This window comes from Gemmatimonadota bacterium (genome assembly GCA_016714015.1).
In the GTDB taxonomy this organism is placed as follows: domain Bacteria; phylum Gemmatimonadota; class Gemmatimonadetes; order Gemmatimonadales; family Gemmatimonadaceae; genus Pseudogemmatithrix.
The window spans coordinates 113,750-171,420 of record JADJNZ010000010.1; the positions used below are offsets into that span (position 1 = coordinate 113,750).

The window sequence follows — 57,671 nt, forward strand, 5'->3', positions numbered from 1 at the left end:
TCGAGCTGTGCGAGGCCGGGTTCACCGTGATCGGGTATGACGTGAGCGAGCGCGTCTGCGCGCTCCTGATGCGCGGCGAGTCGCACATCCAGGACGTGCCGGCGGAACAGGTCGCGCGCCACGTGAAGTCGGGCAAGTTCGTCGCGACCACCGACGCCGCGTTGCTCGCGAAGGCGCATACGGTCTCGATCGCCGTGCCCACGCCGCTCGCGAAGACACGTGATCCGGACATGTCCTACGTCCTCTCGGCTTCGGCGACGGTCGCGGCGCACGCGCACAAGGGGATGCTGATCGTCCTCGAGAGCACGACCTACCCCGGCACGACCCGCGAACTGCTGCAGCCGCGACTCGAGGAGCGCGGCCTCGTGGTGGGTGAGGATGTCTTCCTCGCGTTCAGCCCAGAGCGTGTGGACCCCGGGAACCCCGTCTACCACACGAAGAACACGCCCAAGGTCGTCGGCGGGATCACGCCGGCCTGCAACGCCGTCGCGACCGCGTTCTACTCGTCGACGATCGACACCGTCGTGCCGGTGTCGTCGCCGGAGGCGGCCGAGCTCGTGAAGCTGCTCGAGAACACCTTCCGCTCGGTGAACATCGGGCTCGTGAACGAGATGGCGATCGTCTGCGACCGCCTCGGCGTGGACGTGTGGGAGGTGATCGATGCGGCGGCCACCAAGCCCTTCGGCTTCATGAAGTTCACGCCGGGCCCCGGCATCGGCGGGCACTGCATCCCGCTCGACCCGCACTACCTCGCGTGGAAGATGCGGTCGCTCAACTACAAGACGCGCTTCATCGACCTCGCGAGCGAGGTCAACTCGGCGATGCCCGACTACGTCGTCGAGAAGATCGCATGGGCGCTCAATGACGACCGGAAGTCGGTGAAGGGGAGCAAGGTCCTCGTGCTCGGGGTCGCGTACAAGCGCGACATCGACGACATGCGCGAGAGCCCCGCGCTCGACGTGATGCGTCTGCTCGAGGAGCGCGGCGCGCACGTCGTCTATCACGATCCGCATGTGCCCTCGTTCCGCGAGGACGGGCATGAGATGCACGGCGTGGCCTTCTCCGACGCCTTGCTGGACAGCGTCGACGTGGCGGTCGTGGTGACGGACCACAAGGCGGTGGATTACCAGCGTGTCGTCGATCGATGTTCGCTCGTGGTCGATGCGCGCAACGCGATGGCCAAGGTTCGGCCGGGGAAGGCGCGCGTGGTCGCGCTCACGTCCTCGCGCCCGGCGGGAGCCTCCGCGTGAGGATCACCGTCGTCGGGACCGGGTACGTCGGGCTCGTCGTCGGCGCCTGCCTGGCCGAGACGGGCAATGACGTGGTCTGCGCGGACGTCGATATCGGCAAGATCGATGGCCTGAAGCGGAACCAGCTGCCGATCTACGAGCCGGGGCTCGAGGAGTACGTCGAGCGCAACCAGGCGGCGGGACGGCTGGTCTTCACGACCGACATCCCGTCGGCGATCGCCTCGGCGGAAGTCGTCTTCATCGCCGTCGGCACGCCGCCGGACGAGGATGGTTCGGCGGACCTCAAGCACGTGCTCGCCGTGGCGGACGCGATCGGTCGGCATGCGACCCGCGAGCTGGTCATCGTGACGAAGTCGACGGTGCCGGTCGGGACCGCCGAGAAGGTCGCCGCCGTCGTGGCGCCGCTCATCAAGGTCCCCTTCCACATGTGCTCGAACCCCGAGTTCCTCAAGGAAGGGGCGGCGGTCGAGGACTTCATGAAGCCGGATCGCGTGGTGATCGGCGTCGAGACGCCGTTCGCGCGCGCCCGGATGGACGAGCTCTACGCGCCGTTCGTCCGGACGGGGAAGCCCATCATCTTCATGGACATCCCCTCGGCGGAGATGACCAAGTACGCGGCGAACGCGATGCTCGCGACGCGCATCTCGTTCATGAACGAGATCGCGAACCTCTGTGAGCGCGTCGGCGCCAACGTCGACCTCGTGCGCAAGGGGATCGGGTCGGACTCGCGCATCGGCCCCGCGTTCCTCTTCCCCGGGCCCGGCTACGGTGGCTCGTGCTTCCCGAAGGACGTCAAGGCCCTCATGCGCACCTCCGAGGAGCGTGGGGCGCCGATGCAGGTGCTGCGCGCGGTCGAGGATGCGAACGACCTGCAGAAGCATCGGCTGTTCGGGAAGGTCCGCGACGCGCTCGGCGGGTCGGTGCAGGGGAAGCGCATCGCCCTTTGGGGCCTGGCGTTCAAGGCCAACACCGACGACATGCGCGAGTCACCGTCGCTCCCGCTCATCGACGCGTTGCTCGAGGCGGGCGCGACGGTCGTCGCGCACGATCCGGCTGCGATGCACGAGGCGGAGCGACGCCTCGGCGCGCGCATCACCTACGCGTCCGGCAACTATGAGGCGCTCGACGGTGCTGACGCCCTCGTGATCGTCACGGACTGGAACGCGTACCGTTTCCCTGACTTCTCTCGCATCCGTTCCGCGCTGGCCTCGCCGGTGGTCGTCGATGGCCGCAACCTGTACGATCCCGAGAAGATGCGGGCGCTCGGTTTCACGTACCGCTCCATCGGCCGGGGACGCGAGTGAGGGTCCTCGTCACGGGGGTCGCGGGCTTCCTGGGTTCGCACCTCGCGGATCGCTTCCTCCGGGACGGGCATTCGGTCGTCGGGCTCGACAACTTCCTGACCGGCCATCCGGATAACATCGCGCACCTGATGGGGCACGAGCGATTCTCGTTCGTGCGCCACAACATCTCCGAATACACGTACGTCGCGGGTCCGCTGGACGGCGTGCTCCATTTCGCCTCTCCGGCGAGCCCGGTCGACTATCTCGAGATGCCGATCCAGACGCTGAAGGTCGGTTCGCTGGGAACGCACAACGCGCTGGGCATCGCCCTCGCGAAGAAGGCCCGCTTCCTGCTCGCCTCGACGTCAGAGGTCTACGGCGACCCGCTCGAGCACCCGCAGACCGAGGCGTACTGGGGGAACGTGAACCCGATCGGTCCGCGCGGCTGCTACGACGAGGCGAAGCGCTTCGCCGAGGCGATGACGATGGCGTACCATCGGGCGCAGGGTGTCGACACGCGGATCGTGCGGATCTTCAATACGTACGGTCCGCGCATGCGGCCGGGCGACGGGCGCGTGGTCTCGAACTTCATCGTTCAGGCGCTCCATGGCCAGCCGCTCTCGGTGTACGGGGACGGCAGCCAGACCCGCTCGTTCTGCTACGTCGAGGACGAGGTCGAGGGCATCTACCGGCTCTTCCGGAGCGAGGAGGGGATGCCGGTCAACATCGGCAACCCGAACGAGTTCACCGTCCGTCAGCTGGCCGAGCTCGTGGTGGAACTCACGGGGTCGTCCTCGGTTATCACCTCGCACCCGCTGCCCACGGACGATCCCAAGGTCCGCAAGCCCGACATCACCCGCGCACGCACCGTGCTCGGGTGGGAGCCCACGATCCAGCTGCGCGAGGGCCTCGCGCGGACCATCGAATACTTCCGCGGTCTCGAAGGGTCCGCGCGGATGCAGCCCCCGACCTGATGCGACGTCCCGTCCTGCTCGTCCTCGCGCTCGCCGTCACGGCCGGCGCCTGCTTCGGTTCCTTCAACGTCCGCGACTACTCCACGTCCGCGGCGCTCTACTCGGCCGGCATGCAGAAGTACCGGGCGGGGAAGTACGCCGATGCCGCGACGGCTTTCGAGCGCCTGACGCTCGACCTCCCCACGCGGGACACGCTGCTCCCGCTGGCGCATTGGTACCTCGGCTGGTCGCGGCTCAAGCGTGACGAGCGCCTCCTCGCGGCCCAGGCCTTCATCCGGCTGAGCGAAACGGTGCCGGACGACACGCTCGCCGACGATGCCCTCCTGATGTCCGGGCGCTCGTACGGCGGGCTCTGGCGTCGGGCGAGCCTCGATCCGCAGTACGGCCTGCTCGCGCAGACGCAGTACCGGCTCCTCGTCGGCGTCTATCCGCAGTCGGGACTCGTCGACTCGGCGAACCGGGAGTTGCGGCGCCTCGACGAGATGTTCGCATCGAAGGACTACGAGACCGGGGTCCACTACACCCGACGGAAGGCCTACGACTCCGCGATCATCTTCTTCAAGGACGTCGTGAAGAACTTCCCGGAGACCGACAAGGCGCGGCAGGCGATGCTTCGCATGGTCGAGATCTACCGGCTGCCCGCGCTCGACTACAAGGAGGACGCGGCGGAGGTCTGTGACGCGCTCCGGGCCGCCTACCCGACCCACCCCGAGGTCCTGGCCGCGTGCAAGGTGAGCCCGACCGGCAGACCCGATAGCGCGGCGACGGGCGCAGCGCGCCGCCCGTAGGCACGGCGTGGGCGAGCGCATCGGGTTGCTCGGCGGGACATTCGATCCGCCGCACGTCGGTCACCTCTTCCTCGCCTACACGGCGCTGGAGCGACTCGCGCTCGACCGGGTGGTGCTCATCCCGGCCCGGCGTCAGCCACTCAAGGCCGGCGCCGAGATCACCGCCCCGGAGCATCGGTTGGCCATGACGCGGCTGCTGGCCGGGAGCGATCCCCGCCTGTCGGTCGATCCCGTCGAGCTGTCCCGCGAGGGGTTATCTTTCTCGATCGACACCGTCCGGTCCTACCGGGCGGCGCATCCCGCGGCCGAGCTCACGTTCCTCATGGGCGAGGACACGGCAGCGACCCTCGCGCACTGGCGCGATCCGGCCGGGATCGCCGCACTGGCGCGGATCGTCGTCCTGACGCGCGGAGATGGGCACGAACCGGGGGCGCCGTTGCCCGCGGGAGTCCACGTGGAGCGGGTGACCACGCGGCGGATCGACATCTCGGCCACGGAGGTCCGCGCGCGGGCGCGCGCCGGATCGTCGTTGCGGGGATTCGTCACGGATGACATTGCCGCGTACATCGCGGCGCATGGCCTGTATCGCACCACCAACGAGTGAACTTCGGATGCTGAAGAAGCTGATCGGGGCGGTCTTCGGGACGCGGCACGAGCGTGAGCAGCGCCGGGTCCAGCCCATCGTGGACGACATCAACGGGCACTATGCCCGGCTCCGCGACCTGTCGGACGCGGACCTGCAGGGGCAGACCGCCCGCTTCCGCGCGACCATCGAGGAGCGGACGGCGGTGCTCCGCGCGCGGATCGAGGAGCTCAAGGCGCAGAAGCATGCCGCGACCGAGCCTTCGGCGCGCGATGCGCTCGATGCCGAGCTCGCGGGCCCCGACGGGCAGGGGGGCGTGGAGGCCGAGTACCGCGCGCTCGTCGGCGAGGTGCTCGATGAGCTCCTGCCCGAAGCCTTCGCGACGGTGCGCGAGGCGGCGCGCCGCCTCGTCGGCACGCCGGTGTCGGTGATCGGCCGCGAGATGACGTGGGACATGGTCCACTATGACGTCCAGCTCGTCGGCGGCATCCAGCTGCACCTGGGGAAGATCGCCGAGATGGCGACGGGCGAGGGCAAGACGCTCGTCGCGACGCTCCCGCTGTACCTCAACGCCCTCCCCGGGCGCGGGGCGCACCTCGTCACGGTCAACAACTACCTCGCGCGGCGCGACTCGCAGTGGATGGGGCACCTCTACCGCTGGCTCGGCCTCACCGTCGGCTGCCTCGACGACACGGAGCCGGGCACCCCGGAACGCCGCGCGGCGTACCTCTGCGACATCACGTACGGCACGAACAACGAGTTCGGCTTCGACTACCTGCGCGACAACATGGTGGTCTCGCTCGAGCAGCGGGTGCAGCGCCCGCACGTCTTCGCGATCGTCGACGAGGTGGACTCGGTGCTGGTGGACGAGGCCCGCACGCCGCTCATCATCTCCGGCCCGGTGGGGAACGACGGGGACGTCGCCTACGCCGAGCACAACACGAACGTCGCGCGCCTCGTGCGCAAGCAGACCGAGCTGGTGAACGACCTCGTCGGGAAGGGGGAGCGCGCGCTCGAGGCCGGCCAGACCGAGGAGGCCGGGCTCGCGTTCTACCAGGCGCGGATGGGCAGCCCGAAGAACAAGCGGCTGCTGAAGGTGATGCAGGAGACGGGCGTCAAGCAGCTGATCCAGCAGAAGGAGCTCCAGCACCTCGCCGACCGCAAGCTGCCGGCGGGGAAGCAGGAGTTCCGCGAGATCGAGGAGCTGCTGCTCTTCGTGCTCGACGAGAAGGGGCAGTCGGTGCACCTCACCGACCGCGGCGTCGACTTCCTCTCGCCGGACAAGCACGACCAGTTCGTGCTCCCCGACATCGCGACGGAGATGGGGCGCATCGACCGCGACCACGTCATGGATCCGGCGGCGAAGCTCGAGGCGCGCCGGACGATGGAAGTCGAGTACGCGATCAAGTCGGAGAAGCTGAACATCATCCACCAGCTCCTGCGCGCGCACGCCCTGTTCGAGAAGGACGTGAACTACGTGGTGCAGGAAGGGCAGGTCCTCATCGTCGACGAGTTCACCGGCCGCACGATGCCGGGACGGCGGTGGAGCGAGGGCTTGCACCAGGCGGTCGAGGCGAAGGAGGGCGTGGTCGTGCGCGGCGAGACGCAGACGCTCGCGACGATCACCATCCAGAACTACTTCCGCCTCTACGAGAAGCTCGCCGGCATGACCGGCACGGCCGAGACCGAGGAGACGGAGTTCTTCCAGATCTACGGCCTCGAGGTTGCGGTCATCCCGACCAACAAGCCGGCGATCCGCGACGACCGGCAGGACCTCGTCTACAAGACGCGACGCGAGAAGTACAACGGCATCCTCGAGGAGACGCGCCGCCTCCACGAGCTCGGCTTCCCCGTGCTCGTCGGCACGACCAGCGTCGAGGCGTCGGAGACGCTTTCGCGCCTCTTCCAGCGCGCCGGCCTGCCGCACAACGTGCTCAACGCGAAGTACCACCAGCGCGAGGCGGAGATCGTCGCGCTCGCCGGTCAGCACGGCGCGATCACGATCGCGACGAACATGGCCGGCCGCGGCACCGACATCAAGCTGGGCGAGGGGGTGCGGACGTCGAAGCCGTCGGTCGTGAAGGATGCCGACGGCAAGGACGTGAGCGTCTCCGAGATCGGCGGGCTGCACATCATCGGCTCCGAGCGCCACGAGTCGCGGCGCATCGACCGTCAGCTCCGCGGCCGCGCCGGTCGCCAGGGCGACCCGGGCTCCTCGCAGTTCTATCTCTCGCTCGAGGATGACCTCATGCGCCTCTTCGGGTCCGACCGCATCGCGCGGTTGATGGACTCGATGGGCGCCCAGGAGGGCGAGGTGCTCACGCACCCGCTCATCACGCGGTCGATCGAGCAGGCGCAGAAGCGGGTCGAGCTCCAGAACTTCCAGTCGCGCAAGCGGCTGCTCGACTACGATGACGTGATGAACCAGCAGCGCGAGGTCATCTACTCGCTCCGCTCGTTCGCGCTCGAGGGCGGCGAGGAGTTGAAGGGCGAGGCCGAGAAGATGGTGAACGCGGCCATCGCCCGTCGCGTGGAGACCACCCTCGCGACCGCCGAGACGCCGGAGGACTGGGATCTCGGGCTGCTGCGGCAGGACCTGATGATGCATTACCTCGTCGCGGTCGACGCGTTCGACGAGGCGCGCGACCGCCCGGCGTCGGTCCTGGCCGCACAGTCACTCGCCACCGCGGCGGCGCTCGAGGCGTACCAGCGGAAGTTCGTCACGCTCGGCGACTTCGCCCCGCGCCTCCTCTCGCTCGTCATGCTCAACGTGCTCGACGAGAAGTGGAAGGACCACCTGTATGACCTCGACCAGCTGCGCGCGGCGATCGGCTACCGCTCGTGGGGCCAGAAGGACCCGCTCGTCGAGTACAAGCAGGATGCGTACAAGATGTTCGAGGACCTGATGACGGACATCCAGCACACCTTCACGGAGCGGTTCCTGAAGGTGCAGCTCGTGTTCGACGAGCCGCGGCCCGCCCCGCCGCCGCCGACGAGCGTCCTCCCGCCGATGCAGAAGCGGTTCAATGCACTCGGCGTGGCCGAGGATGTCGCACCGACGCGGGCAGCCGATTCACCCCCGGAGCCGCCGCGGCCGGAACCGAAGGTGGTCGGTGCGGGACGCGGGGTCTCGAACCTGGCGGCGGGCACGGCCAACGGGAACCTCGACTTCACGAACGTGGGCCGGAACGATCCGTGTCCGTGCGGGAGCGGGAAGAAGTTCAAGAAGTGCCATGGCGCGTAGCGCGCCGTAGGCGCGCTGCGCGACGAGGGCAGAGCCTGGAAGGCTGAAGGCGGAATCAAGCACGAACGGACCGGCGCGCGGCGTTTCGATGAGGGGCCGGACGTCGGGCGGCGGTATCCTCTCCGCGTGCCCTCCGTCCTCGACCTCCCTCCCGCCGATCGCCCGCGTGAGCGCCTCCGCGCGCTCGGTGCCGCCTCGCTCACCACGAGCGAGCTGCTCGGCCTCCTCCTCGGCGTCGCGACGACCGGTCGGACCTCGACCGACCTCGCGGCCGACGTCATCCACCGGGCGGGCGGGTCGCTCCGCCGGCTCGGCCAGATCCCCATCGCGGCGCTGACGGAGGTCCCCGGCCTCGGGGAGGTGCGCGCGTTGGCGATCCACGCGGCGCTCGAGCTGGGGCGCCGACTGGCCGCGGAGGGGGCGGATGAAGGGGAGCCCATGCGCGGGCCGCGGGATGTCTGGCGGTACTACGCGCCGCGGCTCGAGGGGCTCACCGTCGAGGAGTTCCACGTTGCCGTGCTCGACGCGCAGCACCGGCTGGAGCGGGACATCCTGGTGAGTCGCGGGATCCTCAACTCCTCCCTGGTGCACCCGCGCGAGGTCTTCCGGGAGGCGATCGCCGAGCGGGCGGCCAGTTTGGTGCTGGTGCACAACCACCCCTCAGGCGACCCGACGCCGAGCCCCGATGACCGGGCGATCACCGCGCAGCTGGTGGCGGCCGGGCGGCTGCTCGATATCCCGATCCAGGACCACCTGGTCATCGGACGGGGACGCTTCGTGTCGTTCGCCGAGGCGGGGTTGTTGTAGGGGACACGGGAGAAGGGGGAAGGAACACGGCGGAACGGGTCTAGGGCGTGGGGCCGGGCACCGGCCCAACCCCAAGCGGAACGCCGACTTGACCCTTCCCCTGCATCGGCGGATATATCCAAGGTGCCGCGTGCCGTCCCTGGCCCGCCCGAACCCTGGAGTCCCGCCTGAGCGCCCCCGTCCTCACCGAAATCATCCCCGGCTGGGACCTCTCCGTCGAGGCGCTCCCCGAGCGGCTCGACACGGAGTTGCTCGCGCGCGCCTACCGGTTCTCGGAGAAGGCGCACACGGGCCAGACACGGCGGAACGGCGATCCCTACGTCACGCATTGTGTCGAGGTCGCCAAGATCCTCGCCGACCTCCAGCTCGACAGCGTGACCGTCGCGAGCGGGCTCATCCACGACGTCGTCGAGGACACCGCCTTCACGGTCGAGGACGTGGAGCGTGAGTTCGGGCGCGAGATCGCGCAGATCGTCGACGGCCTGACCAAGATCGGCCACCTGCCGATGGCCTCGCGCGAGGAGCGGCAGGTCGAGAGCTACCGCAAGCTGCTGCTCTCGGTCGCCAAGGACGCGCGCGTGATCCTCGTGAAGCTCGCCGACCGCCTGCACAACATGCGGACGCTCGAGTGGATGCCGGAGGAGAAGCGGCAGCGCATCGCGCTCGAGACGCGCGACCTCTACGCGCCGATGGCGCACCGGTTCGGCCTCGCCTCGATGAAGGCGGAGCTGGAGGACCTGTCGTTCAAGTGGCTCGAGCCAGAGGAGTACCGCAACCTCGCGAAGCTCATCGCGAACAAGCGGGCGGACCGCGACGCCCTCATCGCCGAGATGATCGGGCCGCTCGAGCTGAAGCTCCGCGAGGCGGGGGTCATCCTCCACGAGGTCGGCGGGCGGCCGAAGCATCTCTGGTCGATCCACAAGAAGATGCAGAAGCGCGACAAGCCGTACGACGAGATCTACGACCTGTACGCCATCCGCGTGCTCGTCGAGAACGTCCCCGAGTGCTACCACGCCCTCGGTGTGATCCATGGCGCCTGGACGCCGCTCCAGGAGCGCATCAAGGACTACATCGCCTCGCCGAAGTCGAACGGCTACCAGTCGCTCCACACCACGGTGTTCGGGCCGCGCGGGACGCTCTTCGAGATCCAGATCCGGACGCGCGAGATGCATCGCACCGCCGAGTACGGCATCGCGGCGCACTGGCTGTACAAGGAGGGCGAGAAGGGCGGGAAGCACGACCTGGACCGACATCTCTCCTGGTTCCGCCAGGTGCTCGAGCTGCAGCTCGACGCCGAGACGCCGGACCAGTTCCTCGAGTTCCTCAAGCTCGACCTCTATCAGGACGAGATCTTCGTCTTCACGCCCAACGGCGACGTGATCCAGCTGCCGAAGGGTGCGACGCCGATCGACTTCGCCTTCGCGGTGCACACGCAGGTCGGGCTGCACACGCAGGGCGCCCGCGTGAACGGCCGCATCGTCCCGCTCTCGCGCGAGCTCCGGAACTCGGAGACGATCGAGATCATCCGGTCACCCAACGCCCGGCCGAGCCGCGACTGGCTCGCGCACGTGCGCACCGGTCGCGCGCGGCATAGGATCCGGCAGTGGTTGCGCAACGAGGAGCACAAGACGTTCGTGGCGGTGGGACAGGAGATCCTCGACCGCGAGTTGCGCCGCCGTCGCCATGCCAAGCTCACGGACGCCGAGTTGCAGCGCGGGGCGCAGGCGCTCGCGCTCACTGACCTCGACCACGTCCACGCGAGCATCGGGCAGGGGGACATCACGGTCACCCAGCTGCTCAAGGCCATCTACCCCGAGCTGGACGAGGCGCAGGAGCAGGCGCTCAAGCCGAGCGCGCTCGAGCGCCTCATCGACCGCATGCGGCGCCCGGGCACGTCGAAGGGGCTCCGCATCCAGGGCGCCGACGGCCTCATGGTGCGCTACGCGCAGTGCTGCCAGCCGGTGCCGGGCGACACGGTGGTCGGATACGTCACCCGCGGGCGCGGCGTGAGCATCCATCGCCAGGACTGTCCCAATCTCCTGCACCTGGTCCACGAGCCGGAGCGTCGGCTCGAGATCGACTGGCAGGAGAGCGCGGGCGAGCGCTTCGTGATCCGGCTCGCGATCGAGGGCAACGACCGCCGCGGCCTCTACGCGGACCTGGCGGCGGCGGTCAGCGGCACGGGGACCGACATCCGGTCGCTCGAACTCAAGACGACCGACGGACGCGTCGCCGGCTCTGCGCTCGTCGAGGTCGAGAACCTCGCGCATCTCGAGAAGATCATCAAGGCGGCGCGCCGCGTGAAGGGCGTCTCCGAGGTCGCGCGCCGAGAACGCCTCAGCGCGGAAGAAGGCTAGATTCCGTTCCCTCTCTCCCCTCCGTCATGCATCCCGCACTGCTCCACACGCACAACGCCCTCCGCTGGGTCGTCCTCGTCGCCGGTATCCTCGCCATCGTCAAGGCGGCCGGCGGCCTGAAGGGGGACCGCGACTATGCGCCCGCGCGCCGCGTCGGCGTCGCCTTCATGGCCTCGCTCCATCTCCAGCTTATCCTCGGGCTCCTGCTCTTCGTGGTCTCGCCGCTCGTGCAGCAGGCGATGGGCGACATGGCGGCCACCATGAAGGATGCCGGAACGCGCTTCTTCATCGCCGAGCATCCGACGCTGATGGTGATCGCGGTCGTCGTCGCGACCGTCGGCAGCATCGTCGCGAAGAACGCGAAGGACGACGCGGCGAAGCACCGGAAGCTGCTCGTCTTCACGGCCGTCGCGCTGCTGCTCCTGCTCGCCGGCATCCCGTGGCAGCGCCCGCTGATGCCGGGGATGGGTGGCTGACCGGGTGCCGTTCCAGCTCGTCGCCCCGTTCGAGCCGGCGGGGGACCAGCCGCGCGCGATCGCCGAACTCTCGGCGGGGCTCGTGCGCGGGGATCGGTTCCAGACGCTGCTCGGGGTGACCGGCTCGGGCAAGACGATGACGGTCGCCAACGTCATCGCCGCCCACGGGAAGCCGACGCTGGTGCTCTCCCACAACAAGACGCTCGCCGCGCAGCTCTACGGCGAGCTCAAGGGGTTCTTCCCGCAGAACGCGGTCGAGTACTTCATCTCGTACTACGACTATTACCAGCCCGAAGCCTACGTGCCGTCGTCCGACACGTACATCGAGAAGGACGCCTCGATCAACGAGGACATCGACCGCCTGCGTCTCCGCGCGACCTCGTCGCTGATGGAGCGCGAGGACGTCATCATCGTCGCCACGGTCTCGGCGATCTACGGCCTCGGCGACCCGGAGACGTACCGGGCCTCGATGGTCACGCTGCAGGTGGGGCAGACCATCGCCCGCGACGACATCCTCAAGGCGCTCGTACGCATCCAGTACGGGCGCAACGACGTCGCGTTCGATCGCGGCACCTTCCGCGTGCGCGGGGATACGGTCGAGATCTATCCCGCGTACGAGGAGCAGGCGGTCCGCGTCGAGATGTTCGGCGACGAGATCGAGCGCATCACCAAGATCGACCCGCTCACGGGGAAGGCGATCGCGAGCCTGCCGCGCACGGCGGTGTATCCGGCGAAGCACTTCGTGACGACGCGCCCCTCGCTGGAGCGTGCGGTGAAGGAGATCCGCGCCGAGCTCGTCGAACGGCTCGCCGCGCTCAAGGCCGCGAACAAGCTCCTCGAGGCGCAGCGGCTCGAGTCGCGCACGAACTTCGACATCGAGATGATGCTCGAGATCGGCACCTGCCCGGGCATCGAGAACTACTCGCGAGTGCTCGCCGGCCGCCAGCCCGGCGCGCGACCGGCCTGCCTCTTCGACTACTTCCCCGACGACTTCCTCGTCGTCGTCGACGAGTCGCACGTCACGCTCCCGCAGATCGGCGGGATGTTCAACGGCGACCGCGCCCGCAAGACGACGCTCGTCGAGTACGGATTCCGGCTGCCGAGCGCCCTCGACAACCGGCCGCTGATGTTCGACGAGTTCCTCTCGCTCACGCCGCGCGCGATCAACGTGAGCGCGACGCCGGGTGACCTCGAGCTCAAGCTCTCCGAGGGCGTCGTCGTCGAGCAGGTGATCCGCCCGACGGGCCTCCTCGACCCGGTGATCGAGATCCGCCCGGTGAAGGGGCAGGTCGACGACCTGCTGCACGAGATCCGCCTCCGCGAGCGCCGCGGCGAGCGCGTGCTCGTCACGACGCTCACGAAGCGGATGGCCGAGGATCTCACGGACTATCTGGCGCAGGTGGGCGTGCGCGTGCGGTACATGCATGCGGACATCGACGCGATCGAGCGGATGGAGATCGTCCGCGGGCTGCGGCTCGGCGAGTTCGACGTCCTCATCGGCATCAACCTGTTGCGCGAGGGACTCGACCTCCCCGAGGTGTCGCTCGTCGCGATCCTGGATGCCGACCAGGAGGGATTCCTCCGCTCGGATCGGTCGCTCATCCAGACGGTGGGGCGCGCGGCGCGCCACGTCGAGGGACGCGCGATCTTCTATGCCGACCGCATCACCGGCTCCATGCGGCGCTGCCTCGACGAGACGGACCGGCGCCGCCGGACCCAGGAGGCGCACAACGTCGAGCACGGTATCACGCCGGCCGGCGTCATCAAGAGTCATGACCAGGTGCGCGTCATGTCGCGCATCGCCGACGCGCGCGACGGGACCGAGGCCCGGGACGCCGATCGCTCGCGCGGCAAGAAGCAGAAGAAGGTCGCCGAGGCGCAGAAGGCCTGGGGGACCGACGACCTGCCGGCGCTCGTCGCGCGGCTCGAGGAGGAGATGCGCACGGCCGCCAAGGACCTCGATTTCGAGACGGCGGCACGCCTCCGGGACGAGCTCTTCGACCTGAAGGCGGCGATGGGCGACGGCGCGGGGAGGACGGGTCGTGCCCGTCGTTGAAGTCACGGAGCCGGAACTCGTCGCGTGGGGTGAACGGCTCGGCCGCACGATCACCTACCCGCTGCTGATCGCGTTCTCGGGCGAACTCGGGGCGGGCAAGACGACGCTCGTGCGCGCCATCGCCCGCTCGCAGGGGGCGCTCGAGCCGGTCACGAGCCAGTCGTACGGGATCGTCCGCGAGTACCTGTCCGCCAAGGGCCATGTCTTCCACCTCGACCTCTACCGCCTCGAGGGACCGCAGGACCTCCCGCGCATCGGGTGGGATGACATCCTCCGCATCAAGCGCGCCCTCGTGATGGTCGAGTGGCCGGAGCGGGCGCTCGGCCAACTGCCGGCCGGGCATCTGGCGCTTCACCTCGAGCATGTGCCGGACCGGCCGGAGATTCGGCGCCTCTCATGGTGAGGACCGGACTCACGCTCGCGCTCGACGCCGCGGCCGGCCCCGGCACCATCGCCGTGCTGCGTGATGGCGTCGTCATCGCCGAGCGGGAGGTCGAGATGCGGAGCGCGACGGAAGAACGATTCTTCCCCGCGGTGCTCGAGACGCTCTCCGCGGCGGGGTGCGCGGTCCACGACCTCGCGCGCGTGGTCGCGGGAGCGGGACCGGGCAGCTTCACCGCGCTGCGCGTCGTCGGGGCCGTGGCGAAGGGGCTCTGCGAGGGGACGGGGATCCCGCTCGTCGGCGTCCCATCGCTCGTCCTCATCCCGGGCGGCGCGCCCGCCGCCCTCGGCGCCGGTCGGTACCTCGCGACGCTCGACGCGCTGCGCGGGGAGCGCTATGTCGCGCTCGTCACGCTCGACGAGGCGGGAGCGGTCGCGGCGCACGAACCGCTGGGGCTCCTCGAGGTCGCCGCGCTCCCGGAGCGCGCGACAGCGTGCGCGGCCACGCGCATCGGTCCGGACGAGGGGCTCGCCTGCGCTCCACACGCGCGCGGCGTCGCGCGGTGCGGCGCGCTCCTCGAGGCGCTCGGCGTGGTGGACCTGCCGGCATGGGAGCCGGTCTACGGGCGCCTCGCCGAGGCGCAGGTGAAGTGGGAGGCGGCGCACGGCCGTCCGCTCGTGGCCGAGCGCCACGCGACGTGAACGGCGACTCGCCCGATGATTGCGCGGTGCGCCCGGCGACGCTCGCGGATCTGCCGGCGATCCTTTCGATCGAACGCATCGCCTTCAGCGACCCGTGGACGGCCGATGCGTTCCGCAGCATGCTCGGCCAGGATCATGTGCTGACGACGGTCGCCGAGCGCGACGGACGTCTCGTCGGCTATTCGGTCGCCTGGGCGGTCGGGGACGAAGCGGAGCTCGCGAACCTCGCGGTCGCTCCGGAGCACCGGGGCACGGGGGTCGCGAAGCGGTTGCTCGATCACCTCCTGGACGACCTCGATTCACGCGGGGGCGCGACGATCTACCTCGAGGTGCGCGACTCGAACGCCCCCGCGCAGGGGCTGTACCGGAGCCGTGGCTTCACCGCGGCGGGGCGGCGCAAGGGCTACTATCGGAAGCCCACCGAGGACGCGGTCGTGATGCGGCGTCCCCGGGCGGTGGACCTCGGCGACGATTAGTTTTCCCCGGGAAGATTCCGATGCGAGCTCGGCCGGCAGTGCCCGGTATGGTGTGCGCGCGGACTTGACCCATTCCAGGAGGCACTGTGAGCCGCAGCTTGAACAAGGTGACGTTGATCGGGAACCTCGGGGCCGATCCCGAGATCCGCACCACGTCGACGGGGAAGAAGGTCGCGCAGTTCTCGGTGGCGACGGGCCGACAGTGGACGTCGGCGTCGGGCGAGAAGCAGGAGAAGACCGAGTGGCACAAGTGCGTCGCCTGGAACGGCGGCGGCAAGGGCAGCGGCCTCGCCGACATCATCGAGCGCTACGTGAAGAAGGGCGACAAGATCTTCGTCGAGGGCGCGATCGAGTACCGCCAGTACGAGGACAAGGACAAGCAGACCCGCTACATCACGGAGATCAACGTCCGGGAGATCCTCCTCCTCGGCGGCGGTCGCGGCGGCGAGGGCGGCTTCGACGGCGGTTCCCGTCCGGCTCGTGCGGCGAGCAGCGGCAAGTCCGCGGGCGCCAGCGAGGGCTTCGAGGAGTTCCCGGCGGCGATGGACGGCGACGACGATCTGCCGTTCTGAGAGATGGCGGAAGGAAGAAGGCAGAGGGCAGAAACGTCCGGAACGCCATCCGCCTTCCGCCTTCTCCCTTCTGCCTTCCTCAGTACTTCGTCCAGATCACTAGCGCCCCACATGAGTTGCGGGTGCCCTGCAGTTCGACGGGCGTGTTCGACAGGCCGCGATAGTACTCCACGGCCGCGACGTCCACCGGGTTGATGCTGTTCACGTTGAACGGCTGCTGCGTCCGGTCACCGTCGTACACCCAGACGCCGTCCAGCATCACCGCCGTGAAGCAGGTGCCTCGGCGGCCGCCGGAGCCGCGAGCGCCCACCAGGTACGTGCCGCCCGAGCCACCCGTCATGAAGTTGACGCCGCCGAGCGTCTGGAGGGCCTCGGACAGGCGGCCGCGGCTCCGATGCACGATGTCCTCGTTCGTGAGGTAGTCGCCGGTGCGGCTCGCCCGACGGCGCTCGAACTCGGTCAGGCGGGAGGGGTTCTGCGCCTCCACGATCTCCACCGCCGCCATCTCCTCGAACGACACGGTCAGGCCGATCTCCATCTCGACCGTGTCGCCCGTCGAGAACTCGACCGCAGTCCGGAGCGGGGCGAAGCCGATCTTGTTGACCCGGAGGCCGCGGCGTCCCGAGGGGATCCCCGTGATCCGGAAGCGGCCTGCGGAATCGGTCACGGCGCGCAGGCTCGCCGAGGGGATCAGGATCTCGGCGCCGGCGACCGGCTGCTTGGTCGAATCCGCGACCACCGTGCCTACCAGGATCGCCGCCGCGGGCGGTTGGGACAGGGCGGGCCGGCCGATCATCCCGAGTCCCATCAGGAGCGCGAGCTGCGCCCCTCGCAGCCGCAGGAGCAGGCGAGCGACCGGGGCGTGTCGGGGGAGCCTGGAGCTGGGCACGGGGGGTCTCCTGTAGGGGGCCGTGGCATCCGGATAATGGCGCCGGGACCGGTGGGGCGATATGCTGGGCCCCCGGGGCGTTTCCCCGGCGTGGCCTCGTTCGTCACTTTCCGAGACCCTGACCTCGGCGCGCCGAGTCAGGGGTCTATCCGTATCCGCAGTTCCTTCTCCTGCCCACGGTCCCATGTCTCGCTCCCGCCTCGTCTCGACGATCGCGCTGGCCGGCCTCGTGCTGACGCCGCTCCCCTTGCTGGCGCAGGGCGCGCCGCAGACCCATACGGTCAAGAAGGGCGACACCCTGTGGGACATCGCCCGGCAGTATCTCGGCGACCCGTTCAAGTGGCCGGAGATCTATCGCCGCAACACGGCGACCATCGCCGACCCTGACCTCATCTACCCCGATCAGGTCATCATCATCACGGGCGACGTCGCGGCCTCACCGGGGACGCCGGCCGACACCACGGCTGGCGGCGTGACCCCGGTCGCGCCGGCGATGCCCGCTGCCCCGGGTGCCGAGCCCGCCCCGATGACGCCGCAGCCCTCCGGACCGGCGCCGTCCATGACGATCTTCAATCCGGAGCGCTTCCGTGTCGTCCGCGGCGCCCGCGAGTCGCTGGTGCTGCGGGCCCGCCCGCAGGCGGTCCGTCGCGGTGACTACCTCCGTGCGCCGTTCCTGTGGGACGCGGCGGGCGTGACAGGCGCCGGAAAGGTCGGCGCCGCGGTCCAGGCACAGACGGTCGCGCCAACGCGGTTCGAGCGCCCCGTGCAGATCTACGAGCGCGTGTCCATCGCCGTGCCGAGCAATGCGCCCGGCGCGGTGAACGAGGAGTACATCGCCTTCCGCTATGGCCCGCAGCTCGCCGGCGAAGGCCAGGTGATCATCCCGACCGGCGTCTTCCGCCTGATGTCGACGCCGCAGAACGGGCAGGCCGAGGCGATCCTCCTCACCAAGTACGAGGACGTGTACGCCGGGCAGGGCCTGCTCCCGCTCGACGAGCTCCAGATGCCCGCCAACGTGAACCCGGCGCGCGTCGAGTTCGGACTCCGCACCACCGTGCTCTACCTGCAGGGCGAGACGGTCTTCGCCACGACCGGCCAGCACCTGATCCTCGCCGCCGGGGCGAGCGACGGCCTCGTGCCGGGCGACCAGGTGAGCGTGCAGGTGGAGCAGGGCCCGGATGCGCAGGGCGTGCCGCGCGCGCCGCAGGAGATCGCGGTGGTGCAGGTGACGCGCGTGACGACCTGGGGCGCGAGCGCGATCGTGATCGGGCAGACCGAAGGCGTGGTCGCCCCGGGCATGGCGGCGCGCGTCACGGCGAAGATGCCCTGACGGCTACGGCCGTCGCGCAGGACCCCCTAACTTCCGGTCATGACTGAACGACGCGCACTCATCACCGGTGGAGCCGGCTTCATCGGCTCCACCGTCGCCGACGCATTGATCGCCGACGGCTGGTCCGTCACCGTGCTCGACAACCTCTCGAGCGGCAAGCGGCAGCAGGTCCCCGCGGCGGCGACCTTCGTCGAGACCGACATCCGCTCGCCGGAGACCGCGGCGACCATCCGCGAGGGGCGCTTCGACCTCGTCTGCCATCTCGCGGCGCAGATCGACGTGCGGAAGAGCGTCAGCGACCCCGCCTTCGATGTCGACGTCAACATCGGCGGCTCGGTGAACATCATGAGCGCGATCCACGCGAGCGGCCGGAAGACGCGCATGATCTTCGCGTCCACCGGCGGCGCCGTGTACGGCGACTTCGTGCAGCCGCCGAATCTCGAGGACTACGCGAAGGATCCGGAATCGCCGTACGGCATCGCGAAGTTCGCGACCGAGCTCTACCTCGCGTACTACGCGCGCATCCACAAGCTCGACTACATCGCGCTGCGGTTCGCGAACGTCTACGGCCCCCGCCAGGATCCGCACGGCGAGGCCGGAGTGGTCGCGATCTTCTGCCAGCGCGTCATCGACGGCAAGGCGCTCACCGTCTTCGGCGATGGTGGCCAGACGCGTGACTACGTCTTCGTCGGCGACGTCGCCCGCGCCCACGTGCTCGCGGCGAACCATGTCGGCATCCCGGCGGGGAAGGTCGATGCCCGTGCCTTCAACCTCGGTACCGGCGTCGAGACCTCGGTGGTCGAGCTCGCGACGACCCTGATGGCCGCGGCCGGCAAGACGGTCCCCTTCGACCACGCGCCCGCGCGCGCCGGGGAACAGCGGCGCTCCTGCGTGAGTATCGAGAAGGCGAAGGCGGGGCTCGGCTGGCAGCCGCAGGTCGGCCTCCAGGAAGGGCTCCGCCGCACCTACGACTGGTTCTCCAAGCGCTGATGTTCTTCCAACTCGCCGCCGCCGTCCCGTCGTCGCCGCTCGAACTCGTCCTGACGGCCTCCGCGGTCACGAAGGCGGTGCTGGTCGTGCTCGCGCTGCTCTCGCTCGCCTCCTGGGCGGTCATGCTCTCCAAGTGGATGATCTTCCGGCGCGTCGAGCGGTCGGCCGCGGCGTTCATGAAGGAGTTCCGCGCCGCCTCGCGCCTCGACGCCGCGGCCTCGCTCGCGCGACGCTCGCAGCCCAGTGCACACACGCGCGTGCTCGATCGCGCCCTCCAGTTCCTCACCGAGACGCGCACGGTCAGCGACGGCAGCGGCGCCCCGGCCACGCTGTCCGCATCGCAGGTCCAGGCGCTGCGACTCGTGCTGGATGCGGAGACCAACGAGGAGCGGGACGCGCTCGGCACCTACGTGCCGTTCCTCGCGATGGTCGGCTCCGTGAGCCCGCTGCTCGGCCTGCTCGGCACCGTGCTGGGCGTGATCACCGCCTTCCTCGGCGTGGCGCGTGGCGGTTCGGGCAATCTCGCCGCCGTCGCTCCCGGGGTCGCCGAGGCGCTCATCGCGACGGCGTTCGCGCTCGCGGTCGCCATCCCCGCCTACTTCGGCTACAACATCTTCGCCGCGCGGCTCAACCGCTTCGACGGCCAGCTCGAGGGCTTCGGCTCCGAGGTGATCGCGCTCATGGCGCGCGAGGGACGGATCTAGCATGCGCCGCCGCGGCCGCGGGGAGCGGACCCCGCTGAACGCGGAGATCAACGTCGTGTCGCTCATCGACGTGATGATGCTCCTCATGATCATCTTCATGATCACCGCGCCCATGATGCAGGGCGGGGTCGACGTCTCGTTGCCGCGCGCCGAGGCGCGGCCGCTCAACGCGAAGAGCTCGATGACCGTGACCGTCACGCGCGACGGGCGGATCTACGTCGACGAGACCCAGCTCTCGCTCTCGGAGTTCCGCGGGACCATCCGCACGCTCGCCGCCAAGGCGGGCCGCGACGGCATCTACTTCCGCGCCGACCGGCGCGCCGATTATGGTCGCGCCGTCGAGGTCCTGGCGCTCATGCGTGCGGCGGGCATCGGGAACATCGGGCTCGTGACCGAGCCAGAGGAGATCGACCGGTGAGCACGGCGTCCCGCCGCGCACCCGGGCTCGGCGGACCGCTCGCGCTCTCCGTCCTGCTCCACGTGATCGTCATCGCGGGCTTCGTCCTCTACAAGGCCGGACCGGCGCGCGATGTGCCGCCCATGTATCGCGTCGACCTCGTCGCCGCCCCGGCGGGCGAGCGCGCGGTCGGCCTGGTCCGCGAGACCGAAGCTTCCACGCCGCCGACCGAGACGAAGGCCCCGCCTCGCGCGGAGACGAATGCCGCCGAGAAGGTCGCGCCGATCAAGCCGCCGACCAAGCAGGCGAAAGCGCCGGTCCGCGCGACGACCAACATCACGAAGGCTCCCGCGCGCGTCGACGTGACGAAGGCGCCGACGGCGGGCGGTGGTGAGACCGGCGGCGCCGGCACCGACGTCGCCACGGTGCGCACTGAGGGGATCGAATTCCCGTTCCCGGGGTATCTTCAGAACATCGTCCGTCAGGTCGCCCTCAACTTCAAGCCGCGCAATCCCGGCGCGCTGAAGGCCGAGGTCTTCTTCATGATCCGGCGCGACGGCAGCGTGACCGGGTTCCGGTTCGTGACCCGGAGCGGGAACTTCGCCTTCGACCTCGAGGCGGAAGGCGCGGTCGAGGCGGCCAAGGCGGCCTTCGGTCCGCTCCCCTCGGGGTTCACGGAAGACATCCTCCCGATCTCCTTCAGCTTCGACCCCGCACGCCTGCGATGACCGAACGACTCCAGCCCGATCGTGTGATCCATCCTCGACGTCTTCTCCTCGGTCTCGCGACCGTTGCCGCCCTGCTCCCCGCGCCGATTCGCGCCCAGGAGCCGGCCCAGGGGGTGCGCATCGGGCTGACCTATGCGCCGGGCACGCGCCCTGGCCTCTACGTACTCCCGCTCCGCGGGCCGCATGCCGACTCCATCCGGGCGATCATCACCCGCGATCTCGATTTCGGGGACCGCATCTCGGTCATCGCGCCGGACTCCGGGGCGACGCCCAGCGGCAAGCTCAACTATCCGCTCTACGCGCGCCTCGGGGCCGCGGCCGTGCTGCAGCTCACCCTGAACACCGCGGGGGGGCTCCACACGGTGCTTCACGAGGTCGCCGCAGGGCGGGTCCTCAACACGGTCGACTTCCCGCTGCGTGGCGCGCCCAACTCCGCGGAGTGGCGCCGCTCGCTGCACGAGGCGAGCGACGAGGTCGAGCGGTGGGTGACCGGCGTCCGTGGCGTCGCCTCGACGCGCGTCGCATTCGTGCGCGGCGGGACCCTCTGGTCGGTCGATTCCGACGGGGCCAATGCGGCGCCCGTCCCCGGAGTGGGGAGCGCGCTCGGCCCGGTCTGGCATCCGAACGGCACGACGGTCGGCTACACCGAGATGCTCGATGACGGGACCCGCGTGGTCGTGCGGGACCTCGCGAGCGGGAGCGCGCGCCGGTTCGTCCGTGACCGCGGCACCAACGTCTCGCCCTCCTTCTCCCCGGACGGGAAGCAGCTCGCCTTCGCGAGCGGCGAGGACGGGACCGACATCTTCCTCGTGCCGCTCGATGCGAGCGAGGCGCCGTTCCGGGTGACGGTCGGGCGGGGCACCACCAACTCGCAACCGACGTTCGCGCCGGACGGGAAGCGGATTGTCTTCACGACATCCCGGTTGGGGCCGCAACAGCTATATATTACCGACAGCGACGGAGCGAACCCCGAACTGCTGACGACCTCGGGATTCGGGGACCAGCTCTATCGCGCCGACCCCTCGTGGTCGCCGGATGGCCGCTTCGTCGCGTTCTCCACGCAGATCGAAGGGCGCTTCCAGATCGCGACGATCGGCCTGCGGGACCGTGCGGTGAAACAGCACACGATCGACGGGATCAACGAGGATCCCTCGTGGGCGCCGGATGCCCGCCACCTCGTCTTCACGTCGTCCCGCACGGGCAGCAAGCAGTTGTGGGTGCTGGACACCGAGTCCGGACGTCTGCGTCAGCTGACGAGCGGATCGGCCTCACGAATGGCGGCGTGGTCGCCACGGCTTTCCATCGCGCGCTGATCGGGCGCGCCACTGTTTCCTTCACTCAGGGTCCCCACCATGAAGCTCCGTCCCGCCCTCCTCATCGCGCTCGCGGTCACCGCCGCCGGCGCGGCCTGCACGCCGAAGGCCCCGCCGGCCCCGCCGGCCCCGGTCGTCAACCAGGATTCGATCGATGCGGCCGCCCGTGCCCGGGCTGAAGCGGAAGCCGCGGCCCGCGCGCGCGCAGAGGCCGAGGCTCGTGCCCGCGCCGACGCCGAGGCGCGCGCCCGTGCGGAGGCGGAAGCCCGCGCCCGCGCCGAGGCGGCCGCTCGCGCCGCCGTCGACGCCGCCAAGGCCGCCTTCGCCACCGCGATCTACTTCGACCTCGACAAGTCGGAGCTGAGCACCGAGGCGCGCGCGCTCCTCGATGCCAAGCTCCCGCTGCTCCGCACCAATGCGAACGTCCGCATCCGCATCGCCGGCCATGCCGACGACCGCGGCTCGGACGAGTACAACGTCGCGCTCGGCCAGCGCCGTGCCGCGTCGGCGAAGCGCTACTTGGTCGATCAGGGCATCGCCGCCGACCGCATCGACGTGGTGAGCTTCGGCGAGGAGCGTCCGGCCGCGATGGGCTCGGGCGAGGAGTCGTGGGCGAGGAACCGTCGCGACGAGTTCGAGATCATCGTCGGCGGCGAGACGATCCGCCTGCCGCAGGAATGACCCTGATCCGACGCGCGTTGCTCGCGCCGGCCGTCATCCTGACGGCCGGCGCGTGCTTCGCGACCCGGAACGACGTGCGCCTCCTGCAGTCGGACCTGCAGGTGGTGCGCACCGAGGCAACCACGGCGCGGGCCGACGCCGAGGAGCGCGAGGCGATCCAGCAGGCCCGGATCGACAGCACGCTCGCGAGCATCGCGCAGGCGCTGCGCATGGTGGGTGACACCGTGCGCTCCATGCACACCACGACCATGCGGCTGCGCGGGGACGTGCGAGAGGACCTCGTCGCGATCCGCCAGCAGCTCATCACGGTCGAGGCTCGCGTGGGGGCGAGCGCCCAGCGCATCCAGGAACTGCGCGCCGGGCTCGAGGCGGACGCCACCGAACGGGCCGCCCAGCCGATCGACACGACCAAGCCACCCGTCGCGACCGGGGCGCCGACCGCCAGTCCCGGGCCCGCACAGCTCAACGAGCTCGCGCTCGAGCAGCTGCGCGGTGGACGCTGGGGCGCTGCCCGCGGAGCGTTCGGAGCGTTGCTCGCGCAGTACCCGCGCTCCGACCTCGCACCCGACGCACTCTTCGGGATCGGGCAGGCGTACGAGAAGGAGGGTGCGGGTGCGTCCGCCGACTCCGTCTACGCGCTCGTGGTCGACCGGTATCCCGAGTCCGACCGCGCGCCCACCGCGCTGTACAAGCGGGCCACCGCGCTGCGCGTGACCGGCCGCTCGGACGACGCGAAGGCGCTCTATCGCCAGATCGTCGCGAAGTATCCGCGATCCGACGAGGCCGTGCTCGCCGAGGGATTCCTCGGCACGCGCAAGCCCTGACCACGCGCCGGACCCACCGGCCACGCCCCCCGCGATGACGGACGGACCCTCGGGCGAGATGCCCTTCCTGGACCACCTGGAGGAGCTGCGGTACCGGCTCCTCTGGGCTGTCGGGGCGCTCGGCGTCGCGATGATGCTCGCGTTCGCGATCATCCTGCGACCGTCCTTCGACATCATCGGCTATTTCGCGGCGCCGATCCTCCCGATCCTCCCCGACCACCGGCTCATCTACACGAACCCGGTGGATCCGGTCACGATCCGCCTCAAGATCGCCTTCGGGTTCGGGCTGGTGTTCGCCGCACCGATCATCCTGTACCAGGTCTGGGCCTTCCTCTCGCCTGCGCTCCACAAGCACGAGAAGAAGCTCGTCCTCCCGGTGATCGGCGGCGCGACCCTCCTGTTCGCCACCGGGGTATGGGTGGGATGGAAGTTCGCGCTCCCCGTGATGCTGGACGTGCTCGGCTCGTTCCAGGCCGAATCGATGCAGATGATGATCACCGCGACCGAGTACTTCTCGTTCATGGTGACGATCTGCCTCGCCTTCGGCGGCGTCATGCAGCTGCCGATCGTGATCATGGCGCTGACGGCGCTCGGCCTCGTGACGCCGAGTCTCCTCGCGCGCTTCCGGCGGCATGCGATGGCGGGGAGCATCGTCGTCTCGGCGATCATCACGCCGGGCGACCTCATCACCATGACGGTGGTGATGGCGGTCCCGCTCTACGCGCTCTACGAGGTCAGTATCGTCGTCTCATGGATCACGCACCGGACGCGCGAACGGCGCCTGCGTCGCGCCGCCGCGGCCGAGTCGATCGGCGGGGCCTCGGCGTGATCCGCAGGTTGCGCGTCGTGGCCTGCGGCGCGCTGCTGGTCGCCGGCGCGGCCGCAACGGCCGTGGCCCTGCCCGCGCAGGTGCGCAAGCCGAGCCCGGCCTCGCAGCCGCCCATCACGCGCCAGCCGTCCACGGTGCAGCGGGGCCCAGGGCTGCCGCCCGACAACGCGCGCCTCACGCGCGTGACGGCCACCGACACGATGGAGCTCGCCCGCCGCGACACCGTCGACCGTCGACCGAAGCTCATCGACTGGGCGCCGGACGACTCGGTCATGATCGCCCTCCGGGCGCGGGCCGGCTACACCGTCGTGCGCTATCAGGCGCAGGATGTCGGCTTCGCGGCCGCCGGGCGCACGATGTCCCTCGTGGGCAAGGACAGCAGCAAGGCGGTCGTGCAGCGTGACTCGACGATGCTCGTGGCGGACTCGATCACCTACAGCGACAGCCTCAAGCTCGTGACGGCGAAGGGCGACACCATCACGATGCGCGACCCGACGCAGGCCTCCGACGTCCTCGGGCATCGCGAGCTCAGCTATGATGTCGAGCGCCGCGAAGGGCGGACGCGCGACTTCTCCACCGTCGCGAACTCCGGCGAGGACTGGCGCGTCGAGGCGCACCGCGCGGCCTTCTCGTCCGACACCACGAACGACCGCAGTATCGTCTACGGGCGCGACGGGATGATCACGTCGTGCATGGATTCCATCCCGCACTTCCACTTCAATGCGCGGGAACTGAAGCGCGTCAGCGGGAACATCCTCGTGGCCCGCTCGGTGGTCCTGCACGTGCAGGACGTCCCCGTGATGTGGCTGCCCTTCATCTTCCAGGATATCCGGTCGGGACGCCGGTCGGGGATGCTCCCGCCGCGTGTCGGCTTCGCCGAGCTCGTGCGCAACAGCCCGACGTACCGCCGGACGGTCGAGAACATCGGCTATTACTTCGCCATCTCCGACTACGTCGATGCGCAGGTGAGCCTGGATTGGCGGTCGAGCGCGCGGGCGACCGAGCAGGATCCCGGGTGGACGCGCTACAACGCCGAGCTGCGCTATCGCTGGCTCGACCGGTTCATGTCCGGGCAGTTCGCGGTCTCGCAGAACTCGCTGAGCTCGGGGAGCCGGAACACGGCGCTCAGCTGGTCGCACGCGCAGGAGTTCTCCGCACGCACGCGCCTCAACGCGAACCTGAACTACGTCACGAGCACGCAGATCCAGCGGCAGACGGTCTTCAATCCGATGGCCGCCGTGGCGACGATCGCCTCGCAGCTCAATCTCGTGCGACAGCAGGGACCGTTCACCATCAACCTCGGCGGGACGCAGCGGCAGTACCCGGGCCGCGACCAGGTCGACCGGTCCTTTCCCTCGCTCAACATCGCCTCCAAGCCGCTGCAGGTCGGGGAGTGGTTCGTCCTCAACCCGACCTTCTCGTACGCGACGCAACAGAGCCTCAACCTCGATGCGACGGGCGACTTCGCCTATCGCTACATCGATCGCGGGGCCGGCGTGCTCGACTCCCTCCGCCTCCGCCGGAATACCAGCACCACCTCGATCTCACTCGGCACGCCGTTCAAGGTCTTCGACTTCCAGGTGCAGAGCGGCTTCAAGTTCAACAACGCCATCCGCGACTACCCGCAGATCATCACCGTGCGCGACCCGGCGGACACGTCGGCGCGCATCGACCGCGTCTACGCGGGGACCTACGACTCGTCGTTCGACTTCGACATGTCGATCGGGTTGCCGCAGTTCCTCCAGGGCACGTGGAACCTCTCGCCGAGCGTGTCGGCGACGAACGTCGATCCCCGCGGGTTCGCCATCCGGACCCACCTCTCCAATGGCGCGTGGGTCACGCAGTCGAAGCGGCTCTCGTACGGGCTCGGTGTCACGCCGACGCTGTTCAAGCTCTTCCGCGGTTTCGGGCCGGTGGAGCGCTTCCGTCACGCGATCACGCCGACGCTCACCTACAGCTACTCGCCGGCCGCGACGGTGAGCGACGAGTATCTCGCGGCGACGAACCAGGTGCCGACCGGCTATCTCGGCAGTCTCGCGCAGAATCGCCTCACGTTCGGCTTCTCCACGAATCTCGAGGCGAAGATGCGGACGCGCGGCGACAGCGCGGCGCAGGGCGCGGGGCAGGGTGGCGCGGGCGGCGCGGGCGGGCCGAAGGTGAAGGTCCTGACGCTGCAGTTCACCGCGCTCTCGTGGGACTTCGAGCGCCAGCGCGTCACCGGCAAGAGCGGCTTCGCGACCGACAAGTTCGGCTACACGTTCCGCTCCGACCTGCTGCCCGGCTTCGACCTGGGTGTGGACTACTCGCTGTTCCAGGGCAACTACCTCAGCGACACCGCGGTCTTCGATCCCTATCGCGAGTCGATCCGCGCGTCGTTCAGCCTCGACGGCCGCTCGGCGATCGTGCGCGGCGTCGCCCGGCTCTTCGGCGCCGAGGCCACCCGCCCGACGGATGGCGGCGGCGCGCCGCGCAACGGCGACCTCAACAGCGGGATGGTGTCGACGATGGGCGCGCAGCAGGGCATGGGTGCGCTCACCGGCACGCGCGCACGCGGCATGGTGCAGGAGATCCCGACGGGGCAGGGGTTCACGGCCTCGTTCAACGTGTCGGCCAACCGGCAGCGGCCGCCGGTCGGCGGTCGCCAGCAGGATTTCGATCCGTCGACGCAGTGCCGGGGATTCCTCGTCGGCACGTTCCTGTACGACGAGTGCGTGCGGCAGGCCGGCCTGAATGCCTCCACGCGGGATCCCAATGATCTGGGGCCCGCCGGCGGCACCTACTTCCGGGTGCCCCCCACGACATCGGTCGGTTTCCGCACCAGCTTCAACCTCACGCCCAAGTGGGCCGCGAGCTGGAGCACCATGTACGACGTCGAGCGCAGCGAGTTCGCGTCGCAGGTCGTGACGCTGCAGCGCGAGCTGCACGACTGGAAGGCGATCTTCGGCTTCACGCAGGCGCCCAACGGCAACTTCGCGTTCACGTTCTTCGTCTCGCTCAAGGCGCAGCCCGAGATCAAGGTCGATTACGACCGCGCCACCTATCGTCCCCCCACGTCCGCCCGCCTCCCGTGACCGAACCCCTCTGGCTCGACGGTACGTCGCTCACCGTGGCCGACGTGCTCTCCGTCGCCGATGCCCGCCGACCGGTGCGACTCGCCGCCGATGCGCGCGTGCGGATGCAGGGCACGCGAGGCATCGTCGAGGGGCTCGCCGCGCGCGGCGAGGCCGTCTACGGCGTGACGACCGGCTTCGGCAAGCTCTCCGACATCGCCATCGCGCCGGACCAGCTCGCGCAGCTGCAGGTGAATCTCGTGCGCAGCCATGCCGCCGGTGTCGGCCCTCGGCTGCCCGAGCGAGAGGTCCGCGCGATGATGCTCCTGCGGGCCAACTGCCTGGCGAAGGGATTCAGTGGCGCCCGGCCCGAGCTCGTGGAGCTGCTCTGCGCGATGCTCGAGGCGGGACTCCACCCCGAAGTGCCGGAGCAGGGGAGCGTCGGCGCGAGCGGCGACCTCGCGCCGCTGGCGCACCTCGCGCTCGGGCTCATCGGCGAAGGGACGTTGCACCACGCCAACGGGTCGGGCCCGGCCGCCGAGGTCCTGCGGGCGCACGGGCTCGCGCCGGCATCGCTCGGCCCCAAGGAGGGCCTCGCGCTCATCAACGGCACGCAGGCGCACTCGGCCGTCGGCGCGCTCGCGCTCGTGCATGCCCACCGCTGCTGGCACGCGGCGCACGTCGCCGGCGCGATGTCGCTCGAAGCGCTCCTCGGTACGCCCACGGCCTTCGACGCGCGCATCCACGCGGCCCGCGGCCAGCGCGGCCAGATGGAGTCGGCGGCGCTCCTGCTCACCCTCCTTGCCGACAGCGAGATCCGCGAGTCGCACCGCGAGGGCGACTCGCGCGTCCAGGATGCCTACGCGCTCCGCTGCATGCCGCAGGTGCATGGACCGGTGCTCGAGGCGATCCGCTTCGCCGAGCACCTGATCCAGGGCGAGCTCAACGCCGCGACCGACAATCCGCTCGTGTTCGACGACGGCACGATGCTCTCCGGTGGCAACTTCCACGGGCAGGCCGCCGCGATGGCGATGGACGTGCTCGCCATCGCGATGACCAACCTCGCCGTCATGAGCGAGCGGCGGATCGACCGGCTCGTGCATCCCGACCTCAACGAGGGACTGCCGCCGTTCCTCACGCCCACCGCCGGCGTCAGCTCCGGGTTCATGATGGCGCAGGTCACCGCGGCCGCGATCACGAGCGAGTGCAAGATCCTCTCCCATCCGGCGAGCGTCGACTCGATCCCGACGGACGGGAGCAAGGAGGATGTCGTTCCCATGGCGATGGGGGCCGCGACGAAGCTCCGGCGGATCGTCCGCAACCTGGAGCACGTGCTCGCCGTCGAGCTGATGTGCGCGGCGCAGGGCCTGGAGTTCCGGCGTCCGCTCCGCGGCGGTGTCGGCGTCGAGACCGGCTACGCTCGCGTGCGCGGCATCGTCCCCGCGTTGACCGCGGACCGGGTGCTCGGGCCTGACATCGAGGCGATCGCGCGCGCGGTCTCGCAGGGCGCGTTCGCCTGACCGCGCGGGGGCCGGTCGCCCCTACCGGCTCCGCTCGAACTCGAGCGCGGCGTCGTCCTCGAACCGCACCGCGGCGACCTTCCCGTCCGCCCCGAGCCGGAACGTGAAGTAGGTCCACCCACCACGCCCGTCCCCGAGCTTCGCGCGGAAGGTGTCGTGATGGAAGTGCTCGAGCCGGCCGCGGTTCTCCGGCGCCGGACCGAACCGGGCGGTCAGCGCGCCGGCGTCGAGCGCGACGACGAGGTCCCCGTACACCGGGTGCAGGTACCGCCCGGCGTACTCCGCCACTGGGCGGCTCGGCTGCGTGTTCGGCACGCGCGCGGAGTCCCGCGCGGCCGCCGCCCGCATCCCGGCGCTGCGCTGCGCGCCGTAGAGCGCGAGCAACTCGGTGCTCCAGTCGCGCGTCGGGCCCCCGAGATACGCATCGAACACGCGCCACATCAGGGCATGCCGGAACTCGGCGTGGTCCACGTTGCCGAAGATGTACACCCCCAGCCGTTCATCCGGCATGAGGCCGACGATCGCGGTGCGGCCGTCGATCGAGCCGGTGTGCATCGCGACGAACCGTCCGCGATAGTCCTGCTGGAACCAGCCGAGCCCGTAGGTCATCCAGTGGGGCCGCGTCAGGCGGGCCGTCGGGTAGAACTCGGCCGCCGGAACGAATGCCTGCGGGCGCATCAACTCGCGGAAGCCCGCCTCGGAGACGAGGCGGCGCCCGTCGACCCGGCCCGAGTCGAGGAGGAACCGCACCCATCGCCCGGCGTCCTCCGCGGTCGACCACGCCGACCCGGCGGCGGGGACCGGGTCCACCGGGGACTCCTCGATCGCGCGCACCGCGCCGTCGATCTCGAAATGCGCGGCCGACACGTTGTCGTGGCGTGCGGACAGCACGGCCGCGAGCGTGGGCTCGGAGCGCGTCATGCCGAGCGGCCGCATGATGCGCGTCGTGATGAAGCGCTCCCACGACATCCCGCTCGCCGCCGCGACCACTTCGCCGGCGACCTGATACATGACGTTCTGGTAGATGAACGACGAGCGCATCGAGTACGAGAGGTCGAGGCCGCGCACGCGCTCGAGGATCTCGCGAGTGGAGAGGTCCCCGCGCACCCACAGCAGGTCGGCGTTCCCGAGCCCGCTGTTGTGGAGCAGCAGGTCGCGCACCCGCAGTTCGCGCGTGACGTAGGGATCCTTCAACTGGAACCAGGGCAGGTGCTTCGTGACCGGATCGTCCCACGCCACCTTGCCCGAGTCCACGAGCATCGCGACGGCGAGCGCGGTCATCGCCTTGGTCGTCGACATCATGCCGAACATCGTGCGCGCATCGACGCGGTCGGGGGCACCGAGCCGTCGGACGCCGAATCCCTTGGCGTACACCACGCGGTCGTCCTTCACGATCGCGATGGAGAGTCCCGGGATGTGCCACTCCTGCATCCCCTTGGCGATGTAGGCGTCGAGGTCCGCCTCCGCGCGCCCTTGCGCGCGGGCGGCCGAGGCGAGGGTGGCGAGGGTGGCGAGCAGGGTGCGGACGAGGACGACGGGACGGCGCGCGCGCATGCGGGGCTCGGGCTGGAGGTCGCGGCAAAGGTACTCCCTCGGTCCCCGGTGGCTAGATTGGAGGCCGAACCCGTTCCCGACGACGATGCCGAGCCCCGAGACGAGAGTCATCCGCGCCCCCCGCGGCACCGCCATCTCCTGCAAGGGATGGCAGCAGGAAGCCGCCCTCCGCATGCTGATGAACAACCTCGACCCCGACGTCGCCGAGCGCCCCGGGGACCTCGTCGTCTACGGCGGTACCGGGAAGGCGGCACGCGACTGGCCGGCCTTCGATGCCATCGTGCGCTCGCTGCGCGACCTCGAGCATGACGAGACGCTGCTCGTCCAGAGCGGCAAGCCCGTCGCCGTCTTCCGGACGCACTCGCACGCGCCGCGCGTGCTCATCGCCAACAGCAATCTCGTCGGCCGGTTCGCCACCTGGGAGCACTTCCGCGAGCTCGAACGGAAGGGGCTGATGATGTACGGCCAGATGACCGCCGGCTCGTGGATCTACATCGGCTCGCAGGGCATCGTCCAGGGCACCTACGAGACCTTCGGCGCGGTCGCGCGGCAGCACTTCGGCGGCACGCTCGCGGGACGCTTCGTCCTCACCGCCGGCCTCGGCGGCATGGGCGGCGCGCAGCCGCTCGCCGCGACGATGAACGATGCCGCGATCCTCGGGGTCGATGTCGATCCCACGCGCATCCGGAAGCGCCTCGAGACCGGATACTGCGACCGCATGACGTCCGACCTCGAGGAGGCGATGCGGTGGATCCGCGAGGCGCAGGCGTCCAAGCGCGGCCTTTCGGTCGGCCTGGTCGGGAACGCGGCCGAGGTCCTCCCGCGCATGGTCGCCGAGGGCATCATCCCCGATGTCGTCACCGACCAGACCTCGGCGCATGACATGCTCAACGGCTACGTGCCGCACGGGATGTCGCTCGCGGAGGCGCTGGCCCTCCGCGCGAGCGACCCCTCCGCGTACGTGGCGCGTGCCACCGCGAGCGTGGTCGCCCACGTGCGCGCGATGCGCGCGATGCAGGACCACGGCGCGGTCGCGTTCGACTACGGCAACAACATCCGCACCGTCGCGCTCGATGCCGGCGTCACCGATGCGTTCCGGATCCCCGGCTTCGTCCCCGAGTACGTGCGTCCGCTCTTCTGCGAGGGCAAGGGCCCGTTCCGCTGGGCCGCCCTCTCCGGCGACCCGGCCGACATCGCGCGCACCGACGAGCTCGTCCTCGAGATGTTCCCCGACGACGCGCATCTCAAGCGCTGGATCACCATGGCGCGCGAGCGGATCCACTTCCAGGGCCTCCCGGCGCGCATCTGCTGGCTGGGGCAGGGTGCCCGGGCCCGCTTCGGCGTCGCGCTCAATGACCTCGTGGCGACGGGCGAGCTCAAGGCCCCCATCGTGATCGGGCGCGACCACCTCGACACCGGCTCGGTCGCGTCCCCCTTCCGCGAGACCGAGGCGATGAAGGACGGGTCCGACGCCGTCGCCGACTGGGCCATCCTCAACGCCATGCTCAACGTCGCGAGCGGGGCGAGCTGGGTGAGCTTCCATCACGGCGGCGGCGTCGGCATCGGCAACTCGCTGCACGCGGGGCAGGTGATCGTCGCCGACGGCACGCCGGAGATGCGAGAGCGTCTCCAGCGCGTGCTGACCAACGACCCCGGCATCGGCGTCGCGCGGCATGCGGATGCCGGGTACGAGATCGCGCGGGCGACGGCTCGGGAGCAGGGGATCACGCTGCCGTCGCTGATGGAGGCTGAAGGCTGAAGGAGGAAGGCTGAAAGTCGCCGCGCATCGTCGGTCACCTTCATCCTCCATCCTTCAGCCTTCATCGCGAGATGCTGAGCGCCAAGTTCCGCCCCTGGCACCTGCTGCCGTTCAGCGCCAAGTACGTCCGGCTCCGCCTGCGGAAGCGGCCGGTCCTGGTGACGTTCGAGGTCACCATGCGCTGCAATGCCAGCTGTGCCTTCTGCGACTACTGGAAGACGTCGCCGGAGATGAAGGCGAAGGAGCTGGCATCGTTCGTCGACGCCGCCAAGGCGTTCGACCCGATGATCGTCACCTTCAGCGGCGGCGAACCGCTGCTGCGGAAGGACCTCGAGGAGATCGTCGACGGCGTCGACCGCGCGATCGCCTACAAGTGGATGACCCTCATCACGCACGGCGCGATGCTCACCCCCGAGCGCGCGCGCTCGCTCTGGGATGCGGGGATCGGCCAGTTCTCCGTGTCGCTCGACTACCTCGACGAGCGGCACGACCGTGCGCGCGGCATCCCCGGACTCACCGCGCGCATCCTCGCCAACGCCGAGCGCATCCGCGCCGCGGGGATGACCGTGCGCTTCAACACCGTCATCAAGGACGACAATCTCGATGACGTGATGCCGCTCGTGCAGCATGCGGCCGCGATGCGCGTCGGCGTGAACCTCTCGGTGTACACCGACTTCAAGAACGGCAATCCGGCGCACCTCCTCCGCCCGGAGCACCAGGCGCGCCTCGAGGCGCTCGTGCGGGAGCTGCTCGCCTTCAAGCGCGAGCGCCGCGGCATCATCTCGAACTCCGATCACTACCTGGAGCAGATCCCGCGGTACGCGCGCGGCGAGATGAAGGAACCCTGCCTCTCGGGACAGGACACGGTGCACATCGACCCGTACGGCGGCATCCGCCGCTGCCCCGACTTCCCGGTCGATGGGCATTGGACCGAGTACGCGGGCTACGCCCCCATCGCCTGCGACAAGTGCTACTATGCCTGCCGCGGCGAGGCGCAGGCCCCGCTGCGCGCCGATCGCTTCCTCGACCTGCTCGCGTCGCCATGACCCAGCTCTTCGTGAATGCCGCCGAAGTCGTCACCTGCGCCGGCCCCGCGCGCGCGCGCCGCGGCGCGGAGCAGGGCGATGCCGCGGTGCGACCGGCCGTCGGCGTCGCGGTCGGCGATGACGGGCGGGTCCTCGCGGTCGCGCCGGACGCCGAGCTGCGCGCGGCCCATCCCACGGCGGCGGTGATCGACTGCGCGCAGGGCGTCCTCACTCCCGGCTTCGTCGACTCGCACACGCACGCGATCTTCGGGCGCGCCCGCTACGAGGAGCAGGAGATGCGCGCCGCCGGCGTCGGGTACCTCGAGATCGCGAAGCGGGGCGGCGGGATCCACTCCTCGGTCCGGGACCTCCGCACGCGCAGCGAGGCGGACCTCGCCTCCCTCGCCGCGACGCGCCTCCGGCGCATCGCCGCCCACGGGACCACCACCCTCGAGGTGAAATCCGGATACGGACTCTCCCTCGAGTCCGAACTCGCCACGCTCCGCGTCATCCGGAGACTCGCCGCCGAGGTGCCGCTGCGCCTCGTGCCGACCTTCCTCGGCGCCCATGAGGTCCCGCTCGACTATCGCGAGGCGCCGCGGGACCGCGGGCAGTACATCGCGCTCGTCACGGAGGAGATGATCCCCGCCGTGGCGAAGGAGGGGCTCGCCCGCTTCTGCGATGTGTTCTGCGAGCCAGGCGTGTACACGGTCGACGAGACGCGCCGCATCCTGACCGCCGCGCGCAGGGCAGGGATGGGGCTCAAGCTCCACGCCGACGAGCTCGAGAACGGCGCCGCCGCCGAACTCGCCGCCGAACTCGGCGCCACGTCCGCCGACCACCTCGCCGCGATCTCCGACCTCGGCATCGCCGCGCTGGCCGCGTCCGGCACGGTCGCAACGCTCCTGCCCGGCACGATGCTCTTCCTGGGGCGCCCGAAGCAGGCGCCCGCCCGTGCGCTCGTCAACGCGGGGGTCGCGGTCGCCTTGGCCTCGGACTTCAACCCGGGGACGAGCCCGACCGTCAACTTCCCCCTCGTCCTCACGCTCGGCGTGAGCCAGCTGCGCCTGAGCGTCGCGGAAGCGTTCGTCGCGGCCACCGTGAACGGAGCCGCCGCCCTCGGGCTCGCCGGCGAGGTCGGGCAGATCGCGCCGGGATTCCAGGCGGACCTGGCCCTCTTCGACGTCCGCGACCACCGCGAGATCCCCTATTGGTACGGCGACCAGCGCTGCCGGCGGACCTGGGTCGGGGGGCGGCCGGCGCACGGGGCCTGAGGCCCCGGCCCCCCGGTACCCAAACGCTTGTCACGCCACGGGTTCGGCGGGTAACTTTCCCGGATGGCCGACATCCTCAAGCTCAAGAAGAAAGCGGCCGACTTCGAGGCCAAGAAGCAGATGGAGAAGGCCCTCGCGACGTATCGCGAGATGATCGAAGTCTATGAGAGCGGGGAAGAAGACCCGATCGACATCCCGCTCTACAACCGCGTGGGCGACCTCCTGCAGAAGGCCGGCAACCTCCCCGAGGCTGTCGCCATCTGGGAGCGCGCCGTCGATCACTACGCGGAAGGCGGCTTCTACAATCCGGCCATCGCCCTGTGCAACAAGATCCTGCGGCAGTCGCCCGGGCGCACGGTGGTGTACTACAAGCTCGGCAAGATCTCCGCGGAGAAGGGGTTCAAGGCGGACGCGCGCCAGAACTTCCTCGAGTACGCGAGCCGCATGCAGAAGAGCGGCAATCTCGATGAGGCCTTCCGCGCGTTGAAGGAGTTCGCCGACCTCGTGCCCGATCAGGACGACGTCCGGCTCATGCTCGCCGATCAGCTCGTGAAGGCGGATCGCAAGCCGGAAGCCATCGAGCAACTGCAGGTCGCGTACGCACAGTGCGTGCGGCTCGGCCGCACCGCGGATGCGGACGGCATCGTGGAGCGCATGAAGGCGATCGATCCCTCGGTCGAACCGCGGTCCGAGGAGGGCGGCGGCGCGTCGAAGGGGGGCGGCCTCGTCTTCCTCGATCTCGATCCGGCGCCGGGGCCCACGCGGGCCTCGATCCGCACTGCGCCCGCTGACATCAAGCGCGTCACCAAGGCCATCGCCGGGCTCGACCTGCTCGACACGGGCATGGAGGCGCCGTCAGCAAAGCCCGCGGTGAAGCCCGCTGCCGCAACACCGGCCGTCGTCCCCGCGGCCGTGACGCCCGTCGCGACGCCCACGGTGACGCCGCCCTCGAACGCGATCGTCATCGAACCGACGTCCGTCGCCGGGTCGGTCGAGACTGATGTGCCGCCGTCGCTCAGGATCGAGACCACGGCCTCGCTCTCCGCGCCGCCCGAGTCGCCGATCGCAGCGCCGTCGGACCTGCTCATCGAGCCGACGTCGTTCAGCGGGGCGGTCCCGCCCGCGCCGCGCGGATCGATCTCCGGTCTCGTCGCCACCGCGCTCGATGAGCCGCCGGCCGACCTCCCGATGCTCGACATGGGGCAGGGCGCGGCCCCGGCGGTCGACGAGAGCACGATCGAGCCGATCGAGACCGTGCAGAAGACGGGGTCGATCGAGGTCGTCGAGATGATCGAGACGATCGATGTCGCGGACACGGTCGAGACGGTCGAGACGGTCGAGATGGTCGAGATCGCCGAGGCCGCCTCGGCGGAGATCCCACTCCTCGAGATCACCGATGCAGGGCGAGAGGTGCCGCCCACGCCGGTCTCGACGCCCGTCGTCGAACTCCCGATGCTCGAGCCGGAGCCGATCGTCGAGGTCCCGGCACCTGCGCTGACCGATTTCGGCTCCTTCGGGGTCGCCGAAGAGGCGTCGCCGACGCCGGGATTCGACCTGCTCGAGATCGAGTCGAGCGAGGGCGTGCATGCGCTCCCGCTGGATGCGAACTACGTCGAGTCGCAGCCGTCGCTCATCGAGTCCGCACCGGAATCGCTCCTCCCGCCGATGGCGCCCGAGGAGGAGCTCGTCGTCGCCCCGCCGACCCGTGCGACCTCGACCGTCCTCGCGAACTCGGTCGAGCTGCTGCACGCGCGCGTGGAGTCCGCCCCCGACGATTGGCCGCTGCGGCGCCAGTACGCCGAGGCCCTGCTCGACGATGGGCAGCGCGAGGCCGGCGTGGCCGAGCTCGAGGCGACGCTCGCGGGCTTCGAGGCGACGGGCGACCTCGATACCGCGGCCTCGGTGGCGGAGGAGATCGTCCGCCTCGCTCCGGGCGTGATCAAGTACCACCAGAAGCGCGTCGAGTTCGCCTTCCGTGCCAACGACCGCATGCGGTTGGCCGAAGCCTACGTCGAGCTCGCGGATGCGTTGCTGAAGGACGGCCAGGGCCCGAAGGCGCGCGTCGTCTACCAGCGCGTCCTCGAGATCGCGCCAGACGACCTGCGGGCGCAGGCCGCGCTCGAGACCATCAAGGAAGAGCCGGCCGCCGCGGCACCTCCGCCGCGCCGCTCGACCACCGCGATGAAGAAGCCGGCCGCCCCGGCGGCGCCCGAGAAGCCCGCCGCGAAGGCGGCGCCCGCCGCGAAGAAGGACGAGGGCGACTTCGTCTCCCTCGGCGATTGGCTGCGCGAGGACGACGAGCCCAAGTCCACGCGCATGGTCGTGGAGGAGAAGGAGCCGACCGGCGACGAGCAGGCCGATTTCGCCGACATGCTGCGCAAGTTCAAGCAGGGCGTCTCCGACAACGTCGACGAGGAGGATCACGAGGCGCACTACGACCTCGGCGTCGCGTACAAGGAAATGGGTCTGCTCGACGAGGCGATCTCCGAGTTCCAGAAGTCGCTGCGCGGCGCGAACAACCGCGTGCGCGCCATCGAGGCGCTCGGTCAGTGCTTCGTCGAGAAGGGGCAGCTCCCCGTGGCGGCGACGATCCTGCAACGCGCCCTCGCCGAGCCGGGCATCGGCGATGACGCGCTCATCGGCGTCCTGTACCTGCTTGGCACCATCAGCGAGGAACTGCACCTGTTCCCCGACGCGAAGAAGCACTACCAGCGCGTCTTCGCGGTGGACATCCAGTTCCGTGACATCGGCGATCGCTTGAACGCCGTGGAGAAGAAGCTCTCGTGACCCTCGACGCCCGCCTGCACGTCCCGGTGGCCGCGGCCCTGCGCGAGATCCAGGCGCCGATCCGCGACCGCCTCGATCGCGTGCCCGAGGAGATGTGGCGCATCGTGCAGGCCGACGTCGCGATCGTCGAAGCGGCGAACGCGCACCTGCGCGGCATGCGCGGCAAGCTCTTCCGTCCGACGCTGCTCCTCCTCGCCTCGGCGGTCGACGACGCCCCCGAGGAGCGGGCGGTCGCGCTGGCCGCCGTCGCCGAGCTCGTGCACCTCACCAGCGTCGTGCACGACGACTCGGTGGATCATTCGGTCCTGCGGCGCGGACAGCCCACGATCAACGCGCTCTTCAGCCACCAGGTCGCCGTCCTCATGGGCGACTTCCTCTTCTCCAAGGCGATCGCCGAGCTCGTCCGCCTCGGGGACATGGAGCCCCTGCGCGTCTTCACGCAGGCCTCCAACGAGATGACGCTCGGCGAGCTGCGCCAGCTCGCCTCGTTCGACGCGCTCAGCTTCACCGAGTCCGACTACTACACGCTCATCCGGGCCAAGACGGCTTCGCTCGTCGGCGCGGCCTGCGAGATGGGCGCCCTCGCCGGCGCCCCACGGTTCCGCGCGGAGATGCGGCGCTTCGGCGAGCGGCTGGGCATGGCCTTCCAGGTCGCCGATGACCTGCTCGACTACACCGAGCAGGAGGCGGTCACGGGGAAGCCGAGCGGCAATGACCTCAAGGAGCACAAGGTCACGCTGCCGCTCATCGCCGCGTTGCCGCTGATGTCGCGCGCGCAGCGTGAGCGGGTCGAGAAGCTCTTCGCCGACCCCACCCCGAGTGACGCCGCCATCGCCGAGGTCGTCGGCATCGTGACGGAGTCCGGCGGGCTCGAGTTCGCCCGCCAGAAGGGCGAGCAGTTCGCGCAGGAGGCCGAGGAGGCCCTCGGTGGCCTGCCCGCCTCGGACGTCCGCCAGTCCCTTTTCGATGCATTGGGGTATGTCATGGATCGGCGGTCCTGATGGCGACGCATGGTTCGGCCAAGCACCGGCCGGGATTCCACGCGATCGTCCTCTCCATCGGCTTCATCCTGGGTGGGTTCATGACGCAGTTCGGCCGCATGTTCCTGCCGGCCGGGGCGGTGAAGGAGTTCCTGACGACGGGGGTCACCCCGTCCATCGGCGCCTTGCCCGTTGACCTGATCATCATCAAGTTCGCTGTGGGGCCCATCGCGCTCGACGTCTCGTTGCTGAGCCTCGTCGGGGTCCTCGCCGCCTATCTCATCGCGCGTTCGCTGTTCTAAGGAGGCAGTATGTTCGGCATGGGTCCCACCGAGATGATCATCCTGCTCGTCGTGGTGCTGCTGCTCTTCGGAGCGAAGCGCATCCCCGAGATCGCCGGCTCGTTCGGCAAAGGCATCAAGGAATTCAAGAAGAACATGAACGACGTGCAGCGCGAGATCGCGCGCCGGCCGAGCGCGAGGCGCTGCCGCCTGCCGGCACGCGCGAGGTCGTCCAGCACGACGACTCGCCGGCGAAGGAGCCGAAGCGGTTGCTGTAGAAGCAGGCAGAAGGCAGAAGGCAGAAGGGGGCCCGGCGTCTCGCCGGGCCCCCTTCTCGTGTACGCACCGGACCGGCGGTCGCGATCAGGTGCCGGCGACCGTCTGGCGACGGAGGCTCGCGTTGATCTCCTTGCGGCGGTCCACGACCTTCGCCTCGCGACGCAGGTTCTCGAGGAAGGTGCGCACCTTCTGCTCGCGGAACGCCTGCACCACGCGGTCGCGCTGCTGCGCCTTCTGCGCCTCGAAGCTCTCGCGTGACGCCTCGGTGCGCGCGGTGACCGTCAGCACGACGACGGACTCGTCCGTCCGGGCCATGCCCACCGAGCCGACCGGGATCCCGAAGGCGGCACCGACGGCCTCATTGAAGTAGCCGAGGCCGGGAACGAACCCGGTGCGGGTGAAGGGGCCAGCCAGCTCGGGGTTCAGCCCCGCCTTCGCGGCGGCGGCGGCCAGGGTCGTCGAGCGTGCGTCAGCGAGGATCGCCTGGCCCTTCGCGACGAGGCCCTCGACGGCCTTCCGCTCCTTGAGCACGTTCAGGATCTCCTGCCGGACGGACTCGAACGACTGCTTGCCACCCTGCTGGATCGAGTCGAGGCGCACGAGGTAGTAGCCCTGGTCGTCATCGATCAGGTCGCTCGTCTCCCCGACCGCGAGGCCGGAGAAGGCCCAGCCGGCGAGCCCGCCCACCTGCCGGCCGGCGTACTGGGCGGCCTGGCCCTGCTGCACCGGGATCTGCGTGACGAGGAGCCCCAGCGTCTTGGCGGCCGAGTCGAACTTGGCGGCCTCCGTCGCGCCACCCGCGAGCGACGAGAGGTCGTCTGCCCGGCGGTCGGTGGCCGTCGCGGTCGAGTCGGCCTGACGGATGCTGAGCAGGATGTGGCGGAGCGCAAGCGTGTCACCCTTCCGCTCGGTCGCCTGGATCAGGTGCCAGCCGAACGAGGTCTTCACCGGCTCCGAGATCTGTCCCGGGCGCAGCGCGAATGCCGCCGTCTCGAAGTCCGGGACGAAGCGCCCCTTGGGGCCGCGACCCAGATCGCCGCCCTGCGGACCGGAGACGGTGTCCTCGGACTCACGCTTGGCGACGTCCTCGAACGTCGACCGCCCGCTGGTGATCTCCTCGCGCAGCGTACGGAGGCGGGCCGCCACCGCGGCGGTGTCCGCGGCGGTGGGGATCCGGCTGAGCGCCACGACGGAGATCACGGCACGCCCCGGACGCTCCCAGCGTCCATCGTACTGCTCGTAGAACTTGCGCGCCTCGGCGTCCGAGACCTCGGCCGCCGTGACCTGCTCCGGCGTCGGGCGGAGCGCGACGTATTGCACGCTCGCCGAGTCCCGCTCGTCGCGGTACATCCGGAAGAGGCGGTCGTCGCTCACCCACGCGTCCGTGACGAGCTGCGAGAAGAGCTTCTGCTTGGGGATCTCGGTCCGATAGTAGTTCTCGAGCTGCACCCCGATGCCCTGCTGCTTCGCGATCGGGGAGGTGATGAAGCGCTGGTACTTGGCCGGGTCGAAGCGCCCGTCGGTCTGGAAGCTCGGGTTCTGGTAGACCTCCGGCGGCGGGGAGTTCAGCACCGCGTCGAGGATCTCCTGCTTCGTGACCCGGATGCCCCGCGCCTCGTATTCCTGATTGAGGAGCAGCTCCGAAACGAGCTGGTTGAAGGCCTGCTCCTCGAGCTGCTGGCGCTCGTCGAGGTTGAGCGAGCGTCCATTCCGCCGTTCCTGCTCGCTCGCGAGCTGGAGGGAGAGGTTCTGCCAGGTGAGGTAGAGCACCTCATCGCCATTCACCTTCGCGACCACCGTCGTCGGCGTCACCGGCGACCGGCCGAGCAGGCCCGACACGTCACCCAGCAGGAAACCGCCCACGAAGGCGATGAAGAGGAAGAACCAGATGTACTTGGCGATGCCCCGCATCGATTGCAGCACGGACCACGACCCCTGGAGCAGACGGTAGTGAAGAAGACGCGGGGAGTCCGACCGCAGTGCCTGCGGTCCCGAACCCCTCGCGACGTGTTGGACGGAACCTCCAAAACTACCGGAACGCACGACGTAAAATCAAGCGAGACGCCAACTTCTGATTGACGCTCGCTCCGCGAGGGTGATAGCTTCCGCCAGAGCGCGGCGGCGCCTCGCGATCCCCATCCGACCCCCCGCATGTCCGCACCCAATCGCGTCGACGAACTTCGAAAGCGGTACCACGAGAACCCGCGGCGCTTCTTCGCGCCGCTGGCCAACGAGTACCGCAAGACCGGATTCGTCGACCGGGCCATCCTGCTCTGCGAGAAGCACCTCGGCGAGCAGCCCGGCAACATGAATGGCCTCGTCGTCTACGGGCAGTGCCTGTTCGAGACCGGCCGCCTTGACGAAGCCCGCCAGCCCTTCGAGGCCGCCCTGGGGCTCGACCCCGAGAACCTGATCGCCCTCCGCCACCTCGGCGACATCGCCCGCCTCGGCGGGGACACCGAGACCGCGCGCGCCTGGTACGGGAAGCTCCTCGAGTTCGACCGCCGCAACGACGAGGTCATCGCCCTGCTCGCCGAGGTCGGCGGCGGGGCCGAGCAGGCCCCGGCGAGCGCCTCGCATGCGCCGAACATCATCTCGGTCGCGGGGTCGGTGCGCGTCACCACCGCGACCGACGCGATGGCGATGGGTGCGATCGAGTCGCCCGTGGCGCCCACGCCCGCCGCTCCCCCGACGCCGACGCTGCCGATCCCGGTCGTGCCGCCGGCCCCGATCCGCGACAGCGCGGCGACCCCGCGGCGCGCCGCGACGCCGGTCGACCCGTCGGCCAAGACCATCGAGGTCTCGGCGCAGCCGAAGCCGGTCAAGCGGGCGTCGCTGCTCGACGTCAGCTTCGACTTCGGCGAGATCGGCGCCGCCGCGGACGCCGCTCCGCCGCCGCCGGCCCCCGAGCCCGTCCTCCCCGCCGAGGCGGCCGAGTACGGTTTCGCCGCGACGGAGCTGGGAATCTCGGCCGAGGAGGAGCTCGACACGCTCGACTCGTTCATCGAAGCATCGCCGGTGGGGGAGTCGCTGTCGGAGATGCCGGAAGTCGAAGGCATCGAGAAGGCGGAGTTCAGCGCCGACGTGTCGCCGCTCGCGGGGCTCGAGGCCTCCGAGTTCACCGGCGGCGATGTCGCGCCGATGGATGGGCTCGATCCGATCGAGTTCCGGCCGCCCGACCGTCCGTCCGTTGCCGTCGAGGGCCTCGAGCCGGCCGAGTTCGAGCCGATGGGTCTCGAGGCGATCCCCGACATGGGGCTCGAGGTCACGCACGACGATCCGTTCGGGCCGCCGCCCGCCGACATGCCCGCGGACTTGCCCGCGGACACCTCGACGGAACTCGAGTTGACCTCGTCGGCCGAGGAGGCCGTCGTCGCCGAGGCCGCTCCGGAACCGGCATGGCCGGCGGGACTCGAGGACATCGATGCGTCGCCGGCGGAGCCCGCCGAGGCGATCGAGGAAGCGCCCCCCGCGCGTTCCGATGCCCGCGCCGACGCGCGCGCGTCCGTCGCCGGGCTGCCGCTCCTCGAGCCGTTCGGCACGCCGACTCCCTTGGCGACGCCGACGGTCAGCGACCTGCCGCTCCTGCCCAGCCTCGAGGAGGCCGAGACCGTTCCGATCGACCTCGAGGCCGTGCGGCGGAGCATGGAGACGCCGGCGACCTTCGTGACCGAGACGATGGCGCAGGTGTACGTGCAGCAGGGACACACCGAGAAGGCGATCGAGGTCTATCGGCAGCTCGTGGCGCAGACGCCGGGCGACGCCGAGCTGGCGGCGCGACTGCGCGCGCTCGAGGCGCCACCGGCGGAGCCGGTGGCGGCCGAGCTTCCCGCTGTCGAAGCGCCGTCGGCGCCGAGGCCGGCGCGGCAGACCCTCGGGTTCGACACGCCGCTGTCGACCGAGCCGATCGAGGAGCCCGCTCCCGCGAACTCCATGCTCAAGGCGACCTCGTTCGACGGGATCTCGCTGAGCACGCCGGACACGCCCTCGCGCGGGTCGGCGCCGGTCTTGCCCGTACGGGACTCGGTGGCCACCGGTCCGAGTGCTCGCGAGTTCTTCGCGCGGTTCGCGCATCGCTCGCTCACGCCCATCGCGACGCCCGTGGTGACGGCCGCCCCGCCGGCGGAGCCCACGTCGGCACCATCGGCGGCGGGGCGCATGCTCAGCCCGCTGGATGAGCTCTTCGGGACTGGCGTCCTGCCCGAGGACGAGGCGGCCGCGCATCGGCTCGCCGGGGTCGGGGCCACGTCGGGTCCGTCGGGCGGGAGCGCGCTCGATTCACTGTTCGGCGAAGGGCCGTCCGCCCCCATGCCGGCGGAGACGCCACGTTCCTCGAGTGCGACCACGCCGTCGCGCGGCACCGTGCCGCGTGCCTCGGAGAAGCTTCGCTTCGACCAGTTCTTCGCGAGCTCGACACCGGTCGAGGGCTCGGCGGCGACGCCGGCTCCCGCGCCGGCGCCGGATGCGGCGCCCGAGCTCGGCGCCGACGACGCGTCGCTGGAGGATGGGGAGCCGGGCGAGGACGACGATCTCGACCAGTTCCAGGGCTGGCTGCGGGGGCTGACCTCGTGAGGATCGCGGTCCTCAACGGGCCGAATCTCAACCTGCTCGGGATCCGCGAGCCGCAGATCTACGGCACGACCACGCTCGGCGAGATCGAGGCGCGTCTCGAGGAGCTCGGCGCCGAGCTGGGGGTGACGCTCCTCTTCTCGCAGTTCAACGAGGAGGGGCGGATGATCGAGGCGATCCACAACTGCCGTGGCGTGGTGGCCGGCGCGCTCGTGAACGCGGGCGCATGGACGCACACGAGCCTCGCGCTGCGCGACGCGCTCGTGGGGGTCTCGCTGCCGTACGTGGAGGTGCACCTCACGAACATCCACGCGCGCGAGCCCGAACGACGGCACTCCTGGCTCGCGCCGGGCGCCCTCGCGATCGTCTCGGGGTTCGGTGCCGACAGCTATGAGCTCGGGCTGCGCGGGCTCGTCCGCGCGCTGGGTGGGGCGCCCTCCGGCGCCCGGTAGGCCCCGCGCCCTCGTGCGCGTTCGCTGACGGCTTGCCGCGTCGGCTATCTTCCTCCCCGTGTCCTCCCTCGTCTACGCCGTGCTCGCGGCCGCCGGGAACCTCGTCGGGGCCGTCGCGATCACCGCGCGGCCGCGCTGGGCGCCCCGGACGCTCGAGCTCTTCCTCGCGTTCTCGGCGGGCTTCCTCGTGGCCGTTGCCGTCACCGGGTTGCTCCCCGAGGCCCTCGCGCACTCGGGTGCGCAGGGGGCGCTGGTGGTCCTGGGCGGCTTCCTGGCGGTGCACCTCACGCAGCATGCACTGGTGGGGCACTTCCACTTCGGTGAGGAGACCCACCACGTGAGTCGCGCCGTGAGCGCATCGGCGCTCGCGGGGTTGTTGCTCCATACGTTCGTCGACGGCGTCGCCATCGCGAGTGCGTTCGGGGTGAGTCAGGAGCTCGGGGTGATCGTCTTCGGGGCGATCGTGCTCCACAAGGTGCCGGAGGGGCTCGCGATCGCGTCGCTCTGGATCGCCGCCGGCCGCACGCGTTCGGCGGCGCTCGGGGCCGCGGCGGCGCTCGGCATCGCCACCCTCGCCGGCGTCGTCCTCACGGATCTCAGCACGACGCTCGAGCACTGGGGGCTCGCCCTCTCCGCGGGCGTGACGCTGTACGTGGGTGCCTCCAACCTGATCCCCGAGTTCCAGGGCAAGGCGGGGTGGGGCCACAACGTCGCGTTCTTCGGCGGGTGCGGGATCGCCGTCGGGATGCGCGCGCTCATCGGCCACTGACGATGGCACGCTCCGGGCCCTCGCGCGGACGCGGCGCACCGACCGCGCCGGGGCTGTTCGAGCGTCCCATGGGCGCCCCACTCGCGTCGCGGCTACGCCCGCGGACGCTCGATGAGGTCGTCGGGCAGTCGCACCTGCTCGGGCCGGGCAAGCCGCTCCGCGTCGCCATGGAGGCCGGCGAGACCGGATCCATCCTTCTCTGGGGGCCGCCGGGCACGGGCAAGACGACCATCGCCCGCCTGGTCGCGCGCCATGTCGAGGGCGAGTTCGTGCCGTTCAGCGCGGTCACCGACGGCGTGCCGCGCATCCGCGAACTGGTCGGCGAGGCGGAACAGCGCCGCGCGCTCGGCGCGCGCACGGTGCTCTTCGTCGACGAGATCCACCGGTTCAATCGCGGACAGCAGGACGCCCTGCTGCCGCACGTGGAGAGCGGTCTCCTCACGCTCATCGGGGCGACGACGGAGAATCCGAGCTTCGAGATCAACGGCGCGTTGCTCTCGCGCATGCGCGTCTTCGTGCTCCAGCCGCTCGGGGCGGAGAGCATCGCCGAACTCCTCCGCGTGGCGATCGACGACGCCGATCGCGGACTCGGCGGTCGCGGACTGGTCCTCGTGGACGATGCCTGCGCCCTCCTCGCCGAACAGGCCGACGGGGACGCGCGCCGCGCCCTGACCGTGCTCGACGCGGCGGCGGTGCTGGCCGAGGCGGCGGACGCCGATGCGTCGGGCGCACGACACATCTCGCGCGGGCTCATCACCGACGCGCTCCAGCAGCGGGTCGCGAGCTACGACAAGTCGGGCGAGCAGCATTTCAATCTCATCTCCGCCTACCACAAGGCGCTGCGCGGCTCCGATCCGCAGGGCGCGCTCTACTGGCTGGCGCGGATGATCGAGGGCGGGGAGGATCCGCTCTACATCGCGCGCCGCACGGTGCGCTTCGCGGCCGAGGACGTGGGGCTCGCCGATCCCCGCGCGCTCGAGGTCGCGATCGCGGCCCGCGACGCCTTCCACTTCCTCGGCTCGCCCGAGGGGGACCTGGCCCTCGCCGAGGCGGCGGTGTATCTCGCGACGGCGCCCAAGTCGAACCGCGTCTACGTGGCGTGGAAGGCCGCGCTCGACGCCGCGCGCGCCACGCCGGCGGCCGCGGTGCCGTTGCACATCCGGAACGCACCGACCGGCCTGATGAAGGAACTGGGGTATGGCGCCGGGTATCAGTACGCGCACGATGCGCCGGGCGCGTACGTGCCGCAGGATTACCTTCCGGACGAGCTCCGCGCGCGCGAGTTCTACGTGCCCGGCCCGTTCGGATTCGAGAAGGAAGTGGAGAAGCGGCTTGCGTGGTGGCGCGCCCTGCGCGACCGCCACGAGCAGGCCCAGTCGACCAACCCGGGAGCACAGGCTCCCCTGCCGGAGGACGGATGATGCGTCGTTGGATGATGGGACTCGCGCTGGTCTCGGTGGCGACGATCGCCGGGTGCAAGACGCTCGCGCGCCAGGCGTTCGCCAATCCGGTCGTCGAGGTCAAGGACGTGCGCGTGAAGGGCGTCGGCCTGCAGGGCGGCTCGCTCGACGTGATCCTCGACGTCTACAATCCGAACGACTACCGCATCGACGCCCGGAGCATCAGCTACACCGTGTTCGTCGACTCGGCGCAGATCGCGACGGGCGAGATCGAGCGGCTCATGACGCTGTCGAACCTCGGGCACTCCGAGGTCGTGGTGCCGGTGGAGTTCACCTTCGCCGCCGTGCAGAAGGCGATGCAGAAGTTCGCGCTGCGCGGCAGCCTCGACTACCGCGTCACGGGCGCGTTCACGATGGTCACGCCGATCGGCAGCATCACCCGGCCCTATTCGGGGCAGGGGCGGCTCGACTCGTTCCGGTGAACTTCCAAGGAGGAGCGAGGGGAAGGAGCGAGAGTCGAGGCAGGAAGTGAAAGAGTGAAGTCGAAGGGGAGGGAAGGGAGAAGGTCGGCGCGGGTCCCTGGGATTACATTTCCCCTCGCCCTCGCGCTTGGGACCTCTCCCTGATCCCTCGCTCCTTCCCCTCGTTCCGCGCGCCTCCCATCCGCTCCCTGATCGAGCTCTCCGCGCCCCAAGAGCGCGCCATCCTCGTCGGCGCGCCCATCAAGCGCACCAACGCGCGGCATCACGTCTCCGAACACCTCGAGGAACTCGAGCGGCTCGCGGACACCGCGGGCGCGCTCGTCGTCGGCACCCTCACCCAGCAGCTCGACCGTCCGGACCCGTCCACCTACATCGGGCGCGGAAAGGTGGAGGAGCTCAAGTCGATGCTCGTGGCGCACGACGCCACGCTCGTCATCTTCGACGATGAGCTCTCGCCCGCCCAGGGCAAGAACCTCGAGGGCGAACTCGGCAAGCGCGTCATCGATCGCGCCGAGCTCATCCTCGACATCTTCGCGGTGCGCGCCCGCTCGGCCGAGGCGCGGATGCAGGTGGAACTCGCCCAGCTCGAGTACTCGCTCCCGCGCCTGACGCGGATGTGGACGCACCTCGAGAAGTTCCGCGGCGGCATCGGCGTGCGCGGTCCCGGCGAGACGCAGCTCGAGACCGACCGTCGCCTCGTCGGCCAGCGGATCAAGCTCCTCAAGGATCGGCTCGAGGAGGTCACGAAGGCGCGGCACCAGCAGCGCGCGGGACGCACCGGGGCCTTCCGCGCCTCGCTCGTCGGGTACACCAACGCGGGCAAGAGCTCCATCCTCCGCGGCGTCTCGGGGGCCTCCGAGGTCTTCGTCGAGGACCGGCTCTTCGCGACCCTCGACCCGCTCACGCGCGAGGTCGATCTCGGGGATCACCAGTCGGTGCTGCTCACTGACACCGTCGGCTTCATCCGCAAGCTCCCTCACCACCTCGTCGCCAGCTTCCGCGCGACCCTCGAGGAGGTGCGCGAAGCCGACCTGCTCCTCCATGTGATCGACGCGAGCCATCCCTCGTGGGAGGAACAGCGCCTCGTCGTCGATGACGTCCTCGCCGACCTCGGCGTGCAGGACGTGCCGATGGTCTACGTCTTCAACAAGTCCGACCGGCTGCTGCCCGAGGTGCGCGAGGCGCTCTCGGCGCGCATCGAGAACCTCGCGCCGGGATCGATCTTCACGTCGGCGGCCGAGCCCGCCGGGCTCGAGCCGCTGCGCGACCTGCTCCGCGAGCGCCATCGTCAGCGTCGTGCCGAGGTCGAGCTGCTCCTGCCGATGACCGACGGGCGCCTCATCGCCGAGGCGCACCGCGTGGGGGAGGTCCTCTCGACGGAGGCGGATGACGAGGCGGGGGTGCTGCGCATCCGCGGGCGCTTCGACGCGGCATCGCTCGGGCGCCTCCAACGGGGCGGGGCGACGCGCCCGTGAGCGCGTCGGCCGGGCGCCTCGCGCGCCTGCGGCAGTCGCTCGCGGCGAGCGGCCTCGACGCGCTGCTCGTCAGCGCGCTCCCGAACATCCGGTACCTGACCGGCTTCTCCGGGTCGAACGGACTCGTGCTCGTCACGCCGTCGGAGTGCGTGCTGCTCACCGACTTCCGGTACGCGACGCAGGTGAAGACCGAGGTCGCGCCGGAGGTCCGCGTGGTCATCGAGTCCTCGTCCCTCTGGACGCGGCTGTGGAAGGTGCTCGGCGACCAGTCGGCGACGAAGGTCCTCGCGTTCGAGAGCGCGCACGTCACGCACCAGGACGCCGCGCGCTTCCTCGACGCCGCGAGCGAGGGGTCGCGCTGGCTCTGGCGCCCGGCGATCAACCTGGTCGAGGTGCTGCGCGAGTCGAAGGACGAGGACGAGATCGGGCGGATCCGCGAGGCCGTGCGCATCGCCGAGCACGCGCTCGGCGCGACGCTCCCGCACGTGCGGGCGGGGATGACGGAGCTGGAGGTGGCGGGGCGGCTCGAGCACGAGCTGCGGTCGGCCGGGAGCGAGGGCTTCGCGTTCGAGACGATCATCGCCGCCGGCGCCCGGTCGGCGCTGCCGCACGCGCGCGCCTCGCGCCAGCCGATCGCGAAGGGGGACCTCCTCCTGTTCGACTTCGGGGCGATCCACGCGGGGTACGTCTCGGACATCACGCGGACCTTCGTCGTCGGCGCGCCGCCGACCGCACGGCAGCTGGAGGTCCACACCGCGGTTCGGGAAGCCAACGGGAGCGCTTCGGCGCTCGTTCGGGCAGGAATGCGCGGCCGGGATGCCGACGCGCTCGCGAGGGACTACATTGACCGCCTTGGCTTCGGCGACGCCTTCGGGCACTCGTTGGGGCACGGGATCGGGTTGGAGATCCATGAAGCCCCCCGGTTGGCGAAGACCGCGGAGACGCCACTGCCGACCGGCGCGGTCGTCACGATCGAGCCGGGGATCTATCTCGAAGGGTGGGGCGGGGTGCGCATCGAGGACGACGTCGTCCTCGGCAGCGAAGGCCCCGAGATCCTCACGGGATTCACGCGGGAGCTGTTGCAGTTGTAGGGCCTAGCAGGAAGGCGGATGCGATGGAACCGTCATCCATCCCCCTCTCACAACTCACTTCTGCCTCCAATGATCGATCTTCGGTACGTCAAGAAGCTGCTCGAGATGCTCGACGAGTCCACGGTGGACTCGATGGAGATCTCGTCCGACAAGGGCATGCGGATCCGGCTGAGCAAGACGCCGACCGCGCGCGGGGTCATGCAGTACGCCCCCGCCGCCGCACCGCCCCCGCCGCGCCCGCGCCTGCGCCTGCCGCGGCGGCGGCCGCCCCCGTGGCCGCCGCGGCCGCACCCGCTCCGGCCGCGGGCGGCAATCTCACCGACGTGAAGTCCCCGATGGTCGGGACCTACTACGGCGCGCCGGAGCCCGGCGCCAAGCCCTACGTCTCGGTCGGCCAGCAGATCAAGAAGGGCCAGGTCCTCTGCATCATCGAGGCGATGAAGATCATGAACGAGATCGAGAGCGAGGTCTCGGGGACCGTCGTCGAGATGAACGCGACCGACGCGCATCCCGTGGAGTACGGCCAGGTGCTCTTCCGCGTGCAGGCGAATGGCTGAGCCGCGCAAGACCGTGGCGCAGCCCGCGGGAGGGGCCGCACCCGCCGCCGCGCCCGCGGCCGGCGCCGCGGCCGCGCCGCCGTACAACTTCAAGTTCGTGCTGCAGACGATGGCCCAGCAGGGCGGGTCCGACCTGCACCTCAAGATCGGTCGCGCGCCCACCATGCGACTCAACGGCGAGCTCGTCGCGATGGATCTCCCGGCGCTCCGCCCCGAGGACCTGCGCTCGATCGGCGAGCAGATCATCCCGCCCAAGCAGCGGCGCGAGTTCGATGAGGCCAAGGACGCCGACTTCGCGATCGGCGTGCCCGGCGTCGGCCGCTTCCGCGTGAACGTCTACCAGCAGCGCGGCTCGCTCGCCTACGCCTTCCGCGCGATCGCCTTCCAGGCGCTCAGCATGGAGGAGCTCAACCTCCCGGGCGTGCTGAAGGAGATCGCGATGCGCCCGCGCGGTCTCGTGCTCGTCACCGGCATCACCGGATCGGGCAAGTCGACCGCGCTCGCGTCGATGATCCAGTACGTCAACGAGAACAAGCACGCGAACGTGATCACGATCGAGGATCCGATCGAGTTCCTCCATCGCGACATCAAGTGCCACATCAACCAGCGCGAGGTGGGGACCGACACCACCTCGTTCGCCCAGGCGCTCCGCCGCGTGCTCCGGCAGGACCCCGACATCATCATGATCGGCGAGATCCGCGACCTCGAGACGCTCGAGATCGCGCTCAAGGCGGCCGACACGGGGCACATGGTCTTCTCGACGCTCCACACGATGGACGCGACGCAGACGATCAACCGCATCCTCTCGTTCTATCCGCCGCACGAGCAGGCCGACATCCGCTTCCAGCTCTCGACCGCGCTGCAGGCCGTGATCTGCCTCCGCCTCGTCCCGCGCGCCGACAAGGCGGGGCGCATCCCGGCCACCGAGATCCTCGTCAACAGCGCCGCCGTCTCCGAGAACATCCGCGACGCGACCAAGGCCCTGTCGATCCCGGAACTCATCCGCGAGGGCACGGTGCAGTACGGCATGCAGTCGTTCGACCAGTCGCTCCTCAACTGGTACAAGCAGGGCGTCATCTCCTACGAATCCGCACTCGCCGCGTCGACGAGCCCCAGCGAGTTCGCCCTGCGCGTGCAGGGCATCGCCGGGTCGTCCGAGGGCGATTGGAGCCAGGTCAACCAGGGCGCACGCTAAGTGTTCAAGAAAGTCCTCATCGCCAATCGCGGCGAGATCGCGCTGCGCGTCATCCGCGCCTGCCGCGAACTCGGTGTCGAGACCGTCGCCGTCTACTCCGAGGCGGATCGCGAGTCGCTCCACGTCCGGTTCGCTGACGATGACGTCTGCATCGGACCGGCGCCGGCGCGCGACTCGTACCTGCGCATCCCGCGCCTGATCGCCGCCGCCGAGATCACCGGCGCCGACGCCATCCATCCCGGCTACGGCTTCCTCGCCGAGAACGCCGAGTTCGCCGAGACCTGCGCCGCGAGCGGCATCACGTTCATCGGCCCGACGCCGCACCAGATCCGCACGATGGGCGACAAGTCCGCCGCCCGCGCCGCGATGATCGCCAACGGCGTGCCCGTCGTGCCCGGCTCGCCGGGCCCGGTCGAGGATGTCGACGAGGCGCTCGCGATCGCCGAGAAGATGGGCTTCCCGGTGATCATCAAGGCCTCGGCGGGCGGCGGCGGCAAGGGGATGCGCGTCGCGCGCGACATCGACGACTTCGCCCGCTCGTTCCAGCTCGCGCGCTCCGAGGCCCTCAGCGCCTTCGGCAATGGCTCCGTCTACGTCGAGAAGTACCTCGAGCGCCCGCGCCACGTCGAGTTCCAGATCCTCGGCGACACGCACGGCAACGTCATCCACCTCGGCGAACGCGACTGCTCCGTGCAGCGCCGCCACCAGAAGCTCGTCGAGGAAGCGCCCTGTCCGGTGATGACGCCGGAGCTGCGCGAGCGCATGGGCGCCGCGGCGGTGAAGGGGGCCAAGGCGATCGACTACGTCGGCGCCGGCACCATCGAGATGCTCCTCGACCAGGACGGGTCGTTCTACTTCATGGAGATGAACACGCGCATCCAGGTGGAGCATCCGGTCACCGAGATGCTCACCGGCGTGGACCTCGTGAAGGAGCAGATCCGCGTCGCCGCCGGGCTCCCGATGCGCGAGCTCAAGACGCCGGAACTGCGCGGGCACGTCATCGAATGCCGCGTGAACGCCGAGGACCCGGCGCGCAACTTCCAGCCGAGCCCGGGGAGGATCGAGGTCTTCCACATGCCCGGCGGGAACGGCATCCGCGTCGATACGCACGCGTACGCGGGCTACTCGGTGCCGCCGTACTACGACTCGATGATCGCCAAGCTCATCGTGCACGGCCGCGACCGCGAGGAAGCCCTCGCCAAGATGCGCCTCGCGCTCGAGACGTTCATCATCCAGGGCGTGACGACGACGATCCCGTTCCTCGGGACGCTCATGGATCACCCGAAGTTCGTCGCGGGCGACGTCCATACGAAGTTCCTCGAGCAGGAAGGGGCCGACCTGTTCGCATGACCCGCCGCGGCCGCGCGCGGGGGGGGGCCGGGCGGCCGGTCGCCCGCGGGCTGTCGTGGCTGCGTGCGGGCCCTCGGGCGCGGCCCTCGCGAGCGGCGGATGCGTCGGCGGGACCGCGAGGCCGACGGGGCTGCGCGCGGGGGGGCGGGGGGCGGGCCGCGCTCACCGGTCCTGCGCCTCGGCTCGCCCCGCTCGGCGGCGTGCCCTCGCCAGCTTCCTCCACGCCCAGCACGCCCTCGCGCGAGCGGCTCCGGGGCGGTCCGCAGTGCCGAGCGGGCGACGGATCTGCCGGGTGGGCTCGCTCCTGGGGGTGCGCCGGCTGGTACCGCCGGGCCATCGCGCGGCGCTTCGCCGACGAACTCTGACGCGGGACTCGCCGCTCGCTCACGCGTCCTGTATCATGTGGGGAGCGCGTGGCCATCGGCACCTCAGGAGCATCGGATGACGCAGACGTGGACATCGTCGGGGACCGAACCGCTCATCGACCGGCTGCGCCGGGCGGTGATCGGGCGCTACGACGTCTACGCCGAACTGGGGCAGGGCGGGATGGCGAGCGTCTTCCTCGCCCTCGACCTCGCGCTCGACCGGAAGGTCGCGATCAAGGTGATGGCGCCGGCGCTGATGACGTCGGCGGACAACGTCGAACGCTTCAAGCGCGAGGCCAAGGTCGCCGCGGCGCTCAATCATCCGCACATCATCGGCATCCTCGCGGTCGGTGACGATCCCGAGCTCGCGTACTTCGTGATGAAGTTCGTGGAGGGCCGCTCGCTCGACTCCGTCATCCGCGACGAGGGGCCGCAGTCGGTGCCCTTCGTGCAGAGCGTCATCGCGTCGGCGGGGAAGGCGCTGCACTACGCGCACACGCGCGGTGTCATCCACCGCGACGTGAAGCCGGCGAACTTCATGCTCGACCAGGACGGCTGGCTCGTCGTCACCGACTTCGGGATCGCGAAGCAGGGGGACGTGAAGGGGCTCACCGTCACCGGCTCGCTCATCGGCACGCCGTACTACATGTCGCCCGAGCAGTTCCACGGGCGGCCGGTCTCGCCGGCGGCGGACCAGTATGCGCTGGGGATCGTCGCCTACGAACTCCTCACGGGGACGCAACCCTACACGGGCGACACCGTGGCCGAGGTGATGCGCGGCCACCTGTTCGACGAGGTGCCCGACGTGCGGCAGGCGCGCCCCGAGGTCCCGGCCGAGATCGCGGCCTGCATCTCGCGGATGCTCGCCAAGGAGCCGGAGGAGCGCTTCGCGACGCTCGAGGACGCGGTGCTCGCGTTCGGCGCCATCTCGCCGACGCAGGAAGTGCAGGTCCGGACGCAGATCATCGAGCTGGCGCGGACGGGCGTGATGCAGCAGCCGCAGATCAACGTGCCCTTGAGTCCCATCCCGCAGGTGCGGACGCGGCCCGCGGTCACGCCGCCGCCGCGTGGGAGCGCGAGTGTCGGCGCGCGCGCGGGGGCGAGCGCCGCGCAGCTCGCGGCCACGACGCCCGTGCCGGGCATTCGTCCTTCACGTACCGATCGCGCGGCGGTGCCGGAGACACGGGTGAGCGTGCCGGCGCCATCCCGGTCGCGCATGCCGTTGATCGCCGCGCTCACCCTCCTCGTCGGCGTGGGTGGCGCGACCGCCGTCCTCCGGCCGGATCTGCTCGGACTCGGTGCGGCCTCCGCGATCGACACAACGGCTCCCGCCGCCCTCCTGGTCGATTCGGTGGCCCTGCGCGATTCGCTCGAGCGCGCGTCCCTCGCAAGCGCCGCGGCCGCCGCGACCGCTGACTCGCTCGCCCGGGTCGACTCGATCGCGCGTGCCGATTCGGTGGCGCGCGTGGTGGCGCAGGCGCAGGCCGATTCCGTCGCGCGGGCCGACTCCGTCCGCCGCGCCGCGGCCGCGCGTCCCGCGCCGACCCGTCCCGCGACGCAGCCGACCCGACCCGCGCTCCGCCCTGGTGCGGCCGCACTCCTGCGCGCTCGCAAGGATGGCCGCCGCACGGCCGTCCCGCCGCGCAATCCCTGATCGACCGCGCCTCACGCGCGCGGTGGGCACCGCCGGCCGGCGACGCACGTTCGGTACTCATGCGCACCTACCTCCGTTGGCAGGACGTCAATCCGACCGAACTGCGGGGGCACGCCGCCGTCGTGATCGATGTGCTCCGGTGGTCGACGGTCGTCGTCACCGCGCTGACGAATGGCGCCGAGTGGGTCGATGCCGTCGCCACGCCCGACGACGCACGCTCGCACGCGGCGACGCTCGGGCGCGCGGGCATCGTGCTCGGCGGCGAACGCGGCAATGTCGCGCTGCCCGGGTTCGATGCCGGCAACTCGCCGCTCGAGTACACCGCCGACCGCGTGCAGGGGCTTGGCGTCGTGACGACCACCACCAACGGGACCCAGGGCCTGCTCGCGGCCCGTGAGGCCGACGCGGTCATCGTCGGGGCGTTCGTGAACCTGCCCGCCGTGCTGCGCGCGCTCGAGGGTGAGCGGCTCGCGGGCCGGCCCGTCGCGCTCATCGCGTGCGGCCAGGAGGGGGAGCAGGCGCTCGAGGACGTCGCCTGCGCCGGTGCCATCGCGACCGCCATCGGCGGCATCGTGATCGACGTCGCCACCGAGCGCGCCTGCGCGGAGTGGGCGCGCGCCGGACGCGACCCGCGCACGGTGATGGAGCAGGCGCCGCACGCGGCCACGCTGCGCGCCGCGGGGTTCGGCGCCGACCTGGAGTTCGCCGCCCGTGTCGGGGCGTTCGACACCGTGCCCCGGCGGGCGAGTGCGAACCGGCTCCGCGCGTCATAGGGTCGGCGGGCAACGCGCGCAGAAGCGTATCCCGAAGGCCACCCGAATCGTCTCGGATATGTCCCCCAGCACCCCCGAGACCGATGCCGCGGAAGCTCCCCCAGGAAGACCCGCTCCTGCTCGATTCGCCGCTCGCGCCCGCCCCGCGCCGCACGCGCGCGCGGAAGCCCGAGCCCGTCGCCGCTGAGGCGACGCGCGGTTCCGTGCGGACCAGCACACCTGCCGCCACGTCCGCGCCTGCGCCCGCTCCGTCCGGGCTGCGGCGCGAGATCATGGGCATCGTCCTGCTCGTCGGGTCGCTCTTCGTCGCGGGGGCGCTCCTCTTCGGTCATGCGCCCGGATCGTTCGAGTCCTGCACGGCGGCCGGCGGCGCGTTCGGTCCCGTCGGCGGTTGCATCCGCTGGTCCATCCTCGGCCTCGTCGGCGCGCTGGCCGCGATCGTCGTGCCGTTCATCCCCGCCGTGCGCGCCCTCCGCCTGCTCGGCCGTCTCGAGCAGTCGTCGCGTCAGCATTTCGATCTCTTCCCGATCGGCCTCGTGCTCATCGTGCCCGTCGCGGCCGGACTCGCGCGCCTCGGCTCGGTCCCGGCCGGCAGCGGCGATCCGTTCGCGGGACTCTGGGGATCGTTCGCGGGGTACTATCTCGCCGAAGCCCTCGGACGCGGCGGCGCCTGGTTCGTCATCGTCATCGCGGTCAGCGTGCTCACCGCCGTCACCCTCGGATGGAATCCGCTCCGCGCGATCGTGGCCGTGGGCACGAAGCCGCCCGTCAGTGCCACCGATCCGGCGGCGCTCACCAAGGCCGAGTCGCTCGAGCCGGACGCGAAGGAGATGCCGGAGGTCGACCTCGGGCTGATGGGGCTCACGGCGAAGCCCGAAGCCGAGGTGGTGAGGAGCGAGGATGCGCTTCCCGCACCCGTCGCGGCGCTCAAGCCTGGGCGAGGGAAGAAGGAGAAGGGCGAAGCGGAGGGGGAGGCAGAAGGGGAGGGCGAGGAGGAGTCCCACTCCCCCGCGACCGCTGTCCCTCGCGCCACCGCGTCCAAGCCTCGCACCGCACCCGCGACCTCTCGCGCTTCGCTCCTCGATCCCGACGAACTCCCGAGCCCGACCCTCCTGACGAAGGCGCCCGAGCGCAATCTCGAGGCCGGGCGCGCCCAGCTCGACGCCATGGGGGCGAAGCTCATCGACTCGCTGCGCACCTTCAAGGTCGAGGGGGTGCTCACCGGTCGCACGAGCGGGCCGACGGTCACGCAGTACGAGATCGAGCCCGCGCCGGGCGTGAAGGTGCGCCAGTTCGCGAACCTCGCGAACGACCTCGCGCTCGCCATGCGCGCGCCGTCGATCCGCGTCGTCGCGCCGATCCCCGGGAAGGGGGCCGTGGGCGTGGAAGTGCCCAACCCGAATCCCGAGATGGTCGCGTTCCGCGAGATGCTCGAGAGCGCCGACTACCAGAACAAGCCGATGGCCCTGCCGATCGCCCTCGGCAAGGACCTCGAGGGGCGCGCGGTGATCGCCGACCTGGCGAAGATGCCGCACCTGCTCATCGCCGGCGCGACCGGCTCGGGCAAGTCGGTCTGCGTGAACACCATCGTCACCTCGCTCATCTACCGGCACACGCCCAAGACGCTGCGCTTCCTGATGGTCGACCCGAAGATGGTCGAGCTCAGCGTGTACAACGTGCTCCCGCACCTGCGCCACAAGGTCGTCACCGACAACCGCGATGCGGCGGCGGTGCTCAAGTGGGCGGTGATGGAGATGCAGGAGCGCTATGCGCTGCTGGCGGAGAACGGCGCGCGCAACATCCAGGACTTCAACCAGAAGGTCCGGAACGGCGCGACGCTGCGGAAGCCGAAGGACCCGAACGTCGGCTTCGAGAACCGCGACTACACGGGCGGGATCCTCCCGTACATCGTCGTGGTCATCGACGAGCTCGCCGACCTGATGATGACCTGCGCCGCCGAGGTGGAGACGCCGCTGGCGATGCTCGCCCAGAAGGCGCGCGCGATCGGCATCCACCTCATCCTCGCGACCCAGCGGCCGTCGGTGAACGTCATCACCGGCCTCATCAAGGCCAACTTCCCGAGCCGGATCGCGTTCCGCGTGGCGTCGCAGATCGACAGCCGCACGATCCTCGACGGCATGGGCGCCGAGTCGCTGCTGGGCAACGGCGACATGCTCTTCATCCCGCCGGGGAAGAGCGAGCCGGCGCGGTTGCAGGGCGCGTTCCTCTCGAACGACGACACCGAGCGCCTCATGCTCTGGTACACCGAGCGGAAGGAGGCCCGGAAGGCGGCGATGGAGGCGCAGGGGCTCATCCCGATCGACGAGGTGGCGACCGGCGAGGGCGACATCCTCGAGAAGGTGCGCGCGATGGAGGCTGCCGAGGCCGGTGGCGGC

48 protein-coding genes (2 of these 48 running past the window's edge) are annotated in these 57,671 nt (G+C 70.4%); 44 read left to right on the plus strand and 4 right to left on the minus strand.

Translation table 11 applies throughout. The features are described from left to right. The 14 genes from IPJ78_17910 to IPJ78_17975 all read left to right on the plus strand — a co-directional run. Nucleotides 1–1,250 carry the 3' portion of a nucleotide sugar dehydrogenase gene (locus IPJ78_17910; GenBank protein MBK7908418.1) on the plus strand. It extends 94 nt beyond the left edge of the window, so only the last 1,250 of its 1,344 coding nucleotides appear in the window; its start codon lies beyond the left edge, outside the window; the stop codon is at nt 1,248–1,250. Next, nucleotides 1,247–2,554: a UDP-glucose/GDP-mannose dehydrogenase family protein gene (locus IPJ78_17915; GenBank protein ID MBK7908419.1), complete on the plus strand. Its 1,308-nt coding sequence runs from the start codon at nt 1,247–1,249 to the stop codon at nt 2,552–2,554. Before IPJ78_17910 ends, IPJ78_17915 begins: the two co-directional genes overlap by 4 nt. Further along, the gene (locus IPJ78_17920; protein ID MBK7908420.1) at nt 2,551–3,507 is read left to right on the plus strand and encodes an SDR family oxidoreductase; all 957 of its coding nucleotides are present in this window, start codon (nt 2,551–2,553) and stop codon (nt 3,505–3,507) included. The genes IPJ78_17915 and IPJ78_17920 overlap by 4 nt, the downstream gene beginning before the upstream one ends. Further along, nucleotides 3,507–4,295 (plus strand): outer membrane protein assembly factor BamD, encoded by a 789-nt coding sequence (gene bamD / locus IPJ78_17925; GenBank protein MBK7908421.1) that lies wholly within the window; start codon nt 3,507–3,509, stop codon nt 4,293–4,295. The genes IPJ78_17920 and bamD overlap by 1 nt, the downstream gene beginning before the upstream one ends. A gap of 7 nt (nt 4,296–4,302) precedes the next feature. Next, nucleotides 4,303–4,899: a nicotinate (nicotinamide) nucleotide adenylyltransferase gene (nadD, locus tag IPJ78_17930; GenBank protein MBK7908422.1), complete on the plus strand. Its 597-nt coding sequence runs from the start codon at nt 4,303–4,305 to the stop codon at nt 4,897–4,899. A 7-nt stretch (nt 4,900–4,906) separates the two neighbouring features. After that, nucleotides 4,907–8,122: a preprotein translocase subunit SecA gene (gene secA / locus IPJ78_17935; protein MBK7908423.1), complete on the plus strand. Its 3,216-nt coding sequence runs from the start codon at nt 4,907–4,909 to the stop codon at nt 8,120–8,122. A 126-nt stretch (nt 8,123–8,248) separates the two neighbouring features. After that, the gene (gene radC, locus IPJ78_17940; protein ID MBK7908424.1) at nt 8,249–8,929 is read left to right on the plus strand and encodes a DNA repair protein RadC; all 681 of its coding nucleotides are present in this window, start codon (nt 8,249–8,251) and stop codon (nt 8,927–8,929) included. A 248-nt stretch (nt 8,930–9,177) separates the two neighbouring features. After that, entirely contained in the window at nt 9,178–11,286 is a 2,109-nt protein-coding gene (locus IPJ78_17945; GenBank protein MBK7908425.1) for a bifunctional (p)ppGpp synthetase/guanosine-3',5'-bis(diphosphate) 3'-pyrophosphohydrolase, read from the plus strand. A gap of 26 nt (nt 11,287–11,312) precedes the next feature. Further along, the gene (locus tag IPJ78_17950; GenBank protein MBK7908426.1) at nt 11,313–11,762 is read left to right on the plus strand and encodes a hypothetical protein; all 450 of its coding nucleotides are present in this window, start codon (nt 11,313–11,315) and stop codon (nt 11,760–11,762) included. After that, nucleotides 11,755–13,818: an excinuclease ABC subunit UvrB gene (uvrB, locus tag IPJ78_17955; GenBank protein MBK7908427.1), complete on the plus strand. Its 2,064-nt coding sequence runs from the start codon at nt 11,755–11,757 to the stop codon at nt 13,816–13,818. The genes IPJ78_17950 and uvrB overlap by 8 nt, the downstream gene beginning before the upstream one ends. Beyond that, entirely contained in the window at nt 13,805–14,221 is a 417-nt protein-coding gene (tsaE, locus tag IPJ78_17960; protein MBK7908428.1) for a tRNA (adenosine(37)-N6)-threonylcarbamoyltransferase complex ATPase subunit type 1 TsaE, read from the plus strand. The genes uvrB and tsaE overlap by 14 nt, the downstream gene beginning before the upstream one ends. Then, nucleotides 14,218–14,901, plus strand: a complete 684-nt coding sequence (gene tsaB, locus IPJ78_17965; protein MBK7908429.1) for a tRNA (adenosine(37)-N6)-threonylcarbamoyltransferase complex dimerization subunit type 1 TsaB — start codon at nt 14,218–14,220, stop codon at nt 14,899–14,901. The genes tsaE and tsaB overlap by 4 nt, the downstream gene beginning before the upstream one ends. Further along, nucleotides 14,898–15,377, plus strand: coding sequence for a ribosomal protein S18-alanine N-acetyltransferase (gene rimI, locus IPJ78_17970; GenBank protein ID MBK7908430.1), 480 nt, complete (start codon nt 14,898–14,900; stop codon nt 15,375–15,377). The genes tsaB and rimI overlap by 4 nt, the downstream gene beginning before the upstream one ends. 86 nt (nt 15,378–15,463) lie before the next feature. After that, a complete protein-coding gene (locus IPJ78_17975) occupies nt 15,464–15,949 on the plus strand; it encodes a single-stranded DNA-binding protein (GenBank protein ID MBK7908431.1) in 486 nt (161 codons plus the stop codon). Between the two features lie 79 nt (nt 15,950–16,028). Here the strand turns inward: IPJ78_17975 and IPJ78_17980 are convergent, their stop codons facing one another. Beyond that, the gene (locus IPJ78_17980) at nt 16,029–16,838 is read right to left on the minus strand and encodes a carboxypeptidase-like regulatory domain-containing protein (protein ID MBK7908432.1); all 810 of its coding nucleotides are present in this window, start codon (nt 16,836–16,838) and stop codon (nt 16,029–16,031) included. 184 nt (nt 16,839–17,022) lie between these two features. On the opposite strand from IPJ78_17980, the gene IPJ78_17985 reads away from it, so the two are divergent. From IPJ78_17985 to hutH, 11 genes are read left to right on the plus strand one after another with little or no spacing between them, the layout of a single operon-like run. Next, the gene (locus tag IPJ78_17985) at nt 17,023–18,168 is read left to right on the plus strand and encodes a LysM peptidoglycan-binding domain-containing protein (GenBank protein MBK7908433.1); all 1,146 of its coding nucleotides are present in this window, start codon (nt 17,023–17,025) and stop codon (nt 18,166–18,168) included. A 39-nt stretch (nt 18,169–18,207) separates the two neighbouring features. Then, nucleotides 18,208–19,158 carry an NAD-dependent epimerase/dehydratase family protein gene (locus IPJ78_17990; protein ID MBK7908434.1) on the plus strand — a complete coding sequence of 317 codons (951 nt, stop codon included), beginning with the start codon at nt 18,208–18,210 and terminating at the stop codon, nt 19,156–19,158. Next, nucleotides 19,158–19,862, plus strand: coding sequence for a MotA/TolQ/ExbB proton channel family protein (locus tag IPJ78_17995; GenBank protein MBK7908435.1), 705 nt, complete (start codon nt 19,158–19,160; stop codon nt 19,860–19,862). Before IPJ78_17990 ends, IPJ78_17995 begins: the two co-directional genes overlap by 1 nt. A gap of 1 nt (nt 19,863) precedes the next feature. Then, the gene (locus tag IPJ78_18000) at nt 19,864–20,280 is read left to right on the plus strand and encodes a biopolymer transporter ExbD (protein MBK7908436.1); all 417 of its coding nucleotides are present in this window, start codon (nt 19,864–19,866) and stop codon (nt 20,278–20,280) included. Next, entirely contained in the window at nt 20,277–20,987 is a 711-nt protein-coding gene (locus IPJ78_18005) for a TonB C-terminal domain-containing protein (protein MBK7908437.1), read from the plus strand. Before IPJ78_18000 ends, IPJ78_18005 begins: the two co-directional genes overlap by 4 nt. Then, the gene (locus tag IPJ78_18010; protein MBK7908438.1) at nt 20,984–22,300 is read left to right on the plus strand and encodes a PD40 domain-containing protein; all 1,317 of its coding nucleotides are present in this window, start codon (nt 20,984–20,986) and stop codon (nt 22,298–22,300) included. The genes IPJ78_18005 and IPJ78_18010 overlap by 4 nt, the downstream gene beginning before the upstream one ends. 39 nt (nt 22,301–22,339) lie before the next feature. Beyond that, nucleotides 22,340–22,981, plus strand: coding sequence for a peptidoglycan-associated lipoprotein Pal (pal, locus tag IPJ78_18015; GenBank protein MBK7908439.1), 642 nt, complete (start codon nt 22,340–22,342; stop codon nt 22,979–22,981). Continuing rightward, entirely contained in the window at nt 22,978–23,805 is an 828-nt protein-coding gene (locus IPJ78_18020) for a tetratricopeptide repeat protein (GenBank protein MBK7908440.1), read from the plus strand. Before pal ends, IPJ78_18020 begins: the two co-directional genes overlap by 4 nt. Nucleotides 23,806–23,839: 34 nt before the next feature. Continuing rightward, the gene (tatC, locus tag IPJ78_18025; GenBank protein MBK7908441.1) at nt 23,840–24,634 is read left to right on the plus strand and encodes a twin-arginine translocase subunit TatC; all 795 of its coding nucleotides are present in this window, start codon (nt 23,840–23,842) and stop codon (nt 24,632–24,634) included. Next, complete coding sequence (locus IPJ78_18030; GenBank protein MBK7908442.1) at nt 24,631–27,705, plus strand: LPS-assembly protein LptD; 3,075 nt, start codon at nt 24,631–24,633, stop codon at nt 27,703–27,705. The genes tatC and IPJ78_18030 overlap by 4 nt, the downstream gene beginning before the upstream one ends. After that, nucleotides 27,702–29,204 (plus strand): histidine ammonia-lyase, encoded by a 1,503-nt coding sequence (gene hutH / locus IPJ78_18035; GenBank protein ID MBK7908443.1) that lies wholly within the window; start codon nt 27,702–27,704, stop codon nt 29,202–29,204. Before IPJ78_18030 ends, hutH begins: the two co-directional genes overlap by 4 nt. 21 nt (nt 29,205–29,225) lie before the next feature. On the opposite strand, the gene IPJ78_18040 is transcribed toward hutH, so the two are convergent. Then, nucleotides 29,226–30,758 (minus strand): serine hydrolase, encoded by a 1,533-nt coding sequence (locus IPJ78_18040; GenBank protein MBK7908444.1) that lies wholly within the window; start codon nt 30,756–30,758, stop codon nt 29,226–29,228. Nucleotides 30,759–30,843: 85 nt separating this feature from the next. Here IPJ78_18040 and hutU point away from each other — a divergent pair, with 85 nt between their 5' ends. From hutU to IPJ78_18070, 6 genes are all read left to right on the plus strand, one after another. Beyond that, nucleotides 30,844–32,517, plus strand: coding sequence for a urocanate hydratase (gene hutU / locus IPJ78_18045; GenBank protein ID MBK7908445.1), 1,674 nt, complete (start codon nt 30,844–30,846; stop codon nt 32,515–32,517). Between the two features lie 71 nt (nt 32,518–32,588). Beyond that, nucleotides 32,589–33,563 carry a radical SAM protein gene (locus IPJ78_18050; protein MBK7908446.1) on the plus strand — a complete coding sequence of 325 codons (975 nt, stop codon included), beginning with the start codon at nt 32,589–32,591 and terminating at the stop codon, nt 33,561–33,563. After that, nucleotides 33,560–34,816: an imidazolonepropionase gene (locus IPJ78_18055; protein MBK7908447.1), complete on the plus strand. Its 1,257-nt coding sequence runs from the start codon at nt 33,560–33,562 to the stop codon at nt 34,814–34,816. Before IPJ78_18050 ends, IPJ78_18055 begins: the two co-directional genes overlap by 4 nt. Nucleotides 34,817–34,879: 63 nt before the next feature. Continuing rightward, nucleotides 34,880–37,603, plus strand: a complete 2,724-nt coding sequence (locus tag IPJ78_18060; protein MBK7908448.1) for a tetratricopeptide repeat protein — start codon at nt 34,880–34,882, stop codon at nt 37,601–37,603. Beyond that, on the plus strand, nt 37,600–38,604 hold the full coding sequence (locus IPJ78_18065) for a polyprenyl synthetase family protein (GenBank protein ID MBK7908449.1): 1,005 nt from the start codon (nt 37,600–37,602) through the stop codon (nt 38,602–38,604). Before IPJ78_18060 ends, IPJ78_18065 begins: the two co-directional genes overlap by 4 nt. After that, on the plus strand, nt 38,604–38,885 hold the full coding sequence (locus tag IPJ78_18070; protein MBK7908450.1) for a DUF4321 domain-containing protein: 282 nt from the start codon (nt 38,604–38,606) through the stop codon (nt 38,883–38,885). The genes IPJ78_18065 and IPJ78_18070 overlap by 1 nt, the downstream gene beginning before the upstream one ends. On the opposite strand, the gene IPJ78_18075 is transcribed toward IPJ78_18070, so the two are convergent. Together IPJ78_18075 and IPJ78_18080 are read right to left on the minus strand one after the other, a co-directional pair. Beyond that, entirely contained in the window at nt 38,882–39,103 is a 222-nt protein-coding gene (locus tag IPJ78_18075; protein MBK7908451.1) for a hypothetical protein, read from the minus strand. The two genes, IPJ78_18070 and IPJ78_18075, sit on opposite strands and share 4 nt — an antisense overlap. 124 nt (nt 39,104–39,227) lie before the next feature. Further along, nucleotides 39,228–41,054, minus strand: a complete 1,827-nt coding sequence (locus tag IPJ78_18080; GenBank protein ID MBK7908452.1) for a peptidyl-prolyl cis-trans isomerase — start codon at nt 41,052–41,054, stop codon at nt 39,228–39,230. 240 nt (nt 41,055–41,294) lie between these two features. Between IPJ78_18080 and IPJ78_18085 the strand changes: the two genes are divergently transcribed. From IPJ78_18085 to IPJ78_18145, 13 genes are all read left to right on the plus strand, one after another. After that, nucleotides 41,295–43,715, plus strand: a complete 2,421-nt coding sequence (locus IPJ78_18085) for a tetratricopeptide repeat protein (GenBank protein ID MBK7908453.1) — start codon at nt 41,295–41,297, stop codon at nt 43,713–43,715. Further along, nucleotides 43,712–44,164 carry a 3-dehydroquinate dehydratase gene (locus tag IPJ78_18090; GenBank protein MBK7908454.1) on the plus strand — a complete coding sequence of 151 codons (453 nt, stop codon included), beginning with the start codon at nt 43,712–43,714 and terminating at the stop codon, nt 44,162–44,164. Before IPJ78_18085 ends, IPJ78_18090 begins: the two co-directional genes overlap by 4 nt. Nucleotides 44,165–44,222: 58 nt before the next feature. Continuing rightward, nucleotides 44,223–44,933 (plus strand): ZIP family metal transporter, encoded by a 711-nt coding sequence (locus IPJ78_18095; GenBank protein MBK7908455.1) that lies wholly within the window; start codon nt 44,223–44,225, stop codon nt 44,931–44,933. 68 nt (nt 44,934–45,001) lie between these two features. Further along, on the plus strand, nt 45,002–46,354 hold the full coding sequence (locus IPJ78_18100; protein MBK7908456.1) for a replication-associated recombination protein A: 1,353 nt from the start codon (nt 45,002–45,004) through the stop codon (nt 46,352–46,354). Then, nucleotides 46,354–46,815 carry an LEA type 2 family protein gene (locus IPJ78_18105; protein MBK7908457.1) on the plus strand — a complete coding sequence of 154 codons (462 nt, stop codon included), beginning with the start codon at nt 46,354–46,356 and terminating at the stop codon, nt 46,813–46,815. The genes IPJ78_18100 and IPJ78_18105 overlap by 1 nt, the downstream gene beginning before the upstream one ends. A 221-nt stretch (nt 46,816–47,036) precedes the next feature. Further along, the gene (gene hflX / locus IPJ78_18110) at nt 47,037–48,290 is read left to right on the plus strand and encodes a GTPase HflX (GenBank protein ID MBK7908458.1); all 1,254 of its coding nucleotides are present in this window, start codon (nt 47,037–47,039) and stop codon (nt 48,288–48,290) included. Continuing rightward, entirely contained in the window at nt 48,287–49,381 is a 1,095-nt protein-coding gene (locus IPJ78_18115) for an aminopeptidase P family protein (protein MBK7908459.1), read from the plus strand. Before hflX ends, IPJ78_18115 begins: the two co-directional genes overlap by 4 nt. Before the next feature lie 23 nt (nt 49,382–49,404). After that, nucleotides 49,405–49,938: an acetyl-CoA carboxylase biotin carboxyl carrier protein gene (accB, locus tag IPJ78_18120; GenBank protein MBK7908460.1), complete on the plus strand. Its 534-nt coding sequence runs from the start codon at nt 49,405–49,407 to the stop codon at nt 49,936–49,938. Beyond that, nucleotides 49,931–51,133 (plus strand): type IV pilus twitching motility protein PilT, encoded by a 1,203-nt coding sequence (locus IPJ78_18125; GenBank protein ID MBK7908461.1) that lies wholly within the window; start codon nt 49,931–49,933, stop codon nt 51,131–51,133. The genes accB and IPJ78_18125 overlap by 8 nt, the downstream gene beginning before the upstream one ends. Then, nucleotides 51,134–52,483, plus strand: a complete 1,350-nt coding sequence (gene accC, locus IPJ78_18130; protein ID MBK7908462.1) for an acetyl-CoA carboxylase biotin carboxylase subunit — start codon at nt 51,134–51,136, stop codon at nt 52,481–52,483. Nucleotides 52,484–52,924: 441 nt separating this feature from the next. Continuing rightward, nucleotides 52,925–54,502, plus strand: coding sequence for a serine/threonine protein kinase (locus IPJ78_18135; GenBank protein ID MBK7908463.1), 1,578 nt, complete (start codon nt 52,925–52,927; stop codon nt 54,500–54,502). A gap of 59 nt (nt 54,503–54,561) precedes the next feature. Next, nucleotides 54,562–55,275, plus strand: a complete 714-nt coding sequence (locus IPJ78_18140; GenBank protein MBK7908464.1) for a 2-phosphosulfolactate phosphatase — start codon at nt 54,562–54,564, stop codon at nt 55,273–55,275. An 83-nt stretch (nt 55,276–55,358) separates the two neighbouring features. Then, nucleotides 55,359–57,671, plus strand: partial view of a cell division protein FtsK gene (locus IPJ78_18145; protein ID MBK7908465.1) — the 5' portion only. Its footprint extends 255 nt past the window's final position; only the first 2,313 of its 2,568 coding nucleotides appear in the window; it begins with the start codon at nt 55,359–55,361; the stop codon falls past the right edge of the window.

Bases quoted from the DNA above. Each gene is read 5' to 3' on its own strand.
- bamD (MBK7908421.1), top strand. From the start codon at position 3,507: ATGCGACGTCCCGTCCTGCTCGTCCTCGCGCTCGCCGTCACGGCCGGC.
- secA (MBK7908423.1), top strand. From the start codon at position 4,907: ATGCTGAAGAAGCTGATCGGGGCGGTCTTCGGGACGCGGCACGAGCGT.
- IPJ78_17950 (MBK7908426.1), top strand. From the start codon at position 11,313: ATGCATCCCGCACTGCTCCACACGCACAACGCCCTCCGCTGGGTCGTC.
- IPJ78_17985 (MBK7908433.1), top strand. From the start codon at position 17,023: ATGTCTCGCTCCCGCCTCGTCTCGACGATCGCGCTGGCCGGCCTCGTG.
- IPJ78_17990 (MBK7908434.1), top strand. From the start codon at position 18,208: ATGACTGAACGACGCGCACTCATCACCGGTGGAGCCGGCTTCATCGGC.
- IPJ78_17995 (MBK7908435.1), top strand. From the start codon at position 19,158: ATGTTCTTCCAACTCGCCGCCGCCGTCCCGTCGTCGCCGCTCGAACTC.
- IPJ78_18000 (MBK7908436.1), top strand. From the start codon at position 19,864: ATGCGCCGCCGCGGCCGCGGGGAGCGGACCCCGCTGAACGCGGAGATC.
- IPJ78_18010 (MBK7908438.1), top strand. From the start codon at position 20,984: ATGACCGAACGACTCCAGCCCGATCGTGTGATCCATCCTCGACGTCTT.
- pal (MBK7908439.1), top strand. From the start codon at position 22,340: ATGAAGCTCCGTCCCGCCCTCCTCATCGCGCTCGCGGTCACCGCCGCC.
- IPJ78_18020 (MBK7908440.1), top strand. From the start codon at position 22,978: ATGACCCTGATCCGACGCGCGTTGCTCGCGCCGGCCGTCATCCTGACG.
- tatC (MBK7908441.1), top strand. From the start codon at position 23,840: ATGACGGACGGACCCTCGGGCGAGATGCCCTTCCTGGACCACCTGGAG.
- IPJ78_18040 (MBK7908444.1), bottom strand. From the start codon at position 30,758: ATGCGCGCGCGCCGTCCCGTCGTCCTCGTCCGCACCCTGCTCGCCACC.
- hutU (MBK7908445.1), top strand. From the start codon at position 30,844: ATGCCGAGCCCCGAGACGAGAGTCATCCGCGCCCCCCGCGGCACCGCC.
- IPJ78_18050 (MBK7908446.1), top strand. From the start codon at position 32,589: ATGCTGAGCGCCAAGTTCCGCCCCTGGCACCTGCTGCCGTTCAGCGCC.
- IPJ78_18055 (MBK7908447.1), top strand. From the start codon at position 33,560: ATGACCCAGCTCTTCGTGAATGCCGCCGAAGTCGTCACCTGCGCCGGC.
- IPJ78_18060 (MBK7908448.1), top strand. From the start codon at position 34,880: ATGGCCGACATCCTCAAGCTCAAGAAGAAAGCGGCCGACTTCGAGGCC.
- IPJ78_18070 (MBK7908450.1), top strand. From the start codon at position 38,604: ATGGCGACGCATGGTTCGGCCAAGCACCGGCCGGGATTCCACGCGATC.
- IPJ78_18080 (MBK7908452.1), bottom strand. From the start codon at position 41,054: ATGCGGGGCATCGCCAAGTACATCTGGTTCTTCCTCTTCATCGCCTTC.
- IPJ78_18085 (MBK7908453.1), top strand. From the start codon at position 41,295: ATGTCCGCACCCAATCGCGTCGACGAACTTCGAAAGCGGTACCACGAG.
- IPJ78_18100 (MBK7908456.1), top strand. From the start codon at position 45,002: ATGGGCGCCCCACTCGCGTCGCGGCTACGCCCGCGGACGCTCGATGAG.
- IPJ78_18105 (MBK7908457.1), top strand. From the start codon at position 46,354: ATGCGTCGTTGGATGATGGGACTCGCGCTGGTCTCGGTGGCGACGATC.
- accB (MBK7908460.1), top strand. From the start codon at position 49,405: ATGGAACCGTCATCCATCCCCCTCTCACAACTCACTTCTGCCTCCAAT.
- IPJ78_18125 (MBK7908461.1), top strand. From the start codon at position 49,931: ATGGCTGAGCCGCGCAAGACCGTGGCGCAGCCCGCGGGAGGGGCCGCA.
- IPJ78_18135 (MBK7908463.1), top strand. From the start codon at position 52,925: ATGACGCAGACGTGGACATCGTCGGGGACCGAACCGCTCATCGACCGG.
- IPJ78_18140 (MBK7908464.1), top strand. From the start codon at position 54,562: ATGCGCACCTACCTCCGTTGGCAGGACGTCAATCCGACCGAACTGCGG.